The 57,671-nt window shown below is 44.6% G+C and carries 55 protein-coding genes and 1 pseudogene (2 of these 56 cut by a window edge); 26 read left to right on the top strand and 30 right to left on the bottom strand.

What is annotated here, in order from left to right:
* Together murB and DMO16_RS23250 are read right to left on the bottom strand one after the other, a co-directional pair.
* Positions 1 to 881, bottom strand: partial view of a UDP-N-acetylmuramate dehydrogenase gene (murB, locus tag DMO16_RS23255; RefSeq protein WP_129480197.1) — the 5' portion only. 49 nt of this gene lie to the left of the window's left edge; 881 of the gene's 930 nt are visible here — the first part of the coding sequence; the start codon lies at positions 879 to 881; the stop codon falls past the left edge of the window.
* A gap of 17 nt (positions 882 to 898) precedes the next feature.
* Positions 899 to 1,777, bottom strand: coding sequence for a pirin family protein (locus DMO16_RS23250; protein ID WP_129480196.1), 879 nt, complete (start codon positions 1,775 to 1,777; stop codon positions 899 to 901).
* Positions 1,778 to 1,969: 192 nt separating this feature from the next.
* Here DMO16_RS23250 and DMO16_RS23245 point away from each other — a divergent pair, with 192 nt between their 5' ends.
* Entirely contained in the window at positions 1,970 to 2,638 is a 669-nt protein-coding gene (locus DMO16_RS23245) for a haloacid dehalogenase type II (RefSeq protein ID WP_129480195.1), read from the top strand.
* A gap of 187 nt (positions 2,639 to 2,825) precedes the next feature.
* Here DMO16_RS23245 and DMO16_RS23240 read toward each other — a convergent pair whose 3' ends face one another.
* Positions 2,826 to 3,113, bottom strand: coding sequence for a hypothetical protein (locus DMO16_RS23240; RefSeq protein WP_129480194.1), 288 nt, complete (start codon positions 3,111 to 3,113; stop codon positions 2,826 to 2,828).
* 240 nt (positions 3,114 to 3,353) lie between these two features.
* Between DMO16_RS23240 and DMO16_RS23235 the strand changes: the two are divergent.
* Positions 3,354 to 3,905: pseudogene (locus DMO16_RS23235) on the top strand (amino acid ABC transporter ATP-binding protein); the annotation flags it as partial.
* Positions 3,906 to 3,934: 29 nt separating this feature from the next.
* Here DMO16_RS23235 and DMO16_RS23230 read toward each other — a convergent pair.
* Both DMO16_RS23230 and DMO16_RS23225 read right to left on the bottom strand, forming a co-directional pair.
* Positions 3,935 to 4,618 (bottom strand): 3-oxoacid CoA-transferase subunit B, encoded by a 684-nt coding sequence (locus DMO16_RS23230; protein WP_129480192.1) that lies wholly within the window; start codon positions 4,616 to 4,618, stop codon positions 3,935 to 3,937.
* Positions 4,611 to 5,300, bottom strand: a complete 690-nt coding sequence (locus DMO16_RS23225) for a CoA transferase subunit A (RefSeq protein ID WP_129480191.1) — start codon at positions 5,298 to 5,300, stop codon at positions 4,611 to 4,613. The genes DMO16_RS23230 and DMO16_RS23225 overlap by 8 nt, the downstream gene beginning before the upstream one ends.
* 454 nt (positions 5,301 to 5,754) lie before the next feature.
* On the opposite strand from DMO16_RS23225, the gene DMO16_RS23220 reads away from it, so the two are divergent.
* Positions 5,755 to 6,081 (top strand): ArsR/SmtB family transcription factor, encoded by a 327-nt coding sequence (locus tag DMO16_RS23220; protein WP_129480190.1) that lies wholly within the window; start codon positions 5,755 to 5,757, stop codon positions 6,079 to 6,081.
* Between the two features lie 45 nt (positions 6,082 to 6,126).
* Positions 6,127 to 6,645, top strand: coding sequence for an SRPBCC domain-containing protein (locus DMO16_RS23215; protein WP_129480483.1), 519 nt, complete (start codon positions 6,127 to 6,129; stop codon positions 6,643 to 6,645).
* A gap of 50 nt (positions 6,646 to 6,695) precedes the next feature.
* Here the strand turns inward: DMO16_RS23215 and DMO16_RS23210 are convergent, their stop codons facing one another.
* The 5 genes from DMO16_RS23210 to DMO16_RS23190 form a co-directional block, all read right to left on the bottom strand.
* Entirely contained in the window at positions 6,696 to 7,448 is a 753-nt protein-coding gene (locus DMO16_RS23210; RefSeq protein WP_129480189.1) for an ATP-binding cassette domain-containing protein, read from the bottom strand.
* A gap of 15 nt (positions 7,449 to 7,463) precedes the next feature.
* A complete protein-coding gene (ssuC, locus tag DMO16_RS23205) occupies positions 7,464 to 8,219 on the bottom strand; it encodes an aliphatic sulfonate ABC transporter permease SsuC (RefSeq protein ID WP_164989028.1) in 756 nt (251 codons plus the stop codon).
* Complete coding sequence (ssuD, locus tag DMO16_RS23200; RefSeq protein ID WP_129480187.1) at positions 8,219 to 9,370, bottom strand: FMNH2-dependent alkanesulfonate monooxygenase; 1,152 nt, start codon at positions 9,368 to 9,370, stop codon at positions 8,219 to 8,221. Before ssuD ends, ssuC begins: the two co-directional genes overlap by 1 nt.
* 18 nt (positions 9,371 to 9,388) lie before the next feature.
* Positions 9,389 to 10,363 carry a sulfonate ABC transporter substrate-binding protein gene (locus tag DMO16_RS23195; RefSeq protein ID WP_241840640.1) on the bottom strand — a complete coding sequence of 325 codons (975 nt, stop codon included), beginning with the start codon at positions 10,361 to 10,363 and terminating at the stop codon, positions 9,389 to 9,391.
* A 277-nt stretch (positions 10,364 to 10,640) separates the two neighbouring features.
* Positions 10,641 to 12,332, bottom strand: a complete 1,692-nt coding sequence (locus DMO16_RS23190) for a glycoside hydrolase family 13 protein (protein WP_425590051.1) — start codon at positions 12,330 to 12,332, stop codon at positions 10,641 to 10,643.
* A gap of 192 nt (positions 12,333 to 12,524) precedes the next feature.
* On the opposite strand from DMO16_RS23190, the gene DMO16_RS23185 reads away from it, so the two are divergent.
* Positions 12,525 to 12,728 (top strand): hypothetical protein, encoded by a 204-nt coding sequence (locus tag DMO16_RS23185; protein ID WP_061972371.1) that lies wholly within the window; start codon positions 12,525 to 12,527, stop codon positions 12,726 to 12,728.
* Positions 12,729 to 12,881: 153 nt separating this feature from the next.
* Here the strand turns inward: DMO16_RS23185 and DMO16_RS23180 are convergent, their stop codons facing one another.
* Together DMO16_RS23180 and DMO16_RS23175 are read right to left on the bottom strand one after the other, a co-directional pair.
* Positions 12,882 to 14,465 (bottom strand): response regulator, encoded by a 1,584-nt coding sequence (locus tag DMO16_RS23180; protein ID WP_129480185.1) that lies wholly within the window; start codon positions 14,463 to 14,465, stop codon positions 12,882 to 12,884.
* On the bottom strand, positions 14,462 to 16,282 hold the full coding sequence (locus tag DMO16_RS23175) for a sensor histidine kinase (protein ID WP_129480184.1): 1,821 nt from the start codon (positions 16,280 to 16,282) through the stop codon (positions 14,462 to 14,464). The genes DMO16_RS23180 and DMO16_RS23175 overlap by 4 nt, the downstream gene beginning before the upstream one ends.
* A 277-nt stretch (positions 16,283 to 16,559) precedes the next feature.
* Between DMO16_RS23175 and DMO16_RS23170 the strand changes: the two genes are divergently transcribed.
* From DMO16_RS23170 to DMO16_RS23160, 3 genes are read left to right on the top strand one after another with little or no spacing between them, the layout of a single operon-like run.
* Positions 16,560 to 17,444, top strand: a complete 885-nt coding sequence (locus tag DMO16_RS23170) for a carbohydrate ABC transporter permease (RefSeq protein WP_090236856.1) — start codon at positions 16,560 to 16,562, stop codon at positions 17,442 to 17,444.
* Positions 17,444 to 18,271, top strand: coding sequence for a carbohydrate ABC transporter permease (locus tag DMO16_RS23165; RefSeq protein ID WP_129480481.1), 828 nt, complete (start codon positions 17,444 to 17,446; stop codon positions 18,269 to 18,271). The genes DMO16_RS23170 and DMO16_RS23165 overlap by 1 nt, the downstream gene beginning before the upstream one ends.
* A 51-nt stretch (positions 18,272 to 18,322) precedes the next feature.
* Positions 18,323 to 19,624 (top strand): ABC transporter substrate-binding protein, encoded by a 1,302-nt coding sequence (locus DMO16_RS23160; protein WP_061972366.1) that lies wholly within the window; start codon positions 18,323 to 18,325, stop codon positions 19,622 to 19,624.
* A 37-nt stretch (positions 19,625 to 19,661) separates the two neighbouring features.
* On the opposite strand, the gene DMO16_RS25300 is transcribed toward DMO16_RS23160, so the two are convergent.
* Both DMO16_RS25300 and DMO16_RS23155 read right to left on the bottom strand, forming a co-directional pair.
* Complete coding sequence (locus DMO16_RS25300) at positions 19,662 to 19,784, bottom strand: hypothetical protein (protein ID WP_277873776.1); 123 nt, start codon at positions 19,782 to 19,784, stop codon at positions 19,662 to 19,664.
* A gap of 113 nt (positions 19,785 to 19,897) precedes the next feature.
* Positions 19,898 to 21,832, bottom strand: a complete 1,935-nt coding sequence (locus DMO16_RS23155) for a lamin tail domain-containing protein (RefSeq protein WP_164989002.1) — start codon at positions 21,830 to 21,832, stop codon at positions 19,898 to 19,900.
* Positions 21,833 to 22,244: 412 nt separating this feature from the next.
* Here DMO16_RS23155 and DMO16_RS23150 point away from each other — a divergent pair, with 412 nt between their 5' ends.
* The 3 genes from DMO16_RS23150 to DMO16_RS23140 all read left to right on the top strand — a co-directional run bounded on the left by DMO16_RS23150 (position 22,245) and on the right by DMO16_RS23140 (position 25,277).
* Positions 22,245 to 23,609, top strand: a complete 1,365-nt coding sequence (locus tag DMO16_RS23150) for an MFS transporter (protein ID WP_061972364.1) — start codon at positions 22,245 to 22,247, stop codon at positions 23,607 to 23,609.
* Positions 23,593 to 24,369: a sugar phosphate isomerase/epimerase family protein gene (locus DMO16_RS23145; protein WP_129480182.1), complete on the top strand. Its 777-nt coding sequence runs from the start codon at positions 23,593 to 23,595 to the stop codon at positions 24,367 to 24,369. The genes DMO16_RS23150 and DMO16_RS23145 overlap by 17 nt, the downstream gene beginning before the upstream one ends.
* 119 nt (positions 24,370 to 24,488) lie before the next feature.
* Positions 24,489 to 25,277: an HAD-IIA family hydrolase gene (locus tag DMO16_RS23140; RefSeq protein WP_061972362.1), complete on the top strand. Its 789-nt coding sequence runs from the start codon at positions 24,489 to 24,491 to the stop codon at positions 25,275 to 25,277.
* A gap of 25 nt (positions 25,278 to 25,302) precedes the next feature.
* Here the strand turns inward: DMO16_RS23140 and DMO16_RS23135 are convergent, their stop codons facing one another.
* From DMO16_RS23135 to DMO16_RS23120, 4 genes are all read right to left on the bottom strand, one after another.
* A complete protein-coding gene (locus DMO16_RS23135) occupies positions 25,303 to 25,866 on the bottom strand; it encodes a glycerol-3-phosphate responsive antiterminator (protein ID WP_129480181.1) in 564 nt (187 codons plus the stop codon).
* Between the two features lie 163 nt (positions 25,867 to 26,029).
* Entirely contained in the window at positions 26,030 to 26,545 is a 516-nt protein-coding gene (locus tag DMO16_RS23130) for a hypothetical protein (protein ID WP_206738162.1), read from the bottom strand.
* Between the two features lie 42 nt (positions 26,546 to 26,587).
* Positions 26,588 to 27,085, bottom strand: a complete 498-nt coding sequence (locus DMO16_RS23125; protein WP_129480179.1) for a hypothetical protein — start codon at positions 27,083 to 27,085, stop codon at positions 26,588 to 26,590.
* Between the two features lie 211 nt (positions 27,086 to 27,296).
* Positions 27,297 to 28,523: a putative glycoside hydrolase gene (locus DMO16_RS23120; RefSeq protein WP_241840639.1), complete on the bottom strand. Its 1,227-nt coding sequence runs from the start codon at positions 28,521 to 28,523 to the stop codon at positions 27,297 to 27,299.
* A gap of 205 nt (positions 28,524 to 28,728) precedes the next feature.
* Here DMO16_RS23120 and DMO16_RS23115 point away from each other — a divergent pair, with 205 nt between their 5' ends.
* The 5 genes from DMO16_RS23115 to DMO16_RS23095 all read left to right on the top strand — a co-directional run bounded on the left by DMO16_RS23115 (position 28,729) and on the right by DMO16_RS23095 (position 34,715).
* Positions 28,729 to 30,090 (top strand): amino acid permease, encoded by a 1,362-nt coding sequence (locus tag DMO16_RS23115; protein ID WP_129480178.1) that lies wholly within the window; start codon positions 28,729 to 28,731, stop codon positions 30,088 to 30,090.
* A 409-nt stretch (positions 30,091 to 30,499) separates the two neighbouring features.
* The gene (gene fdhF / locus DMO16_RS23110) at positions 30,500 to 33,457 is read left to right on the top strand and encodes a formate dehydrogenase subunit alpha (protein ID WP_129480177.1); all 2,958 of its coding nucleotides are present in this window, start codon (positions 30,500 to 30,502) and stop codon (positions 33,455 to 33,457) included.
* Positions 33,457 to 33,936 (top strand): DUF1641 domain-containing protein, encoded by a 480-nt coding sequence (locus tag DMO16_RS23105; RefSeq protein WP_061972355.1) that lies wholly within the window; start codon positions 33,457 to 33,459, stop codon positions 33,934 to 33,936. Before fdhF ends, DMO16_RS23105 begins: the two co-directional genes overlap by 1 nt.
* 1 nt (position 33,937) lies before the next feature.
* Entirely contained in the window at positions 33,938 to 34,342 is a 405-nt protein-coding gene (locus DMO16_RS23100) for a phosphate-starvation-inducible protein PsiE (protein ID WP_061972354.1), read from the top strand.
* Positions 34,343 to 34,355: 13 nt separating this feature from the next.
* Positions 34,356 to 34,715, top strand: a complete 360-nt coding sequence (locus tag DMO16_RS23095) for a DUF2294 domain-containing protein (protein WP_061972353.1) — start codon at positions 34,356 to 34,358, stop codon at positions 34,713 to 34,715.
* A 130-nt stretch (positions 34,716 to 34,845) separates the two neighbouring features.
* On the opposite strand, the gene mgrA is transcribed toward DMO16_RS23095, so the two are convergent.
* Positions 34,846 to 35,856, bottom strand: a complete 1,011-nt coding sequence (mgrA, locus tag DMO16_RS23090; protein WP_129480176.1) for an L-glyceraldehyde 3-phosphate reductase — start codon at positions 35,854 to 35,856, stop codon at positions 34,846 to 34,848.
* A gap of 469 nt (positions 35,857 to 36,325) precedes the next feature.
* Here mgrA and DMO16_RS23085 point away from each other — a divergent pair, with 469 nt between their 5' ends.
* The 4 genes from DMO16_RS23085 to DMO16_RS23070 are packed head-to-tail and all read left to right on the top strand — an operon-like array spanning position 36,326 to position 40,100.
* On the top strand, positions 36,326 to 37,432 hold the full coding sequence (locus tag DMO16_RS23085; RefSeq protein ID WP_129480175.1) for an ABC transporter ATP-binding protein: 1,107 nt from the start codon (positions 36,326 to 36,328) through the stop codon (positions 37,430 to 37,432).
* Positions 37,422 to 38,225, top strand: a complete 804-nt coding sequence (locus tag DMO16_RS23080) for an ABC transporter permease (protein ID WP_129480174.1) — start codon at positions 37,422 to 37,424, stop codon at positions 38,223 to 38,225. Before DMO16_RS23085 ends, DMO16_RS23080 begins: the two co-directional genes overlap by 11 nt.
* Before the next feature lies 1 nt (position 38,226).
* Positions 38,227 to 39,030 (top strand): ABC transporter permease, encoded by an 804-nt coding sequence (locus tag DMO16_RS23075; RefSeq protein ID WP_129480173.1) that lies wholly within the window; start codon positions 38,227 to 38,229, stop codon positions 39,028 to 39,030.
* Positions 39,027 to 40,100: an ABC transporter substrate-binding protein gene (locus DMO16_RS23070; RefSeq protein WP_061972349.1), complete on the top strand. Its 1,074-nt coding sequence runs from the start codon at positions 39,027 to 39,029 to the stop codon at positions 40,098 to 40,100. The genes DMO16_RS23075 and DMO16_RS23070 overlap by 4 nt, the downstream gene beginning before the upstream one ends.
* A 194-nt stretch (positions 40,101 to 40,294) precedes the next feature.
* On the opposite strand, the gene DMO16_RS23065 is transcribed toward DMO16_RS23070, so the two are convergent.
* Positions 40,295 to 42,724, bottom strand: a complete 2,430-nt coding sequence (locus tag DMO16_RS23065; protein WP_129480172.1) for a M14 family zinc carboxypeptidase — start codon at positions 42,722 to 42,724, stop codon at positions 40,295 to 40,297.
* Between the two features lie 527 nt (positions 42,725 to 43,251).
* Here DMO16_RS23065 and DMO16_RS23060 point away from each other — a divergent pair.
* On the top strand, positions 43,252 to 43,890 hold the full coding sequence (locus tag DMO16_RS23060) for a S1C family serine protease (protein ID WP_129480171.1): 639 nt from the start codon (positions 43,252 to 43,254) through the stop codon (positions 43,888 to 43,890).
* Between the two features lie 181 nt (positions 43,891 to 44,071).
* Here DMO16_RS23060 and DMO16_RS23055 read toward each other — a convergent pair whose 3' ends face one another.
* Positions 44,072 to 45,289 carry an IS110 family transposase gene (locus DMO16_RS23055; RefSeq protein WP_129476419.1) on the bottom strand — a complete coding sequence of 406 codons (1,218 nt, stop codon included), beginning with the start codon at positions 45,287 to 45,289 and terminating at the stop codon, positions 44,072 to 44,074.
* Between the two features lie 316 nt (positions 45,290 to 45,605).
* On the opposite strand from DMO16_RS23055, the gene DMO16_RS23050 reads away from it, so the two are divergent.
* The 5 genes from DMO16_RS23050 to DMO16_RS25295 all read left to right on the top strand — a co-directional run bounded on the left by DMO16_RS23050 (position 45,606) and on the right by DMO16_RS25295 (position 49,314).
* Positions 45,606 to 46,922 (top strand): alkaline phosphatase family protein, encoded by a 1,317-nt coding sequence (locus tag DMO16_RS23050; protein WP_129480170.1) that lies wholly within the window; start codon positions 45,606 to 45,608, stop codon positions 46,920 to 46,922.
* Between the two features lie 40 nt (positions 46,923 to 46,962).
* A complete protein-coding gene (locus DMO16_RS23045; RefSeq protein WP_061972343.1) occupies positions 46,963 to 48,297 on the top strand; it encodes an MFS transporter in 1,335 nt (444 codons plus the stop codon).
* Positions 48,298 to 48,348: 51 nt separating this feature from the next.
* On the top strand, positions 48,349 to 48,501 hold the full coding sequence (locus DMO16_RS23040) for a YpzG family protein (protein WP_074440556.1): 153 nt from the start codon (positions 48,349 to 48,351) through the stop codon (positions 48,499 to 48,501).
* A 106-nt stretch (positions 48,502 to 48,607) separates the two neighbouring features.
* Entirely contained in the window at positions 48,608 to 49,066 is a 459-nt protein-coding gene (locus DMO16_RS23035) for a nucleoside 2-deoxyribosyltransferase (RefSeq protein ID WP_129480169.1), read from the top strand.
* 113 nt (positions 49,067 to 49,179) lie between these two features.
* Positions 49,180 to 49,314, top strand: a complete 135-nt coding sequence (locus DMO16_RS25295; protein WP_276203858.1) for a hypothetical protein — start codon at positions 49,180 to 49,182, stop codon at positions 49,312 to 49,314.
* 124 nt (positions 49,315 to 49,438) lie between these two features.
* Here the strand turns inward: DMO16_RS25295 and DMO16_RS23030 are convergent, their stop codons facing one another.
* From DMO16_RS23030 to DMO16_RS22990, 9 genes are all read right to left on the bottom strand, one after another.
* A complete protein-coding gene (locus tag DMO16_RS23030; protein WP_129480168.1) occupies positions 49,439 to 49,897 on the bottom strand; it encodes a DUF523 domain-containing protein in 459 nt (152 codons plus the stop codon).
* Positions 49,898 to 50,238: 341 nt separating this feature from the next.
* Complete coding sequence (locus DMO16_RS23025; protein WP_129480167.1) at positions 50,239 to 51,753, bottom strand: acetyl-CoA hydrolase/transferase family protein; 1,515 nt, start codon at positions 51,751 to 51,753, stop codon at positions 50,239 to 50,241.
* A 131-nt stretch (positions 51,754 to 51,884) separates the two neighbouring features.
* A complete protein-coding gene (locus DMO16_RS23020; RefSeq protein WP_129480166.1) occupies positions 51,885 to 52,529 on the bottom strand; it encodes a LytTR family DNA-binding domain-containing protein in 645 nt (214 codons plus the stop codon).
* An 86-nt stretch (positions 52,530 to 52,615) separates the two neighbouring features.
* Positions 52,616 to 52,897: a DUF3219 family protein gene (locus DMO16_RS23015; protein ID WP_061972339.1), complete on the bottom strand. Its 282-nt coding sequence runs from the start codon at positions 52,895 to 52,897 to the stop codon at positions 52,616 to 52,618.
* A gap of 28 nt (positions 52,898 to 52,925) precedes the next feature.
* On the bottom strand, positions 52,926 to 53,645 hold the full coding sequence (locus tag DMO16_RS23010) for a DsbA family oxidoreductase (RefSeq protein WP_129480165.1): 720 nt from the start codon (positions 53,643 to 53,645) through the stop codon (positions 52,926 to 52,928).
* Between the two features lie 198 nt (positions 53,646 to 53,843).
* Positions 53,844 to 54,233, bottom strand: coding sequence for an acyl-CoA thioesterase (locus tag DMO16_RS23005; protein ID WP_061972337.1), 390 nt, complete (start codon positions 54,231 to 54,233; stop codon positions 53,844 to 53,846).
* 113 nt (positions 54,234 to 54,346) lie between these two features.
* The gene (locus DMO16_RS23000) at positions 54,347 to 56,413 is read right to left on the bottom strand and encodes a catalase (protein WP_129480164.1); all 2,067 of its coding nucleotides are present in this window, start codon (positions 56,411 to 56,413) and stop codon (positions 54,347 to 54,349) included.
* 122 nt (positions 56,414 to 56,535) lie between these two features.
* Positions 56,536 to 57,018 carry a (2Fe-2S)-binding protein gene (locus DMO16_RS22995; protein ID WP_129480163.1) on the bottom strand — a complete coding sequence of 161 codons (483 nt, stop codon included), beginning with the start codon at positions 57,016 to 57,018 and terminating at the stop codon, positions 56,536 to 56,538.
* A protein-coding gene (locus DMO16_RS22990; RefSeq protein ID WP_129480162.1) for an FAD binding domain-containing protein crosses the window boundary here: on the bottom strand, positions 57,015 to 57,671 show its 3' portion. 180 nt of this gene lie beyond the right edge of the window; the window shows 657 of its 837 coding nt (coding positions 181-837); its start codon lies off the right edge, out of view; it ends in the stop codon at positions 57,015 to 57,017. Before DMO16_RS22990 ends, DMO16_RS22995 begins: the two co-directional genes overlap by 4 nt.

Here is a 57,671-nt window from a genome sequence, read left to right as displayed (position 1 = left end):
AGGTCAACGCCAAATTTTCGTTTCACCGTTTTTTGAATGATCCTGATCAAGTCGGTGTAATCTTTTGCGGTCGCTCCGCCAACATTTACGATAAATCCCGCGTGCTTGGTAGAAATCTGCGCTCCGCCAATCCGGAAGCCTTGAAGACCGCAATCCTGGATCAGCTTGCCTGTATAATGCCCCTCCGGCCGCTTGAACACACTTCCGCAAGATGGATATTCAAGGGGCTGTTTACTTTCCCTGAGGAGGGTGAAATGATCCATTTTTTCTTTTATCTTTTCATATATTCCTGGCTCAAGTCCAAATTCGGCTTCCAGCACAATGTAGTCTCCGGTTGCGATAAGACTTTTTCTGTACCCCATGTTCAGCTCGTCCTTGCTCAAGGTCAGCAAATCGCCTTCTTTATTCATGACAAGCGCTCGGATCAGGACATCGGAAACTTGTCCGCCGTAAGCCCCGGCATTCATGTACAGTGCGCCGCCGATGGTCCCGGGAATTCCGCAGGCGAACTCCAGCCCGGATAATTTCATTTCAAGCGCCTTGCGGGATACATCAATGAGCCCCGCTCCTGCCTGGGCGTAAATGGATTGGTGAAGTGTACTGATTTCGTTCATATGCTCCAGATTGATGGTCAGCCCCTGCAGGCCATTGTCCTTTATGATCAGGTTGGATCCATTTCCCATAACAGTTACCGGTGTCTGATATTCTTTAGCGATTTGCATGATCTCTTTAAGCTGCCCGATTGTGGTGGGAGTAACAAAAATGTCGGCTTCCCCACCAAGTTTGGTATACGTATGTCTCTTGATCGGTTCAAAAAAGATACGATCCTCCGGCGGCAAAACTTCCTGCAGTCTCGCTTTAATTTTAGAATATTGTCTCATGCTGTTCTTTCCTCCTGTTAAATGGCAGGCGGTCCAAACTTGCCATCACGAAAATCTCTATATGCCTGTTTGATTTCTTCCATTGTATTCATCACAAATGGCCCGTACGGAACCACCTCTTCGTTAATCGGTGCTCCTGAATATACGAGCAGCCGTGTACGTCGGCTATTGGATTTTATCTTTAGCCCACTGTTATTCTTTTCATTTCCCTCATTATCAAAAGTTAACGTGGCAACACCATGTTTTTTTAACGAAACACGAGAGTCACCTAGCTCCACATCTCCTGACAAAACATACACAAAGGCGTTGTGGTTCTCCGGCAGGGTGTGAACATATTCTGCTCCTTCGTTTAATGAGATTTCTGCTAATGTAATGGGAACAATCGAATGTAGCGGGCCATTTACACCTGCTGTTTCACCCGCGAACACTTTTACACGGCCTCCTTCAATTGAAACAGATGGTGCATCTTCAGCATAAACGTTCTGATAAGAGGTTTCGGTGTGTTTTAACGTTTTCGGCAGGTTGAGCCATAGTTGAAGGGTATGTACAATATCATCGTCCACCCCTTCTTCCGCATGACGTGCCGCCCAACCGGCGTTCATGTACTGGACGTCACCGGGTTCAAGAATGTCCCGTCCTCCTGCATTATCGATGTGTTCCAGCCTTCCATCGATGACATAGGTGATCGTTTGGAAACCTCGATGCGGATGATCTGAGAACGTTCCCCGCTTAAACCAATCCTCCGCCATTAAAATAAACGGATCAAAATCGTACCAGCGGCCCGGCGGCAACACCCATCCCTTTTGTATTGCCGGCAAATCCACCTCTTCATAATTCACATACCAATGATCCTTTACATCTCTCTGAAAAATATTTGTTGAAGATGAAACTGACATATATGAACATCCTCTCAATTCGCTGTTATTGTAAGAAATCTATTTTTTAATCAAAGAATTTAAATCAATAAGCTAATTAAACCATATCTACTTACTAAAAACAATTAGATAGTTGTACTGCTAATGGTTGTTTTTCCTTATATGGGGAACAACGTAAGGAAGAGAAAATGCACGTTCAGGAGGAAAAAATAAATGAATTCAATTAAAGCTTTTGTATTCGACGTATATGGCACGTTGTTTGACGTTCATTCCGTGAAGGAAAAATGCGAGGAATTTTTTCCGGAAAAGGGAGCGCAGATCAGCCAGGACTGGAGAAAAAAGCAGATCGAGTATTCCAATCTGCGGCAGTTGATGGGGAATTACGAGACCTTCTCAACCGTCACGCGGGATGCATTGAGATATGCGATCAAAAAGAATCAAGGAGAGCGCAGTGAACAAATCGAAAAGGAATTGATGGATGCCTATTTAAAACTTACTCATTACCCTGAGACCGAAAGCGTCCTGTCCCAGTTAAGCGATAAAACGCTTGCGATTTTTTCCAACGGTTCCCATGACATGCTTGATCCTTTGGTTCATCAGTCCGGCCTTACACGCCTCTTTGATTTTGTGATCAGCATTGACGAGGTGAAGCAGTACAAGCCTACCCCTGCCTCTTATTATCATGTGTTAAAAACGCTGAATGTGAAGCGGGATGAAGTGCTCTTCATGTCATCCAACGGCTGGGACATTTCCGGGGCTAAAAATTTCGGTTTTCATACTGCCTGGATTAACCGAAATGACCTGCCTGTGGAAGAACTTAACCTTTTTCCAGATGTGATCTATTCAGACTTGAATGGAATACTGGAGTGGAATAACGGATAAATGAGGAGCCTTTGACGGTCCATGGCAGCAAAATAAAAAACAGAAAAACTCGTCATTCGCTGGCGAGTTTTTTCTGTTTATGGGGTTGAACATTAGGGGCGGACAGTAAATTTCTGAAAGCCGCCAGTAAATGTGAACTGTGGAGGCAATTTTGCAGAGATCCAGGGCTTAGAAACCACTTAAAAAACTAGTTTTCCAGCCTGTTATCCTGTTTCACTTCTTTTTCGGTAAAAAAGCTCGCAATGAAAAGAAGGATGGCACCAATCAGCAATAAGAAGTGACTTAGCAGCAGGCTTGCCGTTCCATCCAGTCCCTTCCACTCTCCTACGATTGGCACAAGCAAGGGATACATAAATACGGCATACAGCATAAGAAGAATGCTGAGGATCGTTCTTCGTATCCTTTTGCGTATGATGAATCCGGTTGCCAGACTAGTCATGAGAAGCGCATATAGAATCAACAAAGCAAGGATCATTTCAGTTCCCCCCCTTTAGAACCATTACATTAATTATTTTACCACTTTATAACAAATAACAATTGATCTATTATTTTTTAAAACCTACTTGACTTATCGGTTTTATCGGTATATTTTTAAGAAAATTAATTTTCGGAATATATCGCTAACTGGACATCCAGAGGCTCACGAATTAAAGGTACTCCCTTTGATCTTGAGCTTCTTTTATTTTACAGGATGTATGAAAAGGTGAGCAGTTCACCAGGAAAGAAGGAAATTCTGTCCCTTCGAAAGAAAACAGCGATGGTATTTCAGCAATACCATCTGTTCAAACATAAAACCGCGCTGGAGAATGTTATGGAAGGATTGGTTACAGTTCAAAAGGTTCCAAAACAGGAAGCCAGACAGCGAAGCATGGGCGTTTTGGAAAAAGTCGGGCTTAGTGATAAAGCAGATGCCTATCCCAGCCAGCTTTCAGGAGGACAGCAGCAGCGGGTTGGCATTGCCAGGGCTCTTGCCCTCAATCCCGAAGTCCTGCTCTTTGATGAACCTACATCCGCGCTTGATCCCGAACTGGTGGGAGAAGTGCTGGAAGTCATCCGTGCCATCGCCAAAGAAGGCATCTCCATGGTCGTAGTTACCCATGAATTGGGCTTTGCCAAAGAAGTGTCCAATCATGTCGTATTTATGGATCAGGGGCAGATTGTCGAGGAAGGAAAGCCCCTTGAAATTTTCAATAACCCTAAGGAAGAGCGAACACGCCAATTCCTAAGACGAATCAACCCCGAACCCCTGGTGGGACTCTCGATCTGAACATAAAAAAACCTCTTTCTAGAACATGTCTAGAGAGAGGTTTTTTTAATAGAAAGAGAGATTCCCTCTTCCATATGATCATTCAGGCGGATGGAAAACTCCGCTTCTGTTTTCTCCCTTACCTCATCAAGGGTAACACCCGGCATGAGTTCAATGAGCACCAGCTTTTTCTCTATTACTTCAAAAACGGCCAATTCCGAAATGATCATATCCACACTTCTTGTAGAGGTGATAGGAAAATTACATTCTTTTAGCAGCTTGCTGCTGCCATCCTTCGCAGTATGTGTCGTGGTAATGATCACCTTTTTGGCTCCGACGAGAAGGTCCATGGCACCGCCGACTCCCATAATGTTTTTTCCCGGAACCGCCCAGTTCGCGATCTTACCCGTTTGATCCATCTGCAGCACCCCAAGTATGGCGACGTCCACATGCCCGCCGCGAATCATGCCAAATGAGTCAGCACTGTTAAAAAAAGAGGCACCGACCGTTTCACCAACTGGCAGCTTGCCGGCATTCACCAGGTTCGGATCCTGGTGTTCTTCGTCTGTATCGGTCACGCCGAGCAGTCCGTTTTCGGTGTGAAAGTATACCTGTTCGTCATCAATGTACGTTGCAACAAGGGTGGGAATCCCGATTCCGAGATTGACCACGCACGGTCCATTAAGCTCCTTTGCGGCCCTTCTTGCAATGGATTCCTGTATTTCGTTAGCCATGAGTGACAACCCCCTTGTTCGTGAGAATCTTGGATGCCAAAAGGATGCCATCAACGAAGAGATGCGGTGTTACAATTTCCTCTGGCGACAATTCTCCCGGTTCCACGATCTCATCGACTTCTGCAATAACAACGTCTGCAGCGGTCGCCATGACTGGATTGAAATTCCTGGCGGTTTTGTAATAGACGAGATTGCCAAGAGTATCGGCTTTCCATGCTCTGATCAGTGCAACGTCGGCCCGGATCGCCGGCTCAAAAATATACGTTTCACCATTAATTTCCCGTTCTTCCTTATTTTTGGCAAGTTCTGTTCCAACACCGGTTTTGGTATAATACCCGCCGATTCCCGCTCCTCCTGCCCGGATCGATTCCGATAGCGTTCCCTGGGGAAGCAATTCCAGTTCAATTTCGCCTCTCTGATACGCATCACCGACATCCCTGTTGCTTGTAAAATAAGAACCGATCCCTTTTTTGATCTTTTTCTGTCCAAGCAAAATCCCCAGACCCTTCCCCTTTTCACCTAGATTATTGCTGATGATCGTTAAATCTTTCACGTCCTTGTTTGTCAGCGCATCAATCAATGTTAATGGAGCACCAATCAGGCCAAACCCGCCAACCATAATCATATCACCCGTCTTAACGGCTTTAAGGGCCGCCGTTCCATCTTGCAGCAATTTTGACATGTTCATCATCCTTTGATTTGGTTTAATGAATTGCTTCCAACAAAAAAGGCCGCCCTGAACCTTACTATCCTAAATAGCAGCAAGTGTTCAAGACCGCCGGGGTTCACTAGTTTAGTATTAAAAAAGGGCATTTTTTAATCGCTAATGAATAGGCAATCATGTTTAATTATCTTAATACTACAACGTAATTTTGAAGATTACAACAATTCGGCTGTTCATTTTGCATTCTATTTATCAGCTAATCTTGTTTGAATGATGTTCCAGCCCCAATCAGCACCCGTTCCCATGTATTAAGGTCTCCAGCCAGCCATGTGCAAACCGTAGCGGTAATGGCTGCCGATATGATCAATCGCAGCATATCTCTGTCCCCACTCCCTAATTTCATAAATTTAAAATATTCCTTTACAAGAATATTCTTTTTAGGGTATATTCAGAATGAAAGGAGAAACATGATATGAGCGCGAACATCAATGTTACCTTAACTGCACTTGCCGAGCCTAAGCGCCTCCAGATTGTTGAGCTATTGCGGGAAGGACCCCTGACAGTAGGGGAAATTGCAGAAAAGCTGGAGCTTCTGCAGCCTCAGACATCGAAACACCTTGGTGTATTAAATAAAGCTGGCCTTGTTGAGGCAGAAGCTCAGGCAAACAAGCGGATTTACAAGCTGTGCCAGCAGCCATTCAAGGATTTGGATGGCTGGCTTGCCTCCTTTGGGCGTGTTTGGGAGCAGCGCTATGACCGTTTGGATGAGTATTTGCGAAAGCTTCAAGGAAAAGACTGACCGTGCTACCAAAGCAGTGACTAACCATTTGGGAGGAAAATGATGATGTCCAACTCTTTAAAAACGAGCACTGAAGGACGTGTATTAATCGTGGAGAGAATCTTTGACGCTCCAAGAACTCTTGTGTTTCAAGCCTTTTCCGATCCCGGACACCTTGCAAACTGGTGGGGTCCAAAAGGCTGGCAGACGGAAATACGGGAATTTGATTTTAAGCCGGGCGGTGTGTGGTATTACTGCATGAAATGCATGGACAAAAATCAGGGAGAGTTTTACGGACAGGAATCCTGCGGCAAAGCATTTTACGAGGAGATTGCAGCTCCTGAAAGGCTTGTATACAAAGACACCTTCGTGGACAGCAACGGCAATCGCATGGAAAACATGCCAGAGCTTCTGATCACGATGGAGTTTGTTGAACAGAATGATAAAACAAACGTCATTACCCGCACTACCTTCGCAACGGAAGAAGCACTGCAGCAGGTCAAAGAGATGGGCATCATTGAAGGTGTTACCTCCCAATACGAACGGTTGGATGAATTTTTGGAAAAGACCCTGGTTGATCAGTAAAAAAATAAGAAAGGCAGCTCACGTTCTTGGTGAACTGCCTTTTTTGATGATTATTTTGTTAATTTAAGTTCTGGATTTCTGCCCATGATGTGGTTCAGAATATGGGTGACGGTTTTAGCAAAAAGCGGATTGTCTTTTTTTCGGGGATAAGGCATATTAATGGTTTGATTCAAGGCAATCTCTCCATCGTCGATTAAAATGACCCTGGTCGCCAAAGCGACAGCCTCCTCCACATCATGCGTCACGAGAACGGCAGTAAACCCTTTTTGCTCCCATAAGTTCCGGATAAGTTCGTGCATCTCGAGCCTGGTCAGGGCATCCAGTGCCCCAAGCGGTTCATCCAGGAGCAGCAGCTCAGGATGATGAACAAGCGCCCGGGCCAATGCCACCCGTTGTCTTTGTCCCCCGGATAAAACGGCGGGCCACTCATCCGCTCTGTCACTGAGCCCTACCTGATGAAGCATATGGAGTGCTTCTTTCTTCTCCTCTTCTTTCTTTAATCCCAATGCCACATTGTTTTTTACTTTTTTCCAGGGAAGCAGCCTTCCGTCCTGAAACATGATTTTAACCTTTTTGTTTTGTCCTTTTACCGTTTCGCCATCGAGTTTGGCCTCTCCGCCAGTAGGCGTCTCAAGCCCTGCAAGAATGCGGAGCAAGGTGCTTTTTCCGCATCCGCTCTTTCCGACCACAGCGACAAATTCTCCTCTTTCAACCTTTAAGTCCATATGCTTTAGTACAGATTTATCCCCAAACGATTTGCCGAGATCGGAAAGTTCAAGAAAAGCCTGGTTGCCTTGATTCATGCTCCTCACCTCCATTTATTTTTGATAATTGGGATGCCATTTCAAGCACTGCTTTTCTGCCAGCTTTGCAGCAAAATCAGATAGCTTTCCAAGAATGGCGTACAGGATAATGCTTAAAATGACCACGTCCAACTGCATAAACTCCCGGGCATTCATCGCCATATAGCCAATACCGGAGTTGGAGGCAATGGTTTCAGCAACAATCAGTGTGACCCAGGTGATTCCAAGAGCAAAGCGGATACCGACAAGGATGGATGGAAGAGCACCAGGCAGCACGATGTTCCAAAACAGCGAACGCTTGCCCAATCCGTACACACGCCCCATTTCAATCAGAGAACCGTCTACCGTTCTGATTCCATGATAGGTATTTAAATAAATGGGGAAAAAGGTTCCTAAAGCAACGAGGAAAAGTTTCGCTTCCTCACCAATTCCAAACCATAAAATCACGATCGGAATCAAGGCAAGGTGCGGTATGTTCCTCACCATCTGAATCGTTGTATCCAGCAGATTTTCTGATACTCGTGACAGGCCATTCATAAGCCCCAATACAAAGCCAATGCCGCCTCCCACTATAAAACCGAGCGCTGCCCGTTTAAAGCTGATCCAAATGTTATCAAACAGCAAGCCTGACTTTCCCAGTTCAACCGCAGATTTAACAATGTCCACCGGGTTGGGCAAAACCCGCGTTGAGAGCAATCCTGCTGAAGAAAGAGTCTGCCAGATCACCAGTAAAAGAATGGGTACAATCCAGGGAACGATTGATTTTCTCATCACCGGCTCTCCACCTTTTCACCTTTGGGATACAGCCCATTGGCTACTATTTCACCGAACGGACTGATAATGGAAGATTCACTGCTCTGTTTCTTGTCCTTCCCAACATTCAGAAGTGGAAAAAGAAGTTCCGCTACCCGGTACGCTTCTTCAAGGTGAGGGTAGCCTGATAGAATAAAAGTCTCAATTCCAATCTCCTCGTATTCTTTCATCCTCTTGGCCACATTCTCGGCACTGCCTACCAGCGCGGTTCCCGCTCCCCCGCGGACCAGTCCCACGCCTGCCCAAAGGTTGGGGCTGATCTCCAGATTGCTTTTGCTTCCTTTATGCAGATCAGACATTCTTTTCTGGCCTTCAGAATCAAATCTCGAAAACACCTTTTGAGAGGAAGCAATCGTCTCGTCATCCACATATTTAATAAGGTCATCAGCTGCCGCCCAGGCCTCTTCTTCATCCTCCCGCACAATCACATGAAGGCGAATGCCAAACTTTACTTTGCGGCCTTTCGCTTCAGCCAGCTTTTTTACTTTCTTGATCTTCTCTTCCACCTTATGAGGCGGCTCTCCCCAGGTTAAATATACATCTACATGATCGGATGCAATCTGCTGCCCAATGTCTGAAGACCCGCCAAAGTAAATGGGAGGATAAGGCTTCTGAACAGGAGGATAAAGCAGTTTACTCTCATCCACCTTTAAATAGCTTCCGCTGAAATCCGCCGACCCGGTTTCCAGCAAGGAACGATAAATCGAAAGAAATTCATCGGTCAGTTTATACCGCTCCTGATGCGACAAATGAAGCCCGTCACCGGCAAGCTCCACCGGATCCCCTCCTGTAACCACATTGATCAGCAGTCTTCCACTCGATAAACGGTCAAAGGTCGACGTCATGCGTGCGGCCTGCGAAGGCGAAGAAATACCCGGGCGCACTGCCACGAGGAACTTCATTCTGGAAGTGACCGGGATTAAGGTAGAGGCAACCACCCATGCATCTTCGCACGATCGTCCTGTTGGAAGCAGTGCTCCCTCATAACCCAGATGATCAACAGCCTTTGCGATCTGCTGAAGGTAAGGCGTGTCGATGGCTCTTCCTCCCTTGGAAACACCCAGATACCTTGAATCGCCATGTGTCGGTATAAACCAGAATACATTCATTACAATCTCTCCCTTTAATTATTGTTGTGGCAGTGCATCTTTGACTTTAATCTCATTTGGAATCAGCTTCAGATCCAGAAATTGATCAGCAATATCCTGCTGGTCACCAACTACTTTTTGATTGATCTTTTCCAATCCGTACGTTCTCCGCTGCAAGACAAGCTCAAGCGTTTTTTCGTCCATTCCCAGCTGTGGCGCAAGAAACTTTGCGGCTTCCTTTTTGTTTCCGGATACCCATTTTTCTGCGCTTTGAACTTCCTTCAGAATGATATTGACAATGTCCTTGTGATCCTTTGCAAACTGATCAGAGGCAAGAAAGAATTCACGGTTGTTCACCAGGTCTGTTCCATCTTGCAGAATTTTTGCTCCGGTTGTTCGTTGGGCTTCCGCCAGGAAAGGATCCCAGATTACCCACGCATCTACTTCGCCTTTTTCAAAAGCCGCCCGGGCGTCTGCCGGCGGAAGAAAAGCCGGCTGAATATCTTTGTACTGAACGCCTGCCTTTTCCAACGCCTTGACCAGAAGATAGTGCACGTTGGAGCCTTTGTTCAAGGCAATCTTTTTGCCTTTTAAATCCTTCACCGATTTAATAGTTGAACCTTTTGGAACAAGAATCGCTTCACCCTTGGGATTTGGCGGTTCATTGCCGACATAAACTAAAGGAGCTTTGGCAGCTTGCGCAAAAATCGGCGGTGCTTCTCCCGTATGTCCGAAATCCAGACTGCCTACATTTAACGCTTCAAGAAGCTGAGGCCCGCCAGGAAACTCGGTCCACTTCACTTTATATCCCTTTGGCTCCAGTTTCTTTTCCAGGCTTTTTTGCGCCTTTAAAAAGTTCAAGGTACCGAATTTCTGGTAGCCAATTTCTATGACTTTATCTGTATTTTTCTTCTTTTCTTCCGAGACTGCGTTCGATGTATTGCCGCATCCTGCGATGAATACCAGCAGCAGGCTGAAAAACAACCCCATGAGCCAATGACTTTTTTTCTTCAAAATTAACCCCTCCTGTACTTGTCTTGTATGAAATAAAAAGGCCCCTCCTCAAAAAACTTGAGAAGGAGCCTTTGGTTGACCAATCAGCTCTAATCTTGACTGTATTAATAAAACGGATCCGTAAGCGTAGACCTTTGGTTTTCCAATTGGTCATTATATTCAAAGTATTTAGATTACTACTCATTATACATAATTCCTATCCATTTACAAGGAATTATATGAAGAGATAATAAAAAGGTTCCCAGCCTTAAGGCTAAGAACCTTTCTTTTTGTACTACTAGCTCATTAAATACACCCTCGTTTCATACGGCTGAAGGGCAATCTGCTTAGACAGCACAGTGTCTGTCACCTTGTAATTGTTGAGCACCAATTGTGATGATTCAAATGCCAGATCGTCCGGCACTTCAAACTTTGAAGGCTGGCCACTGAAATTGTTGATGACGATGGCACATTTGTCATCAAGTGTTCGCGTATAAACAAAAAGTTCAGGATGATCCTCAAGCAACAATTCGTATACGCCGTATACCCAGATTGGATTGTCCTTGCGCATCGTGATCAATTTTTTGTAAAAGCTTAAAATGGAATCCGGGTTGTTCCATTGTCCTTCTACATTAATTTCTTTGTAATTCGGATTAACACCGAGCCACGTTTGATCACCGGTCGTAAAGCCTCCCATATGTTCAGCATTCCACTGCATTGGGGTACGGGAATTATCTCGCCCTGTTTTCCAGATGATGTTCATGATCTCGTCATGCGAGCGGCCCTTTGCCATTTCGATGCGGTAATAGTTAACCATTCCCACATCATTGTAGTCTTCTATAGAAGGAAACTGAACGTTGGTCATGCCAATTTCCTGGCCCTGATAAATGAACGGTGTTCCTTTCATAAGAAAGTACAGTGCTCCCAGCATTTTGGCGCTTTCTGACCAATAGTTCTGGTCGTTCCCCCATGTGGAAACACGGCGAGGCTGGTCATGGTTTTCGATGAAAAGCGCATTCCATCCTCTTCCCTCAAGCCCTGTTTGCCACTTGCTTAACACCTTCTTCAGCCCAGCAACATCAACGCCCTCTTCCGCATCTTTATCCCAAAGGTCCAGAAACTCGAACTGAAAAATCATATTAAAATGGCCATTGTCTTCGCCGACCCATTTTTCAGCTTCTTCAATTTTTACACCATTGGCTTCTCCAACTGTCATAACATCGTATTTCTTAAATGTTTTTTGTGAAAGCTCGGTGAGCCATTCATCAATGCCTTCCACGTTCATCATAAACGGAAAACAGGAGACACACTCCAGCTCGTCAGGATTCTCCATATCTGGAAAGCCCGGTTCTTTTTTGATGTGTGAAATGGCATCTACGCGAAAACCGTCGATTCCCTTTTCAAGCCACCAATTCACCATGTCATAAAGGGCATCTTTCACCTCCGGATTCTCCCAGTTCAGGTCAGGCTGACGTTCGGAGAAAATGTGCATGAAATATTGGTCGGTTTGTTCATCATACTTCCAGGCTGGCCCGCTGAAAATGGACTCCCAGTTGTTTGGCGCTTTTCCATTCTTTCCATCACGCCAGATATACCAGTCCCGCTTTGGATTATCTTTGGAAGAACGCGATTCAATAAACCATGGATGCTCATCACTCGTATGATTGATCACCAGGTCAAGGATCAGCTTCATGCCCCGCTTGTGCACTTCCGCCAGCAGCTCATCAAAATCTGCCAATGTACCGAACTCATTCATTATGTCCTGATAATCCGAAATATCATAGCCATTATCGTCGTTGGGTGACTTAAACATCGGGCAGAGCCAGATGACGTCAATCCCAAGTTCTTTTAAATAATCAAGCTTTGTTGTTACGCCTTTCAAATCCCCGATTCCGTCGCCGTTGCTGTCCATAAAGCTGCGGGGATACACTTGATAGATGACACTTTCTTTCCACCATATTTTGCTCATGTCAAACCTCCAACTTTTCATCAAAAACTTTTTCCTGTCCATTTTACATTTTAGAGAATCAACAGCGTAATGAAACGGCTTACATTGACGGATAAGGTGGAATATATTGAACCCTGTTTTCCATGGGTTAACGGCATTGAATCCCTGTTGCCGTAACCAATAATTTCCTTTATAATTAACTTACAAAATATTCTAATAAAGGGGGGAGATTTGATGAGTACGTCGGAACGCTTGGTTAATCCTCCATTCTTTTATGATGGAAGAGGTAAAGCTTCTGCTGCTGTAAAAAACACAGCCAGCATCGCCAAAAAACAGATAATCTCTGCTGCTGCAAGAAAATGCATTGGAGCCAATCCTTATCTCACCCAGACGGAAGACACAGTGATTTTAGAATGGAAACGAGCGCTTAAACGTTGAAGACCTTTCTGTCAGAAAGGTCTTGTTTAATAGTATGACTTTTGGTGATTCACTAGCAACTAACTGGCTAACTGATCAAGGTGGAAGTGATCCTGATCATTTCAACATCATCTTTAAAAGCTATATAAACATTTTCATTATTTTAGGCAGTGTCTATTTTACTGAATATTGATCGCGGTATTCATTTGGGGTAATGCCCTCTACCTTTTTGAATACCTTACGGAAATATTTATCATCCTGATAGCCGATCATGTTCGCAATTTCATAGATTTTCAGGTCACTGTTTTTTAATAAGGATTTTGCTTTGTTCATGCGGATTCTTACCAAATAATCCGAAATGTTAACATTGAGCTCCTGCTTGAATTTCCTCGAAATATACTCCCTGCTGATGTAAAAATGGTCCGAAATTTCCTGAAGTTTTACATCCCGGTCAAAGTGGGACTGCAAATACTTTTCAATCTCATGTATGATGTTGCCCTTTTGTTTTGAAGCCTTCTTTACTTTTTTCAGAAAGACGGAAATTTCCCGGCGGATTCTTTTTTTGTAGTCTTCCAGATTAAACGTGCCCCCGGCATCAAAATAGGGATCAATCCGTTTTTCAATGCTTTCACTTGAGCCGATCGGAATATTGTAATGCTTGAACCATGTGTTGCTGATCACCTGGTATTCGTTTTCAAAATGCAGCAACTGCTTCAATGACAAATATCCGTTCTCGGTAAAATCGTTTGTCACATCCTCAATGAGATCGTCAAACGCTTCAATTCGTCCAGCCATCATGCCCCCTTCAATGTCGGAACTATAAGACATCAGGCTTTTCGGTGAGATAACTTGTACCGTATCCGGTCCATAGACCCGCTTTTCTTTCCGCTCCAACAGATTACTAGAAAGCAGCACTTGCTTGGCATGCTGATACGATTGCAGCAACCCGGCGGTACCAGTAACTGCTTCCCCGATGGCAATCGGGCAGGAACGATTCAATACCCTCTTCAGTGTCTGATGAATCTCGGAAAGACGTTCTTCGATCTGGTCGAGCTTGTTCCAGAAAATCAAAACGATTTCGCCTTTGCTGGAGAGGTAGCGGAAGCCGATCCCGCAGTCACAGTCCATAAGAATTTCATTAATCACATTTAAAATTGTAAAGTAAGCAAGATCTCTGTCTCCCTGAAACGATTTAATCGTTTTGCCATCCAGCCGCATAAGAGCAACCATATAGGTTAGAGACAATTGAAAGCCAAGCTCTTTGTACAGCTCATCCTTGATACTGTCACTGCTTACAAGCTGGGTAAGCTTCCGGTCACGAAATACAGGTTTCATTTCATTGATCATCTGGTAGCTGCTATCCTTGCTTTTGCGATCAGCTTCTTCTTTCTTCCATTCCTCTACTGCGTTTTTCAACGTTTGATTCAGGATTTCCGGATCAATTGGTTTAAGAAGGTAGTCGTAGCTCCCAAAATGAATTGCTTTTCTCATATAGTGATAATCATCATAACCGGTTACTACAACGGTTTTGCTTTTCGGCTGATTCGTCTTAATCCATTCAAGAAGCTGCGTGCCATCCATCTTTGGCATTTTCATATCGGAAAATATAATCTCTGGCCGGTGCTCTTGAATCAAACGGATGGCATCTTCCCCATTTTCGGCTTCATAAAATTCACCGATACCGTTTTCTTCCCAGGCACCAAGCAGCCGGATTCCATCCCGGACGTGTTTCTCATCATCAATAATCAAGACTTTCATGATTGTTTCACCTCTTTTGGCATTACCCTGGGGATCTCAATGGTCACTGTAAAGCCTCCGGCATCCCCGCTTTCCACCGACATTTTTGCCTGATTGCTGTAATAGATCTGAAGCCGGTCATAAATGTTTTTTAACCCGATGGCTTCGCTGCGTTCTTCTTCAGATGGACTTTCCTCGAAAAGCGCACCCCTCAAGTCCTTTAATTGCTGCGTATCAATGCCCCTTCCGTTATCGCTCACGGACAGCTTAATTTTTTCTTCATCCATGGCATGGGCTTTGATCGTGACGGCCGCTTCCTCGATCTGCTGGTCAAAGCCGTGCTTAAAGCTGTTCTCCACAATGGGCTGTAAAATCATTTTCGGAACCAGAACCTGTTCCACTTCTTTTTCAACCTGAAGCTCATATTCAAATTTGTCTTCGAACCGCTGCTTTTGAAGCACCAAATACGATTTTACATGCCTCAGCTCCAGGTTCAATGGAACAACATCTTCTTTCATGTTCATGCTGTACCTCATGATGTTGGATAAGGAGGTTAACAACGAATAGACAGACGCAGCATTCGATTTAAGGGCCAGCGTACCAATGGACTGAAGTGCATTGTAAAGGAAATGAGGGTTGATCTGAGATTGCAGCACCCTGAGCTGAGATGATTTATTTTCAATCTCCAGTTTGTATTCCCTGTCGATTAGCTGATTGATCTTGGTGATCATCGATTTGAAGTTGCGGCCAAGCATGCCGATTTCATCATTCCCCAACGAATCGAAGTCAGCTTCGAGTTCCCCATTTTCCACCTTTTTCATGTTGTTGCTTAATACTTTTATCGGCGCGGTCAGTTTAAGTGAAACAAATAATGTCGCCAAAAGAACGATGATCAACGTTATAATGCCGATAAAAATATTCATCAATGCGGTTTCCCTTGCGCTCTGATAAAGAACGTCATACGGAATTCTTTTTACAATATACCAGTTTTTATATGGAGCCGAAAAACGCTCGTACACAATCTCTCCCGAAAATTTCTTGTCCTGCCATTCCAGGCTTTTGCTGCTTTTATCACTGCTCTTTACATGGTGGAACCATTTTTCTTTATTTTTGTTGCCAATTTGTTTTTCATTGGACGAATAAACGATATTCCCTTGGTCATCCATAATGTACAGATCTTCAACACCCTTTGTATACAGCCGGTTTGACAGGGAGCTAATCTTTGAAAGGTTAATATCAATCGACAGGAAGCCAAGAAACTTATCGGATGGAACATCACGAATAATATTATGAAAGCTCAAGACTTTTTTCTTTTCAGAGTCTGGGATATCTGACAAATGATTATAAGGATAAATTTTATGCGGCGGCTCAATGATGGAAAACGTGCTGTTCTTTTTCAATTGAGCATAATACGGATGTGAAAAAATGTTCTCATACTTCCCTCTTCCGCTGATGGAAGAATGAAAATTGGTATACGAATCTTTTTCTTTATCGATATACAGATGCATCTGTTCAATTTCTGGACGAGTATTAAATAAATAGGCGAGCAGCCGTCGAACCTCTTCCTGGTTGTTGTTGAAGTCGGCCGATACTCCCCCCCTCATTACATTCATAAAAGGAGTATACCGGTATAAAACCGTTCCCATATCTGCGACTTCATCAAAGTATGCAGCCAGGTCCTCTTCCCCTTTTTGAATTAAATCATGGTTTGTGGAAACAAAGCGGTCATTGAGAGCTTGTGTGGTTTGATAATACGTGACGGCAATCGAGGTTCCAAACGGAAGCACGGTTGCTACAAGCAATAAGATGATGAGTTTCTTTCGAATCCCCCACTGCATACCAATTTGGTCAGCTATACTTTCGGCTAACCTTCCTCCCTTGAATTATATTGCTTACAGATTTTTCTTTATTGTAGCATAACCTTCTCATTCCTTGATTCAAAAATCACTGTTCAATATTTTCCACCCTGTTGGTCAATGTAAGCCGTTTCATAAATTTCAGGAATCCCTAAAATAAAAGGTACGGGAGGTGCTTTATGTGAATAGTCAGACGAAAGCTACAAATCTTCAAGGCGGTGCCTTACAAAAAAACACCAACGTATCAAAGCCTGTTTCCATGGCTTCCAAGAAAAAATGGAAAGATGCAGGATTATTCACTCTTTTTGTCGGCCCTGTTCTGTTAGCTTTTACAATAATCGTTTTAATTCCTTTCTTTACCGGGATCTATTACGCCTTTACCGATTGGAACGGAGTAACAGGGAATATCAATTGGGTCGGATTCGATAATTTCAAATACTTATTCACGGAAGACAAGCAATTTCAGGCTTCGTTTCTGCTGACCGCTAAATACACAGTCGTTGCCATTATACTTACCAATGTGATTGGATTTGCGCTTGCCATTTTGGTCACACAAATGCTAAAGACAAGAAACATTCTGCGTACCGTATTCTTCATGCCGAACTTAATCGGCGGATTGCTTTTAGGCTTCATCTGGCAGTTTATTTTCGTCAAAGGATTTGCATCCATCGGACAAATCACGGGTATTCCACTTTTTGAAATGGCCTGGCTTGGAGATGCAAAAACGGCGTTTTGGGGAATCGTGATTGTCAGTGTGTGGCAGGGTGCCGGCTACATCATGATCATCTACATTGCCGCTCTGCAGAATGTTCCTCAGGAAATCGTGGAAGCTGCCCGTATCGATGGTGCCAATCGATGGCAGATCCTCCGCCATATTACCATCCCGATGGTAGCACCAGCGGTAACGATTTGTTTATTCTTAACCACTGCATCATCGTTCAAAATCTTTGATGCCAACCTGTCCCTGACGAACGGCGGGCCGTTCAAGTCAACCGAGATGCTGGCACTGAACATTTACACAGAAGCCTTTGTTAACAACCGTTACGGAATTGGTGAAGCGAAAGCGCTGATCTTCTTCATCGTTGTTGCCGCCATTACGGTCATTCAGGTTATGTACACGAAGAAAAAGGAGGTTGAATCGTGATGGAAAACAAATATACGGGCAAAACATTCATTGTTGAAATCCTTGCGGTTCTGCTCGGCCTGCTCTTTTTGGTTCCTTTCTATTACGTAATCTCAAATTCTCTGAAGCCGTTCGCCGAAATCCTGACCAATACTTCGGCGCTTCCCAAGGTCTTTCAATTTGAGAACTATGTAAACGCATTCGAAAAGCTGAACTACCTGAAAGTATTCTCAAACTCACTGATCGTTACGGTCGCCAGCAACGTCGTTCTTGTGGTCTTCTGTTCCATGGCCGCCTACATGCTGGTCCGGACCAAAAAGAAAATCAGCAATATCATTTTCATGACGTTTGTTGCAGCCATGATCATTCCGTTTCAGTCCATTATGATTCCCTTGATCAAAACAGCCGGAACATTCGGCCTTCTCAACAGCATCTGGGGACTGGTCATCATGTATCTTGGATTCGGATCCGGGATGACGATCTTCCTGTATCACGGCTTTATTAAAGGAATTCCAAAAGAACTGGAAGAAGCAGCGATCATCGATGGATGTTCCCGGTTCGGAGTATTCTGGAGAATTGTGTTCCCGCTGCTAAAACCGATTACAGTAACCATTGTAATTCTGAACAGCCTGTGGATTTGGAATGACTTCCTGCTCCCGTCACTCGTTCTGCAAAATCCGGAATTACGAACAGTACCACTCGCTACGTTCTTCTTCTTTGGACAGTATACGAAGCAGTGGGATCTGGCACTTGCCGCTTTGATCCTGGGCATCATTCCTTTGCTCATTTTCTTCTTCTCCATGCAAAGGCACATTATTAAAGGTATTACCAGCGGTTCCATCAAATAAGGTTATTCTTTTTTCAAACTATAAATGAATCATGTTCAGGAGGGTAAAATCATGGTTAAAAACATGAAAAAGTTTTCATTAGCAGCAGGTGTGCTTTCCGCGTCACTTCTTTTCACAGCAGCTTGTTCCAGTGATGGTGCATCAGGAGACAAAGCAAGCGGAAGCAAAGGCGACAAAGTCGTCATTGATATGTTCCAGGGCAAAGTAGAAATTGCCGACCAGCTTAAAGCATTGACCGACCAGTATACAAAAGAACATCCAAACGTTACTTTTAACATTGAAACCGTAGGCGGTGGTGCAGACGGTGGTGCAGCTCTAAAAGCGAAGTTTGCTTCCAACAAAGCGCCTGATATTTTCACCAGCTCTGGCTATCAGGATGCCGTCACATGGAAAGACAAACTCGAAGACCTTTCCGATCAGCCATGGGTAAAAAATGCCTATCCTAATGCATTGAAGCCAATGACTCTGGACGGAAAAGTGCTTGGCCAGCCGGTTAACCTTGAAGGCTACGGATTTGCATACAACAAGGAATTGTTCAAAAAAGCAGGAATTACCAAGCTTCCTACTACATTCTCTGAGCTGGAAGCCGCAGCGAAAAAATTAAAAGCCAAAGGCATCACACCTTTCTCAGTCGGTTACGGCGAGTGGTGGGTGCTTGCAAACCACGGCTTGAATGTTCCATTGGCTTATCAGGAAAGTGCAGACAAAAATTTTATTAATGGTTTGAACGAAGGAAAATCAAAAATCGCAGACAGCAAGTATTTTGACGATTATTTCAAATTGCTTGACCTGACGATTAAATATGGCAACAAAAACCCGTTAACTACTGACTACAACACACAAGTAACCCTATTTGCCAGCGGTGATGCAGCAATGATCCAGCAAGGAAACTGGATTCAGCCGATGATCGACAAAATCACACCGAACATGGATGTTGGTTTTATTCCAATGGCATTGAACAACAATGAAAAAGAAGCAGATAAGCTCATGGCAGATGTACCGAGTAACTGGGTCGTATACAACAAAGCTCCTGAGGCTGATAAAAAAGCAGCAAAAGACTTCTTGAACTGGATGGTTTCTTCTAAAGAAGGAAAAGAAGCATTGACGAAGGAATTCAAATACATCCCTGCCTTCAAGAACATTGACGCAAAGGCAGAAGATATCGGACCACTTGGCGCTGAAATCCAGAAGTACTCCAAAGAAGGTAAAACGTATACTTGGCAGTTCATGAAATATCCTGATGGTGCTGGCCAAGAGTTTGGATCTGCTCTTCAAGCCTATGTTGGCAAGAAGAAATCAGAAAAAGAAACATTGGAAGCACTTGATGCTACATGGAATAAGTTAAAGAAATAATAGAAAATCCAAACCCCTGAAGCTGAGCTTCAGGGGTTTACTTATTGACCCTGATCATTTTTTCAGAGAGAAAAAAGGCAAGCGTCGCAATAAATAACGTTCCGATGAAAAAGGAAATCCTGCCAAACACTTGATAACCCACGGTTTTGCCCTGGTCCATGATTTCCGGTGAGTAACCCGCCGTTAGAATCTGCACCTACTTTATTTCTGTTTTTTTGTTTTTGTTTGGACAGAACAAAAAAACCAGCCGTTTAAGACAGCTGGTCTTTTCTCTTATTGGCGCTCTTCTTTTTCTGTATTTCTGTCATCCTTCATTAAGGTTTTCATATCAATCTTAAGCATCCGGTCTCTTGGATAAGAACCTGTATACCGATATTTGTTCGCGCCCGATTCAAAAGACACATACAGATCACTATTTACGAGTACGGCTCCCTCTTTCATAGGGATAGCCGTAATACTTTTGACCGGCTTTGCATTTTCCCCGTCAAGGAACCAAACAGGCACTTCTTTTCCCCCAACGGTTACATATTCATGCGGTTCTTCTTTCATCGGGTCATTATATCGATACAAAATACTGTCATTCGCCCGCCCGTAAGACGTGACCAGAGAAATTCCCTTCTTTTGGACGATCGCTCCCTGTACCTTACCGATCGTGGAAAAAACATAGTCTGGTTTTGCGGGCTCATAGCCTGCAGGGTCCCACTGCTCGTGAGTCAGCATATCCGTATCCGGTCTTAGCTTGTAACCTACCATCCAAGCAAATTGCATTTCACCTGCCCGGTTTACGAGATGATGAGAGGGATCGGTAGGATAGGCGTTTGGCTCATAAAACTCACCGACCCACAGAATCTTTTTGTCATCATCATAGACATCATAAGCCGCTTCTACGGGTACCGGGATTTCATTTGTGAACGTTAGCTCATCATTATTTTGAGCGGCGGCAATATCGTCAACATCCAATGTAAATAGAGATTCTTCGGAGGATATCCATACATGGTCCATACTTACGGTAACACCCCCTGCGTGTCCGGTGTAAGGTGTCCCATCCTGATTGTAGAGCACCAGTGACTTTACTAGTTTTTCAGTAGTAGCATCAACGACACAAAGTGTTCCTGGTCGGCCATCGTCCAAATAATTGATGGTAAACAACCAGTTCTTTTTCTTATAATAACCAATTCCCTGGGGAACGAGGTCCTCTGCCAGTCCGGGGATGACAGGGCCGTCCTTGGAAATATCCCATAGTGTTTGATAAGCGGGATTTCTGTCATTGGATGATCTTTCGGTTTGCGTGATCAGCTGATGATCAGGCTGAACGCGCAAAACGGGAGATTTCTGTGATTCATTTCCCGAAGTATCTTCAGCCGTGATCTGGAGATCATAATTGAGATGGCCAATCAGGGCAGACAATCGGAATGCAGTTTTGGACGGATCAACCGAATATTCGAGATTGCCATTTTTGTAGATATTATAACGATAGAGATCTGTTTCTCTATTGGGACTCCATGTTAGATCGATTTCACCGTTTCCTGCCTGTGCCTGAATACCTGCCGGAACAGCTGGTGCCGCGTCATCCAGTTTCGGTCTTGCCGGAGCTTGTCCTGATACCACCCATCCTGGTGTCGGCGTTTGGCTGCCTGCCAAGGTTTTCATCGTGTTGCTGCCATCTGTCGGATAGCCGAGCGTAATAGACTTGTTTGCACTTACCTGGCTTCCGGTGTACTTTGCTTTTACGATCTCTTTTCCACCCGGATCGTAAACGGAGACTGTCTGGTTGTTACTGTTTACCAGTCCGCCAACATTTTCTATTGGTTGTAGATGATCTTGTTGTATGTATTTACTTGAATATGAGGAGAAATAAAGGTGGTTAAAGCCCTCCAGCGTCAGGGGCTTCACTTCCTGTCTTCTTGGCCAAAACAACACGGTATCCCACGGAGCGATTTTAATCGGATTCTCAATCGTCGTATTCCAGTTGCTAGAAGCAATATGATAGCCTTGAAGATTGATCTCCTGATTGCTGTTATTATAGATTTCAATGTACTCAAACGCATCATATCCCGCATAATTGTCCGTGTCGGGAACGACTTCTGTGATCAGCAAACGGGGGATTGCACTTTCAGCCGCTGCCGGTTGAATGGAGTTCAACCTTAAATCCGTACCCAAGCCTATAGCACATGCCATCATACAAATCAGCCACTTCCTGCCTTTCATTCCTGTTCCTCCTCTAAATTTTTTGCAACCAGATAACCTCCGACAACACGAAAAACCCCATGACCAAATGGTGTGCCGCTCCTTTGCAGTACACATCTGTTCACAGGGTTCTCCCATATCTCTACCCGTACGGATATTAAAGTTGTTATCTGATTATTCACAATCATACCTAGATGTTAATCGTTTTACAACAGAAAATTGTTCAATCCATTGTTTTAAACACCACAAAAAATTAAGTTGACAGACTTATTTGAATATTGTATAAATGATTTAGCAATCCTAAAATTTAATGTAGCTTTATGGCCGGAGATGAAGAGAAGCCATAGCCATTTAAAACATGGTACATGTTTTTTTGGCTATGGCTTTTATTTGTTCTTTTCCATAACGTTACACAGAAAAAGGGGGAAAAGTAATGAGCTTTGAGCATTTGGATTCTCCAAAACTAAAGCGCTTTCAAAGAAAGGTCACGTTGCTGTCGGCTGCAGGTACGTTTCTGGATGGTTTTGACTTAACGGTCATTGCCGTAGCCATGCCGCTCATTTTAAGCCAGTGGGAAATCACTCCGGGTCTTCAGGGGTTAATTACTTCGTCTGCTGTCATCGGCTCCTTAATCGGTGCTTTATGGCTCGGAAATTTAACAGACAAATACGGAAGAAAAGCAATGTATGTGGTTGATTTGGTCGCGTTTGTCGTCTTTGCTGCCTTAACCGCTTTCGCACAAGCTCCGTGGCAGCTCATTCTGTTCCGCTTCTTACTTGGGATTGGTATCGGAGCTGACTATCCGATCTCTGCGACCCTGGTGTCTGAATTCAGTTCCACAAAGAGCCGCGGCAAACATAGCACTTCACTAGGTGCCATGTGGTTCGTTGGGGCGGTAACCGCCTACCTTATCGGAATGCTGATGCTTCCGCTCGGTGCAAGTGCGTGGAGATACATGCTGTTGGTCGGTGCTGTATTTGCTCTTATTGTTTTCTTTTTCAGGGTTACACTCCCGGAGTCACCGAGATGGCTTGCCTCAAGAGGACGTGAAAAAGAAGCGGAAGAAATCATGCTGAAGATCACAGGACAAAAAGTCATCATCAAGCCGGATGCAGCACCAAAACAAAAGGCAGGAGCTCTTTTTACAAAATCTCTTTTCAGACGGACGTTCTTCGTTTGTGGTTTCTGGTTCTGTTACGCGGTCGCGTACTATGGAATCTCCATGTATACACCAACCATCTTAAAACCGTTTACCAATGGTTCACAAATGATGGTATATACAGGTTCCCTGACGGTGAGTGTTCTGGGCTTGCTTGGAGCTATTGTAGGATTGAATCTGGTTGAAAGAATCGGCAGACGTCCGCTGATCATTACGTCATTTACCGGATTATCCATTGCGTTAATCATTCTTGCATTAAATCCTCATCCTACCATGGCCTTTTTGGTTATTCTTTTTAGTTTGGCTGTTCTGTTTGCCAATATGGGTGGAGGAATCCTGAACTTTGTCTATCCGACGGAACTGTTCCCAACCAGTATTCGGGCAAGTGCTTCAGGTCTGGCCACCGGAGTCAGCCGTATCGGTTCCATTCTCGGAATCCTTGTATTTCCGAATCTGGTCGCCGCATGGGGAAATTCCAAAGCACTATGGTTCTTCGCGGTAATCAGCATGGCCGGCTTGATTGTTTCTGTACTGTTGGCCCCGGAAACTAAAGGCAAGAACCTCGAGGAACTGAACAACGAATTAAACGTAAGTCCTGGAACAACATTGAAAGGAGAGAATCATGGAGAAATGGCTTAACAGCTGGTCACTTGGATTGGATGCCCATCTGGGTGACTTTGAACGTCTAAAAGAAGCCGGGTTCAGAGGCATTGAAGTCCTGGCAGAACAGCGTAAAGCAGCTGACTATCTGGAATTTGCCCATCGATCCGGTTTCAACGTGGGACTGCACCTGCCCTTTCATGATCTGAATTTGGCTACTCCCGATTCTGTGGTCTATGAACGTACTTTTTCAATTTTAACGGATTGGATTAAACGGCTGGCTGATTACGGAGGGACGCATGCTACCTTTCATGGCGGCTATGCCTGGTTTTCTGAAGAAAAGCATTCGTGCTTAGAAAGGGTAACGGAACGGATCCTGCGGCTGGATCAGGTGGCAAAACCGTACGGGATTGATCTTCTGCTGGAGAATTTGATCCCCGACCATTTGAACTATTGTCATCAGGTTGCTTCCAATCTTGATGAATGGCTCGATCTCATAAAAAATACACAGGTCAAGGCTTGCCTGGATACAGGCCATCTCAATCTCATGGGAAATGAATTGGAAGATGCCATCGACCGGCTCGGCGCATCTCTTGGAGCCCTCCACTTATCGGAGAATGATGGAAAGGCAGACCTTCATTTACTCCCGGGAGACGGGAACCAATTTACAAAAAACGCAGGAAAATATTTGTTCAACCATCGATTTAACGGGCCGGTAATTTATGAAATCAATCCTTACAAATACTCGCTTCAGCAAATCATTAATCATCAGTCAAACACCAAGTCTGTGTTGACGTAATACACTATCGCAGGGAAGAGATGAAGAGAACCCCCAGCTATTTTTGCCTTTACTCTTTTGGAGGCTTCTTTAGCTGGGGGTTTTGCATCGTTTAGCTCATACGTATCGGAGGTATCGCCATGGCAAAAGGTTTTATATTGGATTTGGATGGAACTGTGTATGTGGAGGAAAAAATCCTGGATGGCGTGAAGGAGTCCATCGAATATTTACGGCAGTGTGGTCACAAAGTAGTCTTCTTCACCAATAAATCCATAGCCACACGGAATGACTATGTAAAAAAACTTCGGGGATTGGGAATTGATGCATCTATTGAAGATGTGATTAATTCGAATTACATTACAGCGATGTTTTTAAAACAAAAAATGACACCGGAAGAAGCTGTGTATGTGATTGGAGAAGCCGCTTTATTCGAGGAACTGCAAAATGAAGGAATCCGGTTGACCACCGTTCCGCGCGAAGCCAACTATGTGGTTTTGGGATGGGATCGGGAATTTAATTACCGCAAGCTGAACGATGCCTACCAGGCATGGGCTGCCAACAATGCGATGATTATCGCCACAAATCCAGACCGGACGTGTCCGATGATGGACGGACAGCTTCCTGATTGTGGATCCATCATTGGCGCTTTTGAAGGAACGACCGGCAAACCTGTTGACTATATTATGGGGAAACCCTCCAAACTTGCAGCGGACATTGTCATCAGAGACATTTTAAAGTTAACACCGGCAGATTGCTATATTGTCGGAGACCGTTTGGAAACCGATATACGAATGGGCATTGATCATGGCATTCAGACCGTGCTGGTGATGTCAGGCATTACCACGGAAGAAATGGTCAAAACATCTATTCATAAGCCTTCATATGTTCTTCCAAGCATGAAAGAAATCCATCAATTACAAATCAGCTAAAAAGGGGAACTCGTTTCCCCTTTTTTTATATATCAAAATTCCAAAGCGCAGGATTTCCGGTAGACATCGCAAGTGCCCCCGCTTCCAGCCCTTTAGTGATATCTTCCTTTGAACTGATGAGGCCTCCTGCAATAATAGGCAGGTTGATCCGATGAGTCAGATGATCAATAATATTAGGCATCAGCCCGGGCAAGACTTCAATCGCATCCGGTGCAAACGTTTCACAGATGCTGATTCCCTTTTTTAAGGCCGTGTGGTCGATGAGAAACATACGCTGAATAACCATTAATTTCTCTTCCTTCGCAAATTTAATCAAGGAACTTTTTGTGGTAATGATGCCCGAGGGCTTCCACTTTTTAGCGATATACTTAATGGCGCTTTTCGTATTGGACAGGCCCTCAATAAAATCAATATGTATGAAAACACTTTTTTGAGCACTTTTCAACCGGTCCAGGTGCTCTGTCATGTTCAAAAGATTACCGGTTAACAGGAAAACGATATTGGATGTGCTGTTTATCGCCTTCTCAATATCTTCCTCCTCTTTTACAGACGCGATCACTTGTGACTGAACAAGGTCAACAATATTCATGTGAAGTGCAGCTCCTTAAGTACCAAATTCTTAGCGTTTAACAAGGTATTCTATATCAGTAATGATTTTCCCTTGTTTTTTCCTATTGTTCCTATTGCATTTGGAGCCAGCGATTCAAACATAAAAAAACAGGAGAGGCTGCTGCCTGTCTCCTTTTTTATAATTAACGTTCGGGCGAAGTCGGTGGAGCCGGAATGGATGAATTGGTTTCGCGGATGAGCTGGTCGACGGTTGCTTTTGCATCTGCATCAATCTCCGACTTGGCGGCCGACACCTCTTTGGTTACCTTTTCCTGGATACTCGATTTTGCCAGAGCGGTATTTTCGTTGCTCGCAGACGTAATGGCCTTTTTGTATTCCTCTGCATAGCTGTTAATTTGTACATTGCCATCCGCCACCGTACTATTGTACGCATTGCCTACTTCCGTCTTTCCTCGCTGATACTCGCTTTTTACATGAGCGTTTACTTCGTCTTCCTTCTTTTCAGCGTTATCCGCCACTTGATATCCTGCCCATGCCGCCACTTTCCCAATCAGCGGAGCTACACCCACCTTTACATGATCCACAAAGCTGTCAGAGGCCGCTCCTGCAAACAAGGCCCCAGTAACCATGAGTCCGGTAACTGCTGTGCTTTCTTTCTGACTGACATTTCTAGATTCTCTCCTTCCGGCTATCGCCACGTCGATGTATAGAAAAAGTACATCTGTACTCTGTTCCTGTATTTATTGGCCGTTGTTCTGTAATTGTCCGGCGGCCTCCGCTTCTGCAGCTTGATCGATTTGTTTTTTCGCTTCTTCTATTTTTTGGTTGGTAGATTGTCGAAGTGCCTGCTTCGCTTTTGCTTCACTTCGTACTCGTTCTCTTTTAATGGATTCCTTTTTTTGTTCCTCATACTTCTTTACTTCTTGTTTGTAGCGCTCAAGCTCCGAATTTGCATAGGCAGACACCTCTTGGTTCATCGCTGTCGATTCAGTTTGTACCGCTTGTTGCACTTCTTTGGAAGATTCTTCACTCACTTGTTTCATATCGGGATGCAGCCGGGCCATAAGTTGACCGAGAATTCGTTGAGACTGATTGGAAAGGTAATCTTTTATGCTACTACTCTCAGCATAGGCGAATGTTCCGCCTCCTGAGAGAATGAGAAATGAAAGAATAATAAGGAGTCTTGTTTTCAACTTTCTTTGCCGCTCTCTTCTCCGCTTTTCTTTTAAGCTTTCCAAAAGGTCTTCCTCCTCTGCAACATAATAAATAGGACTTTTTGCATATTCACCATAAGTAATCTATCACAGTTACAATACTCTTTCTAGTATTTTTTACCCAGAAAAATGAAAAATTTTTTTAAATTTGAATAATTATGTATATTGGTTTATAAGTACCCAGAAAAACAAACAGAACAGCCTTCTAAAGGCTGTTCTGTTGCACGGTAAGTTTCTAGTTTTTTGGCTGAAGCGCTTCTTTCGTATATTCATTACTTGCGTTCCATAGTAAATAGCCGTCAATGCCCAATTCTTTACCGGCGCGGATTTGATCTTTCACTTGCTGAGAGCCATATGTAATATGGCCGTCCACCCAGGTGGCCGTAAAATCTTGATACCATGGCCTGATTTTTGCTGTCTGTTTCTTCTGTTTTTCCAGTGCTTTATCCCTTTGGATCGCCGGCTGAAGGGCACTCTTGATTAATTTGTAGGGCTCTGCATCAGGGACTTTGATACCATATTCCCCTGGCCCGTAATGAGATGGATATGTCATCGGGCTCATGACATCGACGGCCTGTGTCAAAGACTCCCACTGCTGTCCAATTCCTGTATCTCCTTTCGCGCTCGTTGAAACCCCAAACACATCGGCAGACACATTGACTCCATAAGGCTTCAGTTCTTTTTTGGCATACGTTAAAAAGTCGTGGATGTTCTGTGCTTTTGACTTCTTTTTCGGGTTATCGAATTTCACTTCCCTGTCCACCTGTGCTCCGTTATCAGGGAAGCGGACATAATCAAACTGAATCTCATCAAATCCAAGTTTCGCGGCTTCCTTTGCAATAGAAGTAACATACTTCCAGTACTGTTCTTTATACGGGTCCACCCACGGTATGCCGTCATTGTAATACAATCCGCCGCTTTTCTTTTTCATGGCGAATGCCGGCTTCTTTTTGGCCATGTATGGATCTTTAAATGTAACCACCCTGGCGATCGTGTAAATATCTTTGTCTTTCATCACCTTTAGCCTTTGCTTCATATTTTTAATTGGGGGATGTTTATCAGAACCATATGAATTAACTTCGGGAACGTTTGAATCGTATGTAATTTCACCGCTGTCACCTTTTACATCTACGACAAGTGAATTGAGTTCCGTGTCATCCACCAGCTTGGTCAGCTCATTAAATTTGCTGTTCATGCCTGCTGCAGCACCTGACATGTATACCCCTTTAACCGTTATGTCCTTGGGTTTGGGAGCTGGCTTTGGTTTTGGTGCTTCTGCCTGTTTTTTCTCTTCCTCCTTTTTTTCTTTTGCTGTATTTCCCTGTTCTGGTTTTTTGTTTTCTTTTTCTTTAGCCGGTTGCTTGTTTGTCTCGTCTCCTGCTGCATCCTGAGCATTGCAGCCGGCAATCCCTCCAAACAAAAGCACACTTGCCAGCGAAATACTCGACCATATTTTTTTCATCCAAAACCCTCCTGTGATGTCGTTATCTTGCAAGACTTCCATTAAAGTCTTCGAACAAAGTTTGGCATTACGTTGTGTCTATACCCTCTTTTTTCATGATTAACCGTTATGCAAGTGGTTTTGCAAGGGAATAGTAAAGGGAAATAAAGACAATAACTGCAGAAAAAAATTCACCAGAGATCATGTAGAAAAGGTTGGTGTATCAATGAAAAAAGAAGAAGAGCTGCACCGCGGTTTAAAAAACCGGCACATTCAATTAATAGCCATAGGGGGGGCCATTGGCACTGGTCTGTTTTTGGGTGCAGGCAAGTCCATTCATTTGACAGGCCCGTCCATCATGATTAACTATGCCTTGATTGGAATCATGCTTTTCTTCATGATGCGCGCATTGGGTGAAATGCTCCTGTATAATCCGACCTCGGGTTCCTTTACGCACTTTGCCGAATCCTTTATCGGCCCCTGGGCCGGTTTTATTACGGGCTGGACGTATTGGTTCTGCTGGATTGTGACCGGCATGGCAGAAATTACAGCGGTAGGTGTGTACGTAAAGTATTGGTTTCCTTCCATTCCCCAATGGCTGACCGCATTAGCTGCGGTGCTTATCTTACTGCTGATCAATATGTCGGCTGTCAAAGCGTTTGGAGAAATCGAGTTTTGGTTTGCTATCATAAAAATCATTACCATTATTGCACTGATTTTGATCGGTATTGTACTCATTGTCATGGGATATGAAAGCCATGGAACACAGGCTTCCTTTTCCAATCTTGTCAGCCACGGCGGATTTTTCCCAAATGGCGCTTCCGGATTTGTTCTGGCCTTTCAGATGGCCCTTTTTGCTTTTGTCGGAGTTGAACTCGTTGGGGTCACAGCCGGTGAAGCTGAGAATCCGGATACGACGTTGCCGAGCGCGATCAACAATATTCCGGTCCGGATCCTTCTCTTTTATATCGGATCCCTGATCGTCATCATGTCGATCTATCCGTGGGACAAAATCAACCCGTCGAGCAGTCCGTTTGTTTCGGTCTTCTCGCTGATCGGAATACCTGCTGCAGCTGGTGTCATTAACTTTGTGGTCATTACTTCTGCTATGTCATCCTGCAACAGCGGTTTATTCAGTACAGGACGAATGTTGTATACACTGGCTAATGAAGGAAAAGCACCGAAACGTCTGGCCTCCCTGAGCGACAAAAAAGTGCCTGCGGCGGCACTGATTGTATCTACCTTTTTCCTGTCATTTGGCGTTCTGCTTAACTACTTATTGCCGGAAGATGTTTTTACCCTGGTTACTAGTATTGCGACCATCTGTTTTATCTGGGTATGGGGCATTATTCTGATCGCACATCTGCGCTTCAGAAAGCAGAAACCCGAAGAAGCAGCAAAAAGCAAGTTCAAAATGCCGCTCGCTCCCTTTATTAATTGGATAGTCCTTTTGTTCTTTGCTTTCGTTCTAGTCGTGCTCGGGTTTGCAAAAGACACCCGGATCGCCTTGTTTGTCACTCCTGTCTGGTTTATCATCCTGATCGTTGCTTACCTGATAACCAAACGAAACAAACCCAGCGCTTCATGAGAAAAAGGGAACTGACGTTAAACCGTCAGTTCCCTTTTTTCTTATGCTTATCTTGTTCCGGATACGATTCCTGAGCTTGCTCCTGTGATGACGGTATATTTCATAAAGTACCTCCCGAATAGGTTATGTTAAGCCTTATTCATACTCTGTGTTCCCTAAAATCGACGCCTTTAGCCATTTCCAAAAAGTAAATTTACCCCATCAAAGGAAAGTGGTATAATCAAAAAAGGAAACGTTCATTGTTCTTCGGTAACGATCAGCTGCCAGGAGTTCATGGCGTGCAATCACATAGCGGGATGGATCGCTGGTATTCATAATGCTTAGCTATTAACCCACTGTAAAGGAATTTGTGTCAACAGGCACAGATTGTTTTATAGTGGGTTTTTTAGGTTTTAAGGAGGAAAATAGAGTGGAAAATACGTTAACCGTACAGATCAACGGTGTAACACAGCAAGTCAAAAAAGGAACAAAGGTACTCGAGCACCTTTTGCAGCAGGGAGTCGAGCATCCTCATATTTGTTATACGGAAACGCTCGGACCGATCCAGACATGTGATACATGCATGTGTGAGATTGATGGAAAAGTAATGAGAGCTTGTTCCACTGAAATAGAGGAAGGAATGAACATTCTCACCTCTTCACCAACAGCAAAAGAGGCGCAGAATGAGGCGATGGACCGCATCCTCGAGAATCACCTTCTCTACTGTACCGTTTGCGACAACAACAACGGCAACTGCAAAGTGCATAATACCGCTGAATTACTTGAGGTTGAGCATCAGGAACGGCCTTTCCGTGAAAAAGGCTATGAAGTGGATATGTCCCACCCGTTTTACCGCTATGACCCAAATCAGTGCATTCTTTGCGGAAAATGCGTAGAAGTCTGCCAGGACCTTCAAGTCAATGAAACACTGACGATTGATTGGGAACGCAACATGCCACGTGTTATCTGGGATAATGACAAATCGATCAATGAATCTTCCTGTGTTTCCTGTGGCCAGTGTGCCACTGTCTGTCCTTGCAACGCCTTGATGGAAAAATCCATGCTTGGGGAAGCGGGCTTCATGACAGGAATCAAGCAGGACCTGCTCAACCCGATGGTCGACTTAATTAAAGAAGTTGAACCGGGCTATGGCAGTATCTTTGCCATTTCAGAAGTGGAAGCCGCAATGAGGGATACACGAACGAAAAAAACCAAAACGGTCTGCACCTTCTGCGGTGTCGGCTGTTCGTTTGAAGTTTGGACAAAAGGAAGAAAGATTTTAAAAATCGAACCAACTGAAGATGCTCCGGTTAACAGCATCTCCACTTGTATCAAAGGAAAATTCGGCTGGGATTTCGTGAACAGCGACCAGCGCCTGACTCACCCGCTCATCCGTAAAGACGATGAATTTGTCACAGCGACATGGGAAGAAGCACTCTCTGTAATCGGTGAAAAAATGGGCAGCATTAAACAACAGTATGGCGGCAATGCCTTTGGTTTTGTAAGTTCTTCAAAAACAACCAATGAAGAAGCCTACTTGATGCAAAAGCTTGCACGGCAAATCTTTGAAACGAACAATGTGGACAACTGCTCCCGCTACTGCCAGTCTCCTGCGACCGACGGATTGCTATCAACGGTCGGTTATGGCGGAGATTCCGGTACCATCAAAGACATTGAAAGCGCCGGACTGGTCATCATTATCGGTGCCAATCCGACGGAGGGACATCCTGTTTTGGCCACCCGCGTAAAACGGGCGAAAAAAATGCGCGGCCAAAAGCTGATCGTTTCAGATCTTCGCAAGCATGAAATGGCTGACCGGTCCGATTTATATCTCCACCCTAAACAAGGCTCCGATCTCGTATGGCTGGCGGCAGTGACCAAATACATCATCGACCAGGGATGGCATGATGAAGCGTTTATTCGAGACCGCGTCAACCAGTATGACGAATATTTGGCTATGCTTGAAAAGTATACCCTTGATTTTGCGGAGGAAGTGACTGGCCTGTCCAAAGAGCAGCTCATGGAAGCGGCCCAAATGATTCATGAAGCAGACGGCACATGCGTGCTCTGGGGAATGGGGGTTACCCAAAACATTGCGGGCTCTCATACATCAGCAGCGATTGCCAATCTTCTTTTGGCAACCGGAAACTTCGGACGCCCCGGTGCTGGTGCCTATCCATTGCGCGGACACAATAATGTTCAGGGATCCTGTGACATGGGTACACTCCCGCAATGGCTTCCAGGCAACCAAAGACTGACAGATAGTGCGGCACGTGCTGTATTTGAAGAAGCATATGGCGTTTCCATTTCACCTGAAGCCGGTCTCACCAACATTGAAATGCTTCAGGAAGTGGAAAAAGGCCGGTTGAAAGCCATGTACCTCATGGGTGAAGACATGGCATGGGTGGATTCAAACTCCAACCATGTTCATGAAATGCTTGGCAAGCTCGACTTTTTTGTCGTACAGGACGTATTTTTTACAAAAACAGCCCAGTTTGCGGATGTCGTTCTTCCAGCTTCACCATCTCTTGAAAAAGATGGAACCTTTACGAACACCGAACGCCGGATTCAGAGATTGTACCAGGCACTTGAACCGTTGGAAGAATCCAAGCCGGACTGGTGGATCATCCAGCAGGTCGCCAAAGTAATGGATGCTGACTGGAACTATTCTCATCCAAGTGAAATCATGGAGGAAATCGCAAGTCTGGCTCCTATTTTTGCGGGAGTTTCGTACGCCCGCCTCGAAGGATGGAACAGCTTGATCTGGCCGGTTCAAAAGGATGGCAGCGATGAGCCTCTTCTCTATACTGAGCGATTCAACTTCCCGGACAACAGGGCCCGATTCTCTCTTGTTGACTACGTCCAGCCGGTTGATTATGAAAAGGAATTTGATTTAACCTTGAACAACGGCCGCCTGCTTGAACATTTTCATGAAGGAAACATGACCAATAAATCCAAGGGTATTCAATACAAGCTGCCTGAAGTATTTGTAGAGGTTTCACCGGAGCTCGCGCACGAACGCGGCGTGCAGGATGGATCCACTGTTCGTTTGATATCCCCTTACGGATTCATTAAACTGCGTTCCATCGTAACCGACCGGGTACAAGGTAACGAATTGTATGTTCCGATGCATTCCGTCAGCCATGAAAATGCTATTAACATTCTGACCGGCAGTGTCGGTGATGTCCGGACCCAGACTCCGGCCTACAAACAAACGAAGGTGCGCATGGAAGTGATCAACGTTAAAGGACGAGCTCCACTTCCTATGTATAATCCGCGTTATGCGGAGCGCAATCCGCAAGCGGGTGTTCAGGTGGAACGCAAATGGGCACGCGCTGACTATGAACCGATTGCCGATGTCAACATACCGGTGGGAGGTCAGAGATAATGGCACAGCCGATTACGAAAATTGTACATCCGGCCCGTACAGAAAAGGAACTGCAAGAACAAAGTCTGGAAGCAATTCTGACAGATTTGGCAAAAAGCGGAGACGGAATCAGAGAAATGATCAAGCTGTTCAATGAACTGCACGAAAGCGGGATTCTTGGCTCGGTAAACGGCCTTGTTGAAGCAAAAGAAAAAGTAGCGGGCATTGCTGTAGAGCAGCTTCTCCGCCCCCAAATTACCAACGCCATCAACAACATGATGGCCGCAGCTGGTGCTTTGTCCGATACCAATCCAGATATGACCAAAAAACTAATGGGTGCCTTGGGCAACGGACTGGAGAAAGCGGAAAAAGGACTGGAAGCCAACGAAAAGGTAGGCGTATTTGATTTGATGAAGGCACTGAAGGATCCTGACATCAACCGGGCCATAGGCTTTGGCCTCAACCTCTTAAAAGGGGTTGGAGAAGGTTTGAACAAGTAGAATGAAACAGTTGATGGAATGGAAAACCCTGAGTAAAGGGTTTCAATATCTGTTAAATCTTTCTCTAGTCCTGCTGGCTCTCACTTTGCTGTTTTTTCTGTTTCGCGAGCTTTTCTATATTATCAGCGATGCCCTGCATCATCAGACCAATGTGCATGTTATACTGGGAAAAGTATTGGTTTTCTTCCTCTACTTTGCCTTTATATCAATGATCGTGAAATATTTTAGTGAGAGCCACCATTTTCCTCTGGGCTACCTTTTATATATTGGCATTACTGCTAGCGTAAGGTTTATTATCGTGAACAACCAGAACCCGCAGGAAAACTTTTGGCTGTCGCTTGTCATCCTTGTGCTCACTTTCAGTTACCTGCTGATGATGCGCAAGGGAAAACCTTTCGGCGGTTAAAGGAGATAAAACAATGAGCAGAAATATGGAACATCAATTCAGTATGCTTGTACGGGAAATTCGAAAAGAATTTGTCGGCAACGGCCCTAAAGAAATCAGCACCCGCTTTATCGGTTCATGGGCGGTCAGTGAAATGAGGGGGAATCTCACAAATATCGAAAAGTTCATGATGAATTCTATAGATGGCGAAAAAATGGTGCATGAAGCGCGGACTGAATTTGTTAAAAAAATCTACAACGACAAAGGCGTGCGCCAGAGATTTGAAGAACTTATGGGCGCCCATATCGTTCGTATCTTTTCAGATATCGATATTGAAGCTGATATCGCCATGACCGTTTTTGTCTTTGATAAGCCGCTGCAATCAAAAGAGTAATGGTATTGTGAAATACCCGCGGAAATAGCCGGTTTACCCGCCATAATCTAAAACCGGGTTATGTTAACTAACTACTCATCAAGCACAAAAAAAGAACTGATACGCGCATCGTATCAGTTCTTTTTTGTTGTTAAGAACGAACCGAGCTATTCACCATGAGGATATCATCAATTCGCTGAAGTTCTTCATCACTAAAATCAAGATTATCAAGAGCTTTCACATTGTCTTCGATTTGGCTCACCTTGCTGGCGCCAATTAGCGCAGAAGTCACTTTCCCGCCGCGAAGCACCCAGGCAAGCGCCATCTGCGGAAGGCTTTGGCCACGGTTGGCTGCAATATCGTTTAACCGCTTTACTTTTTCAATAACCTCTGGCGTTACACTGTTTTCATCAAGGGCTCCAGTAGATTTAGCCGCCCTTGAATCTTCTGGAACACCGTCCAAATACTTTGGTGTCAGCAATCCTTGAGCCAGTGGACAGAAGGCGATGGAACCGACACCATTTTCCTCCAGTACATCCTGCAGGCCGTCCTCAATCCAGCGGTTAAGCATGGAATAGCTTGGCTGATGGATTAAAAGAGGAGTTCCCAGGTCGTTCAGAATTCTGATGGCTTCTTCCGTTTGTTCAGGGCTGTAGCTGGAAATACCCACATACAGCGCTTTTCCCTGGCGGACAACCGCATCAAGCGCTGCCATCGTTTCTTCCAGAGGGGTGTTTGGATCAGGACGGTGGGAATAGAAGATGTCCACATAGTCCAGCCCCATTCGTTTTAAGCTCTGATCAAGACTGGCGGTTAGATACTTCTTGGAGCCCCACTCGCCATAAGGCCCCGGCCACATATAGTAACCGGCTTTGGTCGAAATAATCATCTCATCGCGGTACGGCGCAAAGTCCGTTTTCAAAATGTTTCCAAACATCTCCTCCGCTGAACCGGCCGGAGGGCCGTAATTGTTCGCCAGATCGAAGTGGGTGATGCCCAAATCAAATGCCCGTCTCAGCATGGCACGGCCGTTTTCATACGGATCGACTCCGCCAAAGTTATGCCACAGGCCCAGTGAAATGGCTGGGAGCTGAAGGCCTGAACGACCGCTTCGGTTATATTTCATCGTCTCATAGCGATTGTTAACTGCACTGTATACCATTAAAAAAGCCTCCTCTAAATCGTTAAATCTCTTCTCTGCTTGTTTGGACCACATTTTTATACCAGTAATAACTCTTCTTTATACGCCTGAGGTCATGTTCCCCTTCTTCATGCTGGTTTAGTAGACAAAGCCATAGCTATATATTGTATCGGGAGTCACCCTCGGCTGTATCACCTTCTTTCAGTTCATGATTCTCATAATCTTGTACCTATTCAAATAGGAGACATTGTATCTCGTTATAAGATAGCGCTTTCAACTTCTATTATAGGACTACCCCGATAAAATGAAAAATAGGGAGCATCGAAATGCTCCCTTAAATGATCTCACTCATCCTGCCTCGATAACTCCAGGTTTTTTTGTTAAAAATGATCGGGTTTTCAGGTATAATTGTTCAGAACAAAAAGGTTCAGTTTATTTAATGACGGTATAGACAAACAGTTGTTGAAATTGGGATAGATGAGGGGTTGCGATGACAAACGCTATTATTCAATTTAAACAGGTTACCAAACAGTATGATAATGATCCGGCTGTGCTGGATCATGTAAGTTTTGAAATTGAACGGGGAAAGTTTTACACCCTGCTGGGCCCATCAGGCTGCGGAAAAACGACCATTCTTCGCCTGATCGCCGGATTTACGGAAGCCACAAAGGGAGAAATCTTTTTTAATGGCAAAAAAATCAATGATGTGCCTGCCAATAAACGTCAGGTGAACACAGTCTTTCAGGATTATGCTCTTTTTCCTCATTTGAATGTATTTGAAAATGTAGCTTTTGGACTGCGCATTAAAAAAATGAAGAATGCCGGTATTCAACAAAAGGTCAGGGAAGCATTGAGTTTCGTCAACCTGGACGGTTATGAAACCCGTGAGATCCGTGAAATGTCCGGCGGACAGCGGCAGCGTGTGGCGATTGCGCGGGCCATCGTCAATGAGCCTGAAGTGATTTTGCTGGACGAGCCTCTATCTGCTCTTGACTTAAAGCTGCGGACAGAGATGCAGTATGAGCTGCGTGAACTGCAGCGCCGGCTGGGCATCACCTTTATTTTCGTTACTCATGACCAGGAAGAAGCCCTTGCCATGTCTGATGAGATTTTCGTCTTGAACAAAGGAATCATCCAGCAAAGCGGCACGCCGATCGATATTTATGACGAACCCATTAACCGCTTTGTTGCTGACTTTATCGGGGAATCCAACATTGTCGAAGGAAAAATGATCAAAGATTACCTTGTGGAATTCGTCGGCGGCCAATTTGAGTGCGTGGACAGAGGCCTCAATCCGAATGAATCCGTGGATATCGTGATCCGTCCGGAAGATTTGGAAATCACTACGCTTGAACGCGGAAATCTTCAAGTAAAGGTAGATTCCCAGCTGTTCCGTGGCGTTCACTACGAAATCAGCTGCTATGACAAAGACGGCAACGAATGGCTCGTCCATTCCACAAGGAAAGCGGCAGTCGGTGATGAGATTGGATTGTACTTTGATCCGGAGGCGATTCACGTTATGCGGTTAGGGGAAACCGAAGCGGATTTTGACCGCCGTTTGGAAGCTTACTCTGCAGGAGATGCCCATGAGCAATAAAGTAACCCGCAATTTGTATCTGTTTCCTTACGCTCTTTGGATTGTTCTGTTTGTAGTGGCTCCGCTGCTGCTCGTTATTTACTATTCGTTTTTTGATATCGAAGGACATTTTTCGCTGGTCAACTACAAGACGTTCTTCACTGCGGTCTATTTAAAAATGACCCTGAGTTCCTTCTGGTATGCGTTTTTGATTACGGTTATTTCATTAATCATTGCGTATCCGACGGCCTACTTGCTGACAAAAACCAAACATAAGCAGCTGTGGCTTCTGCTGATTATTGTGCCGTCATGGATTAACCTTCTTCTGAAGGCTTATGCGTTTCTCGGTATTTTTGGCACAAAAGGTATTGCGAACAGTTTTTTGGAAGCTATCGGCATTGGTTCAAAGCAAATTTTGTTTACCGATTTCAGCTTTGTTTTTGTATCGGTCTATATTTTTATTCCATTTATGATCCTGCCGATTTTCAATGCGTTGAATGAGCTGAATCCGACGCTGCTGGATGCGGCCAATGATTTGGGAGCATCCAAATGGATCACCTTCCGCCGAGTCATATTTCCGCTGACGATTGACGGTGTGAAGGCAGGCTGCCAGGTCGTTTTTATACCCGCCTTGTCTCTGTTCATGCTCACGCGCTTGATCGCGGGAAACCGTGTCATCACGCTTGGTACAGCCATTGAACAGCAGTTTCTCGTAACACAGGACTGGGGCATGGGCTCCACCATCGCTGTGTTCTTAATTCTTATCATGTTCCTGATCATCAGCCTGACCGGGAACCGAAAGCGTGGTGTATAAATTGGAACAAAGAATTACACCTTTATCACGCATATATCTGGTGCTCATCTTTTTCATCCTTTATGCACCTATTTTCTTCCTTGTGTTTTATTCATTTAACAGCGGCGGCACTATGTATAACTTTAAAAGTTTTACATTGGACTGGTACAAGGAACTGTTCCAGGATTCCAGGCTGCTGATCATTGTACTGAATACCCTGGTCATTGCACTCGTTTCTTCGCTGTTTGCGACAATCATCGGTACACTGGGGGCTCTGGGCATCCACAGCATCCGCAAGCGTCAGACGAAGAATACGCTTCTCTCGCTGAACAATGTGCTGATTGTCAGTCCGGATGTTATCATTGGCGCGTCCTTTCTGATTCTGTTTACAATGGCAGGTATTAAACTGGGGATGTATTCAGTGCTCCTTTCACATATCGCGTTCAGTATACCGATTGTGGTGCTTATGGTGCTGCCGAAGCTGTCCGAAATGAGTCCGACCTTGATTGATGCGGCCAGAGATCTTGGTGCAAGCCAATGGAATGTGCTGGCAAAGGTTATACTGCCCTTTATTACACCAGGAATCTTTGCAGGGTTTTTCATGGCACTGACCTATTCACTTGATGATTTTGCCGTTACTTTTTTCGTGACCGGAAATGGCTTTACCACCCTTTCTGTGGAGATCTATTCGCTGGCACGCCGGGGAATATCGCTTAATATCAATGCTCTGTCCGCCCTTCTGTTTTTATTTACACTTGTGCTCGTTGTTGTATATTACTTTATTTCGCATCGCAACCGGCCGGGAAGATGGGGGGGTAAAAAATGAGCAAGCTTCTCCGCTTTTTTCTTGGCATCATTCTTGTTTCTGCCGTTCTCTTTTATGCACTGTCTGAACTTAATTCATCACAGGGCTATTCTGGCAAAAACACACTCACCATCTATAACTGGGGAGATTATATTGACACGGATTTGATTAAACGCTTTGAAAAGGAGACCGGCATTAAAGTCATCTATGAAACCTTTGACTCCAATGAAGCGATGCTGACCAAGATTCAGCAAGGCGGAACAACGTACGATATTGCTGTTCCATCTGAATATATGATCGATAAGATGCGGAAGGAGCATCTCTTGATTCCACTGGATCACTCCAAGCTTCCGAATTTAAAAAATATTGACCCACGTTTTATGGATCTTCCGTTTGATGAAGGCAACAAATATTCTGTTCCTTATTTCTGGGGAACAGTCGGGATCGTCTACAATCCTAAAATGCTGAATGGCAAAAAAATCACCAGCTGGAATGACTTGTGGGATCCTGATTTGAGGAATAAGATTCTGCTGGTTGACGGCGCCCGTGAAATCATGGGAATGGGGCTGAACAGCCTTGGTTATTCCCTGAATGACACAAACCATGCCCACCTGCAGGAAGCGAAACGAAAGCTGGATACCTTAACACCGAACATTAAGGCCATCGTCGGCGATGAAATCCGCCTGCTGCTTCAGAACGAGGAAGCTTCCATCGGTATCGTATGGTCGGGTGTTGCCTCCGAGATTATGAGCGAGAACGAGGATCTCGAATATGTCGTACCGAAAGAAGGATCCAACCTCTGGTTTGACAACATGGTCATTCCAAAAACAGCAAAAAACAAAGAAGCGGCACTTAAATTTATGAACTTTATGCTCGATCCAAAAGTAGCCGCACAAAATGCGGAATACGTGAACTATTCCACACCAAATAAAAAAGCCCTCGCTTACATGCCGAAAGAAACGGTCAACGATGAGCGCTTTTATCCGTCGCCTAAACTGACAGAAAAACTTGAGGTATATGAAAACCTCGGTAAAAAGAATTTAGCCTACTATAATGAGCTGTTCTTGGAATTTAAGATGCACCGGAAGTAAAAAAAAGAGAGGGACTGCAGCCAGGCAGCTCCCTCTCTTTTTTTGTTTAAGACCGACTCAATACTTTATGCAATCTGTCCGAGAACTCTTTTGGATGCATGCTGCTTCCCACATGATTGCCAGGGAAATCGATCACAGATGTTCCGAGCTTGGCCGCAAGTCCTAGTGCATATTGATACGGACTTGCTCATTCATTACTTGCTGTAAACAGCGTTGGAAAGCAGGCGGAACAGATAATCGTTATGATCTCGGAAACCTGCTTCAATTCCCATCAGAGTCACATCTTTGGACTTGTCTTTGATGATAACCGGCTGTCCTTGAGCGGCCTGGCGATTTTTCCAATGACCGGCCACAAAGAAATCAGCATTGTTTTTAAAGGTTGCCACTGTATCATAGCCATCGGTGTCGGAGTACCATACTGGACCATATACGAAGCCGTAATCACTGGATTTATAGCCTTGTGTTAATGGATTGTTCTTGTAGTCGACACGGACAATTCCATTTGAATCACCATTGCCTTTGTTGATGGTTACGTTTGTGAGTCCAAGTGTTTTTGCTGCACTGGCTGCCCCGGCTCCGACTGCGATATATTTTCCGCCGCCATTTACAAAGTCAGTAATTTTCTTTTTGAAGGACTCGAACTGTGCTTCGTTTTCCAAGCCAAACTCGGCATTGGCTTTACTATTTTTATAGGATATCAGATTGGACGTTCCGCTGTAGAAAAAGACATCGGTAGTGCCCAGCCCCTTATTGGCAAGCTCGGTTGGTGTTAATTCTTTTACGTTGAAGCCCAGTCGTTCAAGCGCCAGCTTTGTTCCTGAATGCGATTGTGCCTTGCTCATTCCACCATCTTTTAAAATGGTTACCTTCACGGATTGCACGTTTTTCGCACCTGCTGGAATCTTGGCACTCTTGATGGTCAGCCCCGAATAACGGACGAGTCTCACAGCATCAAGGGTGATCTTGCTATTAAGATAGAAATCACCATTTGCATCACGCTTGACCACATATCCCTTTTGAACCAATTTATTGGCAAGCTCTACGGATTTCACAGACGTATTCGGAATCTGGTATGGGCCATCCCCTACTAGATGTCCCTGATCGTCGGCTTCTTTTACCGGAGCAAGAGAGAAGGTTGTGCTGCTGTCCGCCGGCACTTGAATCGCATCAAAGCCCCAAAGCTCAGGCAGGCTCCATGCTGAAATATCGTACATGGCCGGTGTATCATTGGTAATATCTTCTCCATCCCAGAGCATGGTATTGGCCAGTCCCGCTTTTGCCTGGCTCATGTTCACCACGTACGTTCCGGCCGGATACGTTTTTCCGTCAAAGGTGAATGGCTGGACGGCTTTGCTTACATCAATGTCATTTTTAATCAAATGGTTGACCGCTTTTTCTGTGGCAGTAGAATCTTTTGGATCTGACGGCAAAATGTAGGCTTTCGGGAAAAAGCCTTTCTTATGGAAAGGATGGTCAAAGTTAATACCGCGCTTGAACACTTCAATCTGGTCCTCCACCATGCCTGTTTTGTTTTGTGCGGCATAATTCAATGCCCCCATCACCGCATCATAATGCCACTTTACACCATCCCAGTCATTGGTCGGCGTTTCCAGGGTATAGCCGTAAGAACCGTGATACATGGCATACATTGGAGTGAAAATTGGAGGATAATCATCCCATCCTGCTGTATCATCACGCTGTGGTATGTAAGCACCCGTCATGTTCTGGTAATCCACCTTTGAAGTCGAGGTATTGGTATTTTGATAGTCGCTTCGGTTGCTGACAATTTCATCCTCCATCGCTTCCGCCTGATTCATGGACCACTTGGAGAACAGATCATACTCATAGTTCGGGTTATGCGGCGGCGTACATGGTTCAATCAGTCCTGGATGGTCCGGTCCTCCATAGGCCTTTACATAACCATGCAGATCCAGGAACACCATTGGGTTCCATTCGGTGATGAGTGACACCATCTGCTGTGTTTCCGGCTGGGACTGGGTAATGAAATCACGGTTTAAATCGATGCCATTGCCATTAAAACGCGTCGCATTCACACGCCCATCCGGATTCGCCACGACATTAAAAATTAAGATTTGCGTGCTGAGGATTTTTTTAGTTTCTGCATCATTCTCTTTCGCAAATCGCTCGATTAGCTGAAGCACGGCATCCGATCCCGAAAACTCTGTTCCATGAATGGAACCGTTGATCATGACAGGCACCTTTACATCAGGATGCTTCTCAATAAATTTCTGTGCCTTTTCGGGATTCTTAAACATTTGCTTTCTCAGTTTCTTGTAATATCCCATTTTCCCATTAGCGGACGGCTCTGCAACCGTCACGACATACATATCTTTGCCATCGGCGGACTTCCCCTGTTTCTCTACTTTTACGCGAGGACTTTGTTTTTGAATGTCCATCAACTTCTGTCCAATTTTGCTGTATTTCACAAAATCATAGTTTTCACTGTTAAACAGGCTGCCATCTTTCTCATCTTGCGTTTCATAAACATTGACATTATGCCACCCGACCTGTGCTTTGGCCGGTGATTCAGCCAGCGCTGCATACGGTGCAGCCAGAATGCTGAGCCCTATTAGTCCCGTCGCCGCTTTCTGTTTTAATCCCATCAACCCATCTCCTCTTTTTCATTTTTGGAAAACTATTACAATATTCATAGTATCGTATGAATATTCAAACATACATCGTAATAAAGTACTAATTATCCTTTAAAAATCTTATTGAATCGTGCGATCTAAAAAGATTTTATCGATCTTTTTTACTACCATTGACACATACGAAACTATGAATATATACGTGTATTAAGAAAAAGTTAAGGAAGTTCCTCCATACTAAGCTTATATAAACAACAACCTGTTTGACAGGTGAATAATAAAAGGATGGTGGAGAACAAGGACCAAGAACGCCGTTCAACTGGTAAAAGAAAAGAAGTCTAGATGCCTTTTCTATCTGGACTGACAGGAGCTGTGGTCGGCGGAGCATGCGTCCTGTTTATGTATACGGGTGATATCGCACCATCCATTGGGCAAACCGAATCAGCCAACCAAAAGTAACAACGGCCCAAGAGAATTCCAAGAACAACACAGTCAAAACACTCCCTGTTTCAACCTCGTCCAGTACAAAGGATGTTTCGTCCATGGTGGAAAAAGCACTTCCGTCAGTGGTAGGTGTCAATAATTATCAAGCCTCCTCCTCTTTATCTGGCTCCGGTTCAAATGAACAGGAAGGTGCAAACAAGCTTGAGGTGAAACTAAACGATGGAACTACCCTTTCTGCCAAACTGCTTGGGTCGGACCAATGGCTGGATCTTGCCGTTCTCGAAATTGACGACAGTAAAGTAAAGAGTGTGGCCAACCTTGGGAATTCAGATGCTGTGAAAGCCGGTGAGCAGGCCATCGCGATCGGGAACCCGCTCGGCTATTTGGCCATCGAGACACTGGAAAAACAGGGCAAGATTAAGCGTCCACAGATGGGAATCGTCCCTCAGTCCTTGAATCAGATCCCAACAGCCTCCCGCCAGCACGATTTGAATCTTCCTGATACCGTCCAAAATGGCGCAGTGGTTCTGAATGTCAAAGCCGGCAGTCCAGCAGAAAAAGCCGGCCTGCAAAATTACGACGTCATTACTGAATTGGACGGGAAGGAGATTGACACTGCAGCAAGTCTGCGGGAATATATCTTCAAACACCAAGCCGGCGATCACATTACCGTCACCTATTATCGGGATGGCCAAAAGGCCTCTGCAGAACTTACACTCGAAGACGTATCAAAGTAGTAGGAAAGATCCAAAGAGGCTGTCCTGACTTCTTGGACAGCCCCTTTCTTACGATTAGTCAATAGTTTTTTAGGGAGTCATTAAGCCTTCGGTATTGTCACTTTATTTAAGGCATTCTAAATACCCCTAGTTGTAGCTGTTTTTTAAACTAGGGGAGAATTATGATATAATAGTCAAAACATTACTTACCAGCTGCTATCTGGTAATCGTAATGCAAATTGTGTGTAATAAGGTGGAATAGGCATTTCAATAACTTATTCACACACGCGATGGACGCGACTTTATGACGTTTGTTATAAGGTTGCGTTTTTAGTTTGTCGTAGTAATCTACAAAATGGTTATCCCCAAAACGCCTCTGTTTAATCATATTTTGAATGGTAAGATACAGGATCTTTCGTAAATGTTTGTTCCCTCGCCTATTGATTTTATCTTTATACAAGATGGTGCCGGATTGAAAACGCCGAATATCAATACCGGCATAAGCGTTCAGTTGTTTGTTGGTTTTAAAACGGTGAATGTCACCAATTTCAGCGATTAAACGCACAGCTGTGTTGGTCCCAATGCCAGGAAAACTCATTAACACTTGATAATCTTTTCGTTCTTGTGAAAGGTCTGCCATCTGCTTAATCACTTCTTCACGTTGTCGCAGAATAGCCAAACAGCGTTTGGCATAGTACTTTAACTGCTCGCATCTTATATCATCTTCATCTACAGCTGGATAAGAATACTCAGCGATTTCTAGAAGTTGTATGGCTTTCTTCTCTGCCGTTTTGGGGGCAAGCTTTTTACTGGTATTGGCAAGCAACCGATTTCGAATGACCGTTTTCGATCGTTGCTTTACACAATCCGGATGAGGAAACAGTTGTAAGATGTTCAAAAACAACTCCGATTTTCCCGTAAATAGTGTTTCTATCTCTGGAAAAGTAAGCTGAAGCAGGGTATGTATACGACTTCTGACCAATTTTAATTCCTGATCCAGTTCATGATAATAACGGGAAAGAGAGCGCATTTGATCATAATAATCGTCTTGTGCGATTTTATTTTTTCTGTCCGAGGTAAAATGAGTTTGAGCGAGCCGATGGGCATCGCTTTTATCCGTCTTATGCATTCGCATAGAAGCCGTTTGAAGTTTAGATTCGAGAGGATTTAATAAGCAATAAGGAAAACCATGATCGTTCATAAATCGCTCTAATTGGCGGGAGTAAACTCCTGTGGCTTCAAAGACAATTTCTGGTGTATGTCCATCCTGCTGAACAAGTGCGACAATGCGCTGATACAGTTTCTCAAAATGAATCTTATTATGTAGTATTTCTCCTTCAAAAACACAACACCTCGAGGTGTTGTAAATCACCATATAACTTTTTCCCATACTTACGTCAAAAGCAATAATACTCATCATTACGTTCCTCCCTCAAAACGATTGCAGAAGTCCTCACCTATCCCTATCGATTCCATTTTCTTTTACACGATCTCAACGGATCCAACATACTGAAACTGATTCATATAAGGACGGTGAAGTTGGTCTGTTTTGCGTGCGAACTTAAAGTTCCGGGGCTGCCTCGACCTATTCTTCACCTCTACAAAAAAATAGTAGCACAAACCATGGCCGTGGTTTGTGCTACTAATCTTAGTATGTTTTCTTTCCTTCTTTTTAAAGGAGCAGCCTTATATCATGAAGAAACAGTTATTATTGAGATTATTGCAGGGAGGCCCTCATGAACCGCCTGACAGACCATTTAATTGTCATCTCTTTTGATTGTCTTTCTTCACTTGATTTTCCTGTGATCAAGGAGCTTCCCCACTTTCAAGAGCTTCTCAAGTGGGGATCATATTGCACCAATGTTGAATCCATTTATCCTACCGTCACCTATCCATGCCATGCCACCATCGTGACCGGCAATTATCCGAAGCGCCATGGTGTTGTGAACAATACCTATCTCCAGCCAGGAAGAGTTTCACCTGACTGGCATTGGCACCGGAGACATATTCAGGGCACGACCCTTTTTGATGAAGCCAAACAGGCGGGAATGAAGACCGGTGCGCTGCTCTGGCCGGTCACAGCAAAAGCCGATATTGATTATCATATGCCTGAGATCTTTGCGAACCGGCCGTGGCACCACCAAATACCTGTCTCGCTCATGAATGGCAGTGTCTTTTACCAGCTTGGCATGAACCGGCGTTTTGGCCATATCCGCAATGGGCTCAACCAGCCCGAGCTCGATAACTTTGTACTGGAATCAGCCGTTCATACGATCAAAACAAAAAATCCCGACCTCTTGCTTGTTCATTTTACCGACCTGGATACCCAGCGGCATTACCATGGGTTCTCTTCAGAGGAGGCAATGAATGCACTAAAGCGCCATGATGACCGGCTCGGCAGGATTCATGCAGCGGTAAAAGAGAGTGGTTCTGCTGAAAACACAACCATTGTCGCACTCGGTGACCATAGTGCACTCGATGAAACAACCGGTATTCAACTAAACGTCCTGTTTAAGGAACAGGGCTGGATTTCTGTTACTCCAATAGGAAAGGTGACAAATTGGCAGGTCTACTGCCATAGCTGTGATGGCTCGGCATATATATACATAAGAAACAAAAGCGATAAAGACCTCACAAAAAGGGTCAATGCTCTCCTTCTTCAATTAACAAAGAAGGAAGAAAACGGCATCGAACAAGTGCTGACAGGAGAGGAAGCCGGAGCATTGGGAGCCGATCCTCGCTGCGATTTTATGCTGGAGGCATGTGATGGATATTATTTTAAAGAAAATCTGGAGGGAGACTTTCTTCACCACGTCACGAAGGAGGATGTTCGTGCCAAACGATATACGTATGCCTGTCATGGCTATTCTCCCAAAAAAGAAAATTACGCCACATTTTTTGCAGCAGCCGGAAAAGGAATCAGACCCCATCAGGAGATTCCTGCGATGCGCCTGATCCACGAGGGTCCAACAATGGCCAGATTGCTCGGATTGTACTTGGGAGAAACAGACGGCTCGGTGGTTGAAGGATTATTGACAGAAGAACGAGAATAACAAGCTAAGAAAAGAAGACGAAAATAAAGGGGATATGAGAATGAAATATTTCTCAAAGGAAGAAAGCAGTTGGATGTATTATGATTGGGCAAACTCCGCCTACTCGATTATTATTACTACCGCTGTATTTCCGCTTTTTTACAAAAGCGCTGCCATGAAGGCCGGTGTTAGCGCCGCAGATTCTACTGCGTATTTGGGATACACTATTGCCATTACCACCTTTATTCTGGCGATGCTTGGGCCGATACTGGGCACGATTGCTGATTATCGGGGCATGAAGAAAAAGTTTTTCGCCTTCTTTTTTGCAGTTGGTATCGCTTCAACCGCTTCTCTCGTGTTTATTCCCAGTGAGCAATGGCTTCTTTTACTGATCTTATATACGCTGACTGCTCTTGGCTTTAGCGGCTCCCTCGTTTTTTATGACGCCTTTTTGATCGATATTACCAACGAAGAGCGGATGAACAATGTATCTGCCCGGGGATTTGGCCTCGGCTATATCGGCAGTACCATTCCATTTTTGATCAGCATTGCAATCATCATTCTCGCACAAACCAAAACGCTTCCCCTTTCCACTGTCACCGCAAGCAAGCTGGCCTTCTTAATCACGGCTGTGTGGTGGGGATTGTTTTCGATCCCGTTCTTCAAACATGTTCACCAAAAATATTATGTCGAGCGGGAACCCCGCATCGTTCGCAACAGCTTCAAACGGCTCGGCCAGACCTTGAAACACATCCGCAGCTACCGTGCCCTCTTTTTGTTCCTGCTCGCCTATTTCTTTTATATCGATGGAGTCGGTACAATTATTTCCATGTCTACCGCTTATGGCTCCGACCTTGGCATCAGCTCTACTTCCCTGCTGATCATTTTATTCGTGACACAGGTGGTAGCCGCTCCGTTTGCGTTATTGTATGGAAGACTGGCTGAAAAATTCACCGGCAAAAAAATGCTCTATGTTGGCATATTTATCTATATCATTGTTTGCATTTATGCCTATTTCTTAAAAACTACACTGGATTTCTGGATCCTTGCCATGCTTGTCGCCACCTCACAAGGCGGTATTCAGGCGCTGTCCCGTTCCTACTTTGCCAAGCTTGTGCCAAAGCAGAAAGCCAACGAATTTTTCGGATTCTATAACATTTTTGGAAAATTCGCTTCCATTCTTGGCCCGCTCCTGGTTGGAGTTACCGCCCAGATGAGCGGCAATTCGAGCAGCGGTGTATTTTCCCTGATTCTTTTATTTATCATCGGCTTGATTTTGTTAAAGTTTGTTCCGGAAACCCGTGCAGATGCTTTGGATCGTGCAAATGATAAAAATGTCGGCCAATCCGACATAAATTTTCCGATAATGACGCATAATAATCAGGATATTCCCTGAATATCACCCTTGTTTCTGGATTGTTACTCTTAGCGGATGAGGTGAAAAGCCATGAGTTACAAAGATCATTTAGATCCTCACTCTAGTAAGTTTCACCACAATTGGACACGGCCGAAGCGTCAAAAATCTCAAGTGAATGGCCATACTGAGATGTCTCAGCAGAACATCATCTTGAGAAGCAACGCCAAAGCCCACCACTGGTAAGCATGACGAAAAAGAAACAGAAAAAAGAAGGCCTCTTCGGTCTTCTTTTTTTGTTTTTTCATAACCTATAAAGGGATTAACGCTTCGTCAAGAAAGAAGGTGTCCTATGAACGGAGACACAAGAAAGATCAGGGTTTTTATCGCCGGTCCCTTTTTTGATCAGGAACAGGTCGCCCGCATCCAAAGACTCGAGAATGCCTTGTCCCGCAATCCCCAGGTTGCTGAATTTTACTCCGCCCGGTTCCATCAGAACCAGCAGTATCCGTGGGGTTCAAAGGAGTGGAGAAAAGTCGTCTTTAACCTCGATCTCTACGCACTGCGTCGGGCAGATGTCGTCGTGGCGATTCACGATTACGAAGGAAAGAGCACCGACAGCGGGACAGCGTTTGAACTGGGCTACGCCTATGCTTATCAAAAGCCGATAATTTTAATTAAGGAAAAGGAAAGTGTCCCGAACCTCATGCTCATTGAAAGTCTTCATGCCTTCTTTACCAATGTGGATAGCATGGCTACCTATGATTTTATCCGAATGCCTGCCCAACCCTACGAAGGTCCATTTATTTAAAATTTCCCATTCCTGTAATGTGTCCAAGCCATTTCTAGCAATCCCCCATAGAATATAGGAGAGAAAAGAGATTTCCTTTTCTTATTTTTTGATACAGATATGGGGGATGAAGCATGTCCAGAAGAAGAAAAGTAGTGAGATGCAAAGCAAGAACACGCCGTACGAGCGGTGGTAAAGTGATTACCATTCGTTGCAGAGTCAGAAATAACCGGCGGCGCCGATCCAGCTCAAGTTCCAGCTCCTGGTAACTCATAACATGCAAAGGATGCTTTCTCTATAAGGGACAGCATCCTTTGTGTCTTCTCAAAGCGAGCGAGTTTTCTTTGTTATAAATTCCAGTTCTTGTTCGACTAAAGTACCCTTTAGTGATAACTAAAAGAAATTTTCAATAAATTGTTCTTCTGAAATTACTTGTAAACCATTTCTTTTAAGTAAGGCTGAAGTAACTCCGTTTCCAACAATTTTGTTACCCTTAAATTCACCGTTATAAATCATTAAACTGCCACAGGATGGGCTATTCTCCTTGAGAACAACTAGTGTTGCGTCCATTTTTTTAGCTTTTTCTAAAGTAGCGTAAGCTCCTTTTATGTAAACTTCGGTTACGTCGTTACCAGATTTCTCAACTACTCTAGCCTTCCCATCCAGTACATCTTCTCCGTCTCCGCCTACTATTTCAGCAGGTTCCCTTGGGATTGAAAACCCACCAAGCATTTCGGGACAGATAGTAACAGCTTGATTCTCTCCAACTAATTTACTTATCCTATTATCTAAGCTATGTGTACCGTTATACCTTACTTGTAATCCAGCTAGACAAGAACTGACCAAAATCAATAACCACACACCTCTCCAATAAATCCACACATTGCCATCCTTATTGTACGAAACTGCCCCGTTAATTGTATAAGAAGAGCATATTGCCGGCACCCCAAGTGAACTTGAAATGGACAGCAATTTTCACACAACATTTTAAAGGAGCACTTTTTATTGTCCATTATAAAATATAAAGTTACTATCTATGCCAAAAATGAAATATCAAGCTAAAAACGTTAATAAAATGACCTGTGCCAATTCACACGTCATTTCTTATGTCATTTATTAAAATAGCAACCGAAAACGCAACCCTTTAACAAAAAAAGCTGACTTCGCAAAAGAGAAGTCAGCTTTCTTATGGTTTACACAGGCTGTGCTGCCTTTTCGAGCATGGTTCCGTTCTTTTCAAAATTGGTATGCCACGAAAAAGCCTTTTCAAGCACATGCGGCGTTTGTCCGCCTTTTTTCAACGCCTCTTGGTAATATTCATTCAGCTGGTCACGGTACAGCGGATGCGCGCAATTTTCGATAATCTTCTGCACACGCTCTCTAGGCGCCAGCCCTCTTAAATCTGCGTATCCCTGTTCTGTGACAATCACATCCACATCATGCTCTGTATGATCCACATGGGATACGAATGGAACTATGCTCGAGATTTTTCCGTCCTTTGCAATGGATTTGGTCACGAAAATACCAAGGCGCGCATTGCGGGCAAAGTCTCCTGATCCGCCAATGCCATTCATCATCTTCGTTCCCATCACATGGGTCGAGTTAACATTACCATAAATATCCAATTCAAGCGCAGTATTAATAGAGATGAGCCCCATCCGGCGAATAAGTTCCGGATGATTGGAAATTTCCTGAGGTCTCAGGAGCAAACGGTCTCGGTACGTTTCAAAATTGGAAAATACGCTTTTCATTTTTTCTGAAGACAAAGTAATCGAGCAGCAAGACGCAAATTTCACTTTACCGGCATCCAACAAATCAAATACCGCATCCTGAAGAACCTCTGAATAGACTTCCAAATCCGTAAACTCGGAATCCAGCAATCCGTGAAAAACCGCGTTAGCCACCGAACCGATTCCTGACTGAAGCGGAGCGAGCTTTTCTGTCAGACGGCCTGCCTTGATTTCTTCTCTTAAAAACGTGATCAAGTGCTGGGCCATAACAACGGTTTCCTCATCGGGTTCAATGATGGTGGACGGCGAATCCTCTTGATGGGTAAAAACAATCCCTCTGATCTTGTCCACATCCACCTGGATTCCCTTTACACCGATCCGGTCGGAAGGCGCAGAAAGCGGGATGGGCTGCCGTTCACCCTGCGGCCCTGGTTCGTACAAATCATGAATGCCTTCGAGCAACTCTGTCTGTGCGGTGTTAATTTCAATGATGATGTTTTTGGCATGCTGTGAAAACACCATAGAGTTGCCGATCGATGTGGTTGGAATCACCATACCTTCCTCGGTAACTGCAATTGCTTCCAAAATCGCAAAGTCGATTGTGTCCAGTACATTTGAGCGGATCCATTCCGATGTATGGGACAAATGCTGATCAACAAAATGAAAATCCCCGGCATTGATGCCTTTTCTCATGGTCGCGTCTGCCTGAAACGGCAGCCGTTTGTTAATCATGTTCTTCTCGGCAAACAGTTTATCAACATCTGACCCAAGGGAGGCACCTGTGAACACATTGACTTTCAGGGGATTTTCCTCCGCCCGTTTGGCAAGAGCAAACGGCACGGCCTTCACATCTCCTGCCCGCGTAAATCCGCTTAAGCCAAGTGTCATTCCATCTTCGATCCAGGATGCGGCTTCCTCTGCAGACACTATCCGATCATGTAAGCGCTGATCTCGAATTCGTTTGCAAACGCTTTCCATTTTCTCCACACTCCTTGTCTCTCTCTTTTCATAAGTGTAGCAAACAGAATCATGATCGAGAGAGAAAGGGAATAAATCACAAAAAATTGAGATAAGACAGAACATTCAGTTCACCAAACAGAAGGATCTGGTCAGAAGCCAAGCAATGTTCTGAAATAGCTTGCATAAGACTGGCTGACGGGCACTTGTTCACCGTTTTTCATTTTTAATAAAAAGGTTGAATGGCTGTCCGGATAGATCTCCAAAATGTGATGGACATTTACGATGAACGAGCGATGACAGCGGACAAAATTATCCTTGGGCAAAAGAAAATCAAACTCATTCAGTGTATCTTTATGGCTTCCCGTGTGCTTTTCCCCTATGACGTAGGTCTTGCGGTCCTTCGCCTCCAAATAAAAGATATCCGAGAACGGGATTGGAATCCAGCCATCCTCGCTTTTTACCGTAACCACCGTTTTCCCGCTAGTCAGCGCCGGAAAAATTGCGGTCACACATCCTTGCAGTTCTTCCTGATCAAATAAGGGAACCGCCATCCCATAATAAGGCGTTCCAAAAATATCGCGATTGATAAATTGGGAGACCTTTTGCCGGGACACCAGTGCTTTATGTGTAATGGTCCCCTCCTTGATCTCATCACCCGGTTTAATTTTTAAATTGATCCGTCTGCTGGGCTGATAATAAATATAATGCTCGGTATCCGTAACCGCAATTGATGCTTCGTTTGAAAACAATTCACTGATGACATCAAGAAGTGCTGATGTTTTAAACCGTTCCATAGCTCACACCTTTTCTTTTTACCTTGTTGTTCCTCTGATATTGTAGCACGAAAAAAGAGAACGGAAATCCCGCTCTCTTCGTGATTTTATTCCTTTTCCGTAAGCTCCAGATAAAAATCTCCTACTGCACTTTCTTCGTACAGGTTTGTAACGGAAGTAGAATAATTGGTGATGGATGCCCTGAACGATATCTCTTCCTCAGGAACCTTTACATCGAAATCGTTTTTGTATAACAGCGTGGTAATATCGTGATAGTCTTTGTGTTCAACCTGAAATTGAAAAGAAATTTGCCTTCGTCCGTTCACTGCTGTTTGTTGAAAGTCACGGACCATGATTTTTGTGTCATTCAAAATAACGCTGCTCGCCATACATTTCACTCCTTATCTAGGGAACAAATTAGATGTTGCAGGAACCGTCACTGCAGTCATTTTCCTTGTTTTTTTGATTCTCGGTTTGGTTCAGCAGTTGAATCGGAGACTCCTCCTGTTCCTCCTTCTTCACCTTTTCAAGAACCTCAGTAAATACATCCTCCGGCTGCGCGCCTGATACTCCGTATTTTTGGTTAAATACGAAAAACGGAACGCCGGTAATACCAAGACGGGAGCCTTCTTCCTCATCGGCACGGACATCCTCTGCGAATTTTCCTTCTTTTAAAACAGCAAGAGTCGCCTGCTCATCAAGTCCCGCTTCTCCGGCAAGTTTTGCAAGGGTAGGGTGATCATTAAGATCAAGGCCTTCGGTAAAATACCCTTTCAAGATCCGCTCTGTTACTTCTTTTAACAATCCATTCTGTTTGGCAAAATGGGAGACCCTGTGGGCATCAAACGTATTGGCCGGAATCGCCCGGTCAAAGTCATACGACAAACCAACGTCCTTTGCGCGTTCTGTCATCTGGTCGTTCATGCTTTTTCCCTGCTCATACGATGTACCGTATTTCTGGGCTAGCACAGCATGAATATCCTGATCCGTTTTTTGAAACGAAGGATCCAGCTCGAAGCTTTTGTACACAACCTCCACTTGCTCGCGTCCTTCAAACCCACTCAGGGCATTTTCAAAGCGCCTTTTTCCTATATAACAAAATGGACAAACATAATCTGACCATATTTCTACCTTCATTTTGTACCTCCTCGTACCTTATTCTCCCCTATTGTAAAGGGAATACGCCGATTTGGCTCTCATACTGCTCACGAGGGGAGGGTTAAGCGGGGTGGTGAGAAGCGGTACTTGCGGTTCGCCAAGAAATAGTTGCATATCACGTCATTTTCATAAAAAAAAGAAGCCTGGACTTCGTCGTCCCGACCTCTCTTCCTACGCCTATTTCAAATGTTTCTGAAGCTCCACCCGGATGTCCTCCGGAATACATTCCGAGGTTTTCGTCTCCAGATTATGATTAACATAGACGGCCGTTCCCCTGGCACAAAGCCGGTTTTCCTGATGAATTTCTTCATAGAGCTCAAGGCTTGTGTTTCCGATTCGCTGAACCCAGGTGTAAACCTTCACTTCCTGTCCGAAATAGATTTGGTCCACAAAATCAACATTCATATTTAAAATAATCATTCTCCAGTTTTTAAAAGAACTGTCCGGCATAAACAATTTAAACAGCTGATTCCGCCCTGCTTCAAACCAGATGGGAATGGTTGTATTGTTAATATGGCCGACGCCGTCTGTTTCTGACACACGCGGTTCGATGATGGTTGTATACATAGACTCCTGTCCTTTCGTTCGTCATTTGCTCCATATCTATTTCTCGTTATTCATTCCTGTTTCCTCTACAAAAAAGAAGCAGCTTTACCCGCTGCTCCTTCCAAAAGATTCTTTTATACCTGGCGCGCCCAGTGGCGGTGTTGTGCAATAGCTTGAATGAATTCATCGCTGTTTCCGCCTTGCAAAATCACGACGCCATCTGCACTTGAGCTGGTTTCTACTCCTGCTGCTGCAAGAAGTTCCGTCCCATCTTCAGAGGCTCCTACGGCTTTATAGTGGCTGTACGCCTCATTCACAAACGTTGTTGCCTCTTTAATTCCTTTTAAGGTGCTGACACTATCACCTCCGCCTGCCACATATACGGCATCGTACAGAACGGAATCACTGGTCAGTAACGTCTGATTTACCTGAAGCTCCTCTCCTTGACTGCTCGAGATAGGAGTCAATGTTTCACTTATAATTTCAGAAGCAATTCCTGCATTTTTCAACGCATTCTGAAGCCCTTTTACTTCTTCTCCATTAAATCCGTCTTCTGCCAAAATCGCTACTTTTCGGGTAGCTGGTGCTTTTACCGTATTTTCCTGGCTCAATGCCGGAGAAGACATGGTTTCATCGGATGGCTCAATCCCTTCCGGAGCTGTCACACCGATCCCTGCGGCAACCTGCTCCGCAAGTGTTGTATCCACATGGCAGATCACCTCAACCACCTGTTGCTGCACATTTTTGCTTTTGACTTTTCCAAGCTCAAAGCGGAAGGCTTTAATGATATGCTGTTTTTCCACCTCAGACATACTGTTCCAGAAAAGCTTCGCCTGGCTGTAGTGGTCTTTAAAGCTTTCACTGCGCTGTCGGACCTTGCGCCCTTCTACTTTCTCCTGATAGTGAACATAGCCGCCTTCTCCTTCTGTTGCCGGCGCGGGATCATTATTATCCAATGAGTTTTTGTGATAAGCGACTGGTCCCTGGTTAATGGTCATGCGGTGCATGCCGTCCCGCTGATTGTTATGGAACGGGCACACCGGACGATTAATCGGGATTTCATGGAAGTTCGGGCCGCCCAATCGCGAAAGCTGTGTGTCTGTGTACGAGAACAATCGTCCCTGAAGAAGCGGATCGTTCGTAAAATCAATCCCTGGCACTACGTGGCCCGGATGGAATGCGACCTGTTCCGTTTCTGCAAAATAATTATCCGGATTTTTGTTGAGTGTCATCTTGCCGATGATCTTCACAGGAACCTGTTCCTCCGGCCAAACTTTCGTTGGATCAAGCACATCAAAATTGAAGTTGAATTCATCCTTCTCTTCAATCATTTGCACGCCAAGCTCCCATTCCGGGTAATCGCCGTTCTCAATCGCCTCATACAGGTCCTGGCGGTGGAAGTCAGGGTTCTTGCCGGCAAGTCGCTGGGCTTCATCCCATACAAGTGAATGGACACCAAGCTTCGGCTTCCAGTGGAATTTAATAAAGCGTCCCTCGCCTTTATCATTTACAAAGCGGAACGTATGGACACCGAAGCCTTCCATCATCCGGTAGCTGCGCGGAATCGCACGGTCGGACATCGCCCACATCATCATATGAGCCGATTCAGTATTGTTGGCGATAAAATCCCAAAATGTATCATGGGCTGTGGACGCCTGAGGAATTTCATTGTGCTGCTCCGGCTTGAAGGAATGAACAAGATCCGGAAACTTTAGCGCGTCTTGAATAAAAAAGACCGGAATGTTGTTTCCGACAAGGTCATAGTTTCCTTCTTCGGTATAAAACTTTGTGGCGAAACCACGCACGTCTCGTACCGTATCTCCTGAACCACGGGATCCTGCCACCGTTGAAAATCGGACGAAAACCGGTGTTTTTACGGATGGATCCTGCAAAAATCCTGCCTTCGTATATTCTTTCATGGATTCGTAGACTTCGAATTCACCGTGTGCAGCATAGCCTCTCGCGTGGACAATCCGCTCCGGAATCCGCTCATGGTCAAAGTGGGTCATTTTTTCACGAAAATGAAAGTCTTCCATTAAGGTAGGACCGCGTACACCCGCTTTTAACGAATGCTCGTCCTCGGAAACCTTGAGCCCCTGGTTGGTTGTGAGTTTCTTGCCTTTATTGTTTACGCGGAATGCATCAAGCTGCTTATTTTTCTTGTTCTCTGCTCCATTTTTGCTGGAATCGTTGTTATTGATAGTGTTCTCCTCCTTTTTCTTCGGTCAAATTTGATGATTGGGATTATGTACTACTCATAGACGTACCCTTCATGGCTGAAGTTAAACCAGATGTTTAGCTTCCAAGCAGGAACAAAGCCAGCTTACTGGTCATTCGGTAAGCCGGCCTTATCTTCCCGGTTTATTTTAAGCAGAGATTTTACCGCCTTTTCAATTTCCTGATATCCGGTACACCTGCAAATATTAGAGCTTAAAAATTCTTTAATGGTGGAATCGTCCGCATTCGGATGCTTTTTCAGCAAACTGTTGATATTCATGATAAAGCCCGGCGTACAATATCCGCACTGAAAAGCAAAATGTTCAATAAAAGCATGCTGAATGGGCGAATCCTTTAATCCTTCAATCGTGCGTATCGTTTGGTTCATCCCTTCAACCGCAAGCATCAGGCACGATTTCATGGCCGTGCCGTTCACATTGACCGTACAGGCTCCGCAATCACCGTTCAGGCAGCCCGGCTTTGCCCCGGTCAAACCAAGCCTTTCCCGGAGCACAAAAAGAAGTGTGTCTGATGGCCAAAACGCAATTTCTCTTTCTTCATCATTTACGGTTAAACGGGCTGAAATCATGGATGGTTCCCCTCCAGTTCCCTTAACAAGTCTTGAAGCATCTGTTCCAGAACGAACACCCGATAACCGGATGAACCTTCTACATCATCGAGCACCGGCTGCGGCACATGCCGAAGCGCTTCTTGAATCCTGTCACCTAACGGACCAACTTGTTGAATGGATTTTTCCATTTCGAACGCCCGAAAAGGAAATGGGCAAAGACCGCTAATCGCTATCCTGGTTTCATCTTCCTTTTTTAAAACAGCTACCGTGATCAACGGATAACCTGTATCCCATTGCTGTCTTCGTTTAACGCACACATACGGCATCGTTAAAAAACGCCGGTCCGTGTGCAGTTGAACGAGGAATTCTCCTTTTTGAAGCTTAAGATTGCGCTTGAAAAGCTGATGAATAGGTGTCTGTCTGAGTCCGTTTTTCCCTGCAATTACAACATGGCTGTCAGTCAACAAAAAAGGGAGCACCGCTTCGCGGTAAAAAATTTGTCCGCAAATATTTCCTCCCACCGTAATTTTATTTCTGGCCGTATGATCAGCCACCCCGCTCGCTGCTTTGCTTAATAATGGGAACACGTTTTTTTCCTCAACTGCCGTTAAAGAGAGAGCTGATCCGACGATCAACTGCTGATCTTTTATGGTAAACTCCTTGCATTCCCC

The organism is Fictibacillus sp. S7 (assembly GCF_004127935.1).
GTDB lineage: Bacteria > Bacillota > Bacilli > Bacillales > Fictibacillaceae > Fictibacillus_C > Fictibacillus_C enclensis.
The sequence above is the reverse complement of the archived record's forward strand: the minus strand, read 5'-3'. Positions and strand labels throughout refer to the sequence as shown.

What these genes read in the sequence shown, in the direction of transcription:
- DMO16_RS23065 (WP_129480172.1), bottom strand. Translation starts at nt 42,724, where the DNA reads ATGGGATTAAAACAGAAAGCGGCGACGGGACTAATAGGGCTCAGCATT.
- DMO16_RS23035 (WP_129480169.1), top strand. Translation starts at nt 48,608, where the DNA reads ATGAACGGAGACACAAGAAAGATCAGGGTTTTTATCGCCGGTCCCTTT.
- DMO16_RS23145 (WP_129480182.1), top strand. Translation starts at nt 23,593, where the DNA reads ATGGAGAAATGGCTTAACAGCTGGTCACTTGGATTGGATGCCCATCTG.
- DMO16_RS23135 (WP_129480181.1), bottom strand. Translation starts at nt 25,866, where the DNA reads ATGAATATTGTTGACCTTGTTCAGTCACAAGTGATCGCGTCTGTAAAA.
- DMO16_RS23230 (WP_129480192.1), bottom strand. Translation starts at nt 4,618, where the DNA reads ATGGCTAACGAAATACAGGAATCCATTGCAAGAAGGGCCGCAAAGGAG.
- DMO16_RS23155 (WP_164989002.1), bottom strand. Translation starts at nt 21,832, where the DNA reads ATGAAAGGCAGGAAGTGGCTGATTTGTATGATGGCATGTGCTATAGGC.
- DMO16_RS23080 (WP_129480174.1), top strand. Translation starts at nt 37,422, where the DNA reads ATGAGCAATAAAGTAACCCGCAATTTGTATCTGTTTCCTTACGCTCTT.
- DMO16_RS23010 (WP_129480165.1), bottom strand. Translation starts at nt 53,645, where the DNA reads ATGAAGGTAGAAATATGGTCAGATTATGTTTGTCCATTTTGTTATATA.
- DMO16_RS23015 (WP_061972339.1), bottom strand. Translation starts at nt 52,897, where the DNA reads ATGGCGAGCAGCGTTATTTTGAATGACACAAAAATCATGGTCCGTGAC.
- DMO16_RS23070 (WP_061972349.1), top strand. Translation starts at nt 39,027, where the DNA reads ATGAGCAAGCTTCTCCGCTTTTTTCTTGGCATCATTCTTGTTTCTGCC.
- DMO16_RS23060 (WP_129480171.1), top strand. Translation starts at nt 43,252, where the DNA reads ATGGTGGAAAAAGCACTTCCGTCAGTGGTAGGTGTCAATAATTATCAA.
- DMO16_RS23025 (WP_129480167.1), bottom strand. Translation starts at nt 51,753, where the DNA reads ATGGAAAGCGTTTGCAAACGAATTCGAGATCAGCGCTTACATGATCGG.
- DMO16_RS23040 (WP_074440556.1), top strand. Translation starts at nt 48,349, where the DNA reads ATGAGTTACAAAGATCATTTAGATCCTCACTCTAGTAAGTTTCACCAC.
- DMO16_RS23100 (WP_061972354.1), top strand. Translation starts at nt 33,938, where the DNA reads ATGAAACAGTTGATGGAATGGAAAACCCTGAGTAAAGGGTTTCAATAT.
- DMO16_RS23180 (WP_129480185.1), bottom strand. Translation starts at nt 14,465, where the DNA reads ATGAAAGTCTTGATTATTGATGATGAGAAACACGTCCGGGATGGAATC.
- DMO16_RS23085 (WP_129480175.1), top strand. Translation starts at nt 36,326, where the DNA reads ATGACAAACGCTATTATTCAATTTAAACAGGTTACCAAACAGTATGAT.
- DMO16_RS23140 (WP_061972362.1), top strand. Translation starts at nt 24,489, where the DNA reads ATGGCAAAAGGTTTTATATTGGATTTGGATGGAACTGTGTATGTGGAG.
- DMO16_RS22995 (WP_129480163.1), bottom strand. Translation starts at nt 57,018, where the DNA reads ATGATTTCAGCCCGTTTAACCGTAAATGATGAAGAAAGAGAAATTGCG.
- DMO16_RS25295 (WP_276203858.1), top strand. Translation starts at nt 49,180, where the DNA reads ATGTCCAGAAGAAGAAAAGTAGTGAGATGCAAAGCAAGAACACGCCGT.
- DMO16_RS23115 (WP_129480178.1), top strand. Translation starts at nt 28,729, where the DNA reads ATGAAAAAAGAAGAAGAGCTGCACCGCGGTTTAAAAAACCGGCACATT.
- DMO16_RS23120 (WP_241840639.1), bottom strand. Translation starts at nt 28,523, where the DNA reads ATGAAAAAAATATGGTCGAGTATTTCGCTGGCAAGTGTGCTTTTGTTT.
- mgrA (WP_129480176.1), bottom strand. Translation starts at nt 35,856, where the DNA reads ATGGTATACAGTGCAGTTAACAATCGCTATGAGACGATGAAATATAAC.
- ssuC (WP_164989028.1), bottom strand. Translation starts at nt 8,219, where the DNA reads ATGAGAAAATCAATCGTTCCCTGGATTGTACCCATTCTTTTACTGGTG.
- DMO16_RS23170 (WP_090236856.1), top strand. Translation starts at nt 16,560, where the DNA reads ATGGCTTCCAAGAAAAAATGGAAAGATGCAGGATTATTCACTCTTTTT.
- DMO16_RS25300 (WP_277873776.1), bottom strand. Translation starts at nt 19,784, where the DNA reads ATGGACCAGGGCAAAACCGTGGGTTATCAAGTGTTTGGCAGGATTTCC.
- DMO16_RS23055 (WP_129476419.1), bottom strand. Translation starts at nt 45,289, where the DNA reads ATGATGAGTATTATTGCTTTTGACGTAAGTATGGGAAAAAGTTATATG.
- DMO16_RS23220 (WP_129480190.1), top strand. Translation starts at nt 5,755, where the DNA reads ATGAGCGCGAACATCAATGTTACCTTAACTGCACTTGCCGAGCCTAAG.
- DMO16_RS23045 (WP_061972343.1), top strand. Translation starts at nt 46,963, where the DNA reads ATGAAATATTTCTCAAAGGAAGAAAGCAGTTGGATGTATTATGATTGG.
- DMO16_RS23240 (WP_129480194.1), bottom strand. Translation starts at nt 3,113, where the DNA reads ATGATCCTTGCTTTGTTGATTCTATATGCGCTTCTCATGACTAGTCTG.
- DMO16_RS23020 (WP_129480166.1), bottom strand. Translation starts at nt 52,529, where the DNA reads ATGGAACGGTTTAAAACATCAGCACTTCTTGATGTCATCAGTGAATTG.
- DMO16_RS23150 (WP_061972364.1), top strand. Translation starts at nt 22,245, where the DNA reads ATGAGCTTTGAGCATTTGGATTCTCCAAAACTAAAGCGCTTTCAAAGA.
- DMO16_RS23095 (WP_061972353.1), top strand. Translation starts at nt 34,356, where the DNA reads ATGAGCAGAAATATGGAACATCAATTCAGTATGCTTGTACGGGAAATT.
- DMO16_RS23175 (WP_129480184.1), bottom strand. Translation starts at nt 16,282, where the DNA reads ATGCAGTGGGGGATTCGAAAGAAACTCATCATCTTATTGCTTGTAGCA.
- DMO16_RS23160 (WP_061972366.1), top strand. Translation starts at nt 18,323, where the DNA reads ATGGTTAAAAACATGAAAAAGTTTTCATTAGCAGCAGGTGTGCTTTCC.
- DMO16_RS23005 (WP_061972337.1), bottom strand. Translation starts at nt 54,233, where the DNA reads ATGTATACAACCATCATCGAACCGCGTGTGTCAGAAACAGACGGCGTC.
- DMO16_RS23210 (WP_129480189.1), bottom strand. Translation starts at nt 7,448, where the DNA reads ATGAATCAAGGCAACCAGGCTTTTCTTGAACTTTCCGATCTCGGCAAA.
- DMO16_RS23190 (WP_425590051.1), bottom strand. Translation starts at nt 12,332, where the DNA reads ATGAAAAGTTGGAGGTTTGACATGAGCAAAATATGGTGGAAAGAAAGT.
- ssuD (WP_129480187.1), bottom strand. Translation starts at nt 9,370, where the DNA reads ATGAATGTATTCTGGTTTATACCGACACATGGCGATTCAAGGTATCTG.
- DMO16_RS23165 (WP_129480481.1), top strand. Translation starts at nt 17,444, where the DNA reads ATGGAAAACAAATATACGGGCAAAACATTCATTGTTGAAATCCTTGCG.
- DMO16_RS23215 (WP_129480483.1), top strand. Translation starts at nt 6,127, where the DNA reads ATGTCCAACTCTTTAAAAACGAGCACTGAAGGACGTGTATTAATCGTG.
- DMO16_RS23050 (WP_129480170.1), top strand. Translation starts at nt 45,606, where the DNA reads ATGAACCGCCTGACAGACCATTTAATTGTCATCTCTTTTGATTGTCTT.
- DMO16_RS23225 (WP_129480191.1), bottom strand. Translation starts at nt 5,300, where the DNA reads ATGTCAAAATTGCTGCAAGATGGAACGGCGGCCCTTAAAGCCGTTAAG.
- DMO16_RS23245 (WP_129480195.1), top strand. Translation starts at nt 1,970, where the DNA reads ATGAATTCAATTAAAGCTTTTGTATTCGACGTATATGGCACGTTGTTT.
- DMO16_RS23250 (WP_129480196.1), bottom strand. Translation starts at nt 1,777, where the DNA reads ATGTCAGTTTCATCTTCAACAAATATTTTTCAGAGAGATGTAAAGGAT.
- DMO16_RS23185 (WP_061972371.1), top strand. Translation starts at nt 12,525, where the DNA reads ATGAGTACGTCGGAACGCTTGGTTAATCCTCCATTCTTTTATGATGGA.
- DMO16_RS23105 (WP_061972355.1), top strand. Translation starts at nt 33,457, where the DNA reads ATGGCACAGCCGATTACGAAAATTGTACATCCGGCCCGTACAGAAAAG.